Consider the following 56,598-nt stretch of genomic DNA (forward strand, 5'->3'; position numbering starts at 1 on the left):
TCCACCTCCGAGGCTCGATCATGTGGCTGAAACTCCTCACTTCAACCACATGATCCGAACCTCGAACAGCTCCTAGGTCGGCGGGGCGGCCCGGGTACGGCGACTGATGGTCGGTACGGCGGGGCCGGCGGTCGGTGCGCGGCCTGAGTGCGGCCCCGGCCGTGACCGGCCCCCAGGCCGCATGCGCGGCCGGGGTCCGCGACGCTGGGCCGTGCGGCGGCGCGCCGCGCCGCCGCCTTGACCACGCGGGCCGCGCTGATCTATCTGCACACCGAGAACGGGCGGGATCAGATGATCGCCGACGGCATGGGAAAGCTCGCCGAAGCCGCTCTCAAGAAAGAAGATCCACCGGCATCGGGCACGTAACGGGCACGGAAGATCGAAAGCGCTCCGGAAACAACTAAGGCCCCGGTCCGGATTTACGTCCTGACCTGGGCCTTTGTGGGTGGAGCGGGTGACGGGAATCGAACCCGCGCTGTCAGCTTGGGAAGCTGATGTTCTGCCATTGAACTACACCCGCGTGCGGCGTGCCGCGAGTCACCACTCTAGCGGAAAGTTGGGCGACTCTCGTCCCTCCCGGGAGCAAGATTCATGCGTTCCCTCCGGAGGCGGGCCTCACGGCTCCGCCGTTGCCAGGTTCCCCTCCCGGAGGCAAGCTTCACGGCTCCGCCGTTGGTAGGTTCCACACGTGCTGCTTTCCGATCGTGACATCGCCGCTCAGATCGAGGCTGGAAGGGTCAGGATCGATCCCTTCCAGCCGGAGATGATCCAGCCGTCCAGTGTTGACGTACGCCTGGACCGCTACTTCAGAGTTTTCGAGAACCACCGGTACCCCCACATCGATCCGGCGGTCGAGCAGCCCGATCTGACGCGGATGGTCGAACCGGACAAGGACGAGCCGTTCATCCTGCATCCGGGGGAGTTCGTGCTGGCGAGCACGTACGAGGTCGTCACGCTGCCGGACGACATCGCCTCGCGGCTGGAGGGCAAGAGCTCGCTGGGCAGGCTCGGGCTGCTGACGCACTCGACGGCAGGGTTCATCGACCCCGGGTTCAGCGGGCACGTCACGCTGGAGCTCTCCAACGTCGCGACGTTGCCGATCAAGCTCTGGCCCGGTATGAAGATCGGTCAGCTCTGCATGTTCAGGCTCAGCTCCCCGGCGGAGTATCCCTACGGTTCGGAGAAGTACGGATCGCGCTACCAGGGGCAGCGGGGACCGACGCCGAGCCGTTCGTACCTCAACTTCCACCGGACTCCCATCTGATTTCCATGATCGTCGACGGGGGAGGGCGCGGACCCTCGTGAGGGGTCCGAACGCGGTTTAGCGAGGGACCGTGATGGAAATCACCCTGATTGTTCGCGAGGGCCGCCGGTCTGTCCGACCTTGGTGGATCTCGGGGAAACGTCGTGGAAGCAGGAGCTTCGGGGGAGAGCGGGGGCGACGCGCCGGACGGTGATCCGGGGGAGAGAGTCCCATACGTGACCTGCCTTCGGCATAATGTGGCCGAAAACTAGCAAAAACGGTCACCGGAAAGATGCTCGCAAGACTGCCTCAAGCCGTGTGTCGCCGGGTACCCGCCGGGTAACGACATCACGAAGAGTGCGTGTCTGGCAGGTGAAGTTCGCATTTCCGCTGGTAACCCGTACCCTTCTCTGCGGACCATCCCCGCACATCTGGAGAACGACGTGCGCCTGCGTCTCACACCTAGTGAGGACAGCTACTACGACTTGTTCGCCGACTCGGCGAACAACCTCGTCACAGCGTCCCGTCTGCTGGTAGAGATCATCAGTGACGGATCGGACCGGGAAGCCCTGGCCGAGAAGATGCGCGCATGTGAGCACGCCGGCGACGAGCGCACTCACGCGATCATGAATCGGCTCAACGAGAGCTTCATCACCCCCTTCGACCGCGAGGACATCTACCGCCTCGCCTCGAACCTCGACGACGTGATGGACTACATGGAGGCGGCAGCCGACCTGATCGTCCTGTACCAGATCGACCACCTCCCCAAGGAGGTCGTCCGGCAGGTCGAGGTCCTGGAGCGCGCCGCCGAGCTCACCGCCGAGGCCATGCCGCGGCTGCGTTCGATGAAGAACCTCAACGAGTACTGGATCGAGATCAACCGGCTGGAGAACCAGGCCGACCAGGTCTACCGACGCCTTCTCGCCAAGCTCTTCGGCGGGGAGTACGACGCGTTGACCGTCCTCAAGATGAAGGAGGTCATCGATCAGCTCGAGATGGCCGCCGACGCCTTCGAGCACGTGGCCAACACGATCGAGTCGATCGCGGTCAAGGAAAGCTAAGTGGATCTCACGCTCGCACTCGTCATCGGCGTGGTGGTCGTGGCGCTGGTGTTCGACTACACCAACGGCTTCCACGACGCCGCGAACGCGATCGCGACCTCCGTCTCGACGCGCGCGCTGACGCCGAGGGCCGCGCTGTTCATGGCCGCGGCCATGAACTTCCTGGGTGCGCATCTCGGTACGCAGGTGGCGGCGACCGTCGGCAAGGGCATCATCGACGCCCCGCAGGGAAGCCACGGCCTCGTCATCGTCGGCTCGGGTCTGGTCGGCGCGATCACCTGGAACCTCGTCACGTGGTACTTCGGCCTTCCCTCGTCGAGCAGTCACGCGCTGATCGGCGGCCTGGTCGGCTCCGCGCTCGCCTCGGCGAGCACCGTCCACTGGGACGGGGTGATGGAGAAGGTCGTCATCCCGATGATCCTGTCTCCGCTGATCGGTTTCAGCCTCGCCGGGCTCATCATGATCGGAATCCTGTGGGGATTCCGGCGCTCCCAGCCCACGAGGACCAACCGGGGCTTCCGTCTCGCGCAGACCGTGTCCGCGGCGGCGATGGCGCTGGGCCACGGCCTCCAGGACGCGCAGAAGACCATGGGGGTCATCTTCCTCGCCCTCGTGGTCGGCGGCTACCAGAACGACGGTGACCCGATCCCCCAGTGGGTCATCCTCTCCGCCGCCACGGCCATCTCGCTCGGCACGTACGCGGGCGGCTGGCGGATCATGCGGACGCTCGGGCGCCGGATCATCGCGCTCGACCCTCCGCAGGGATTCGCCGCGGAGACGGCCGCGGCGACCGTGCTCTACACCGCGGCCATCGGCTTCGGCGCCCCCATCTCCACCACTCACACGATCACCAGCGCGATCATGGGCGTCGGCGCCACCAAGCGCCTGTCGGCCGTGCGCTGGGGCGTCGCGGGCAACATCGTGACCGCCTGGATCCTCACGATCCCGGCCGCCGCGTTCGTCGCCGCGCTGTCCTACTTCGCGCTCCACTGGATGGTCGAGTAGTCCTCGGGTGACCGCGCCGGACCGGGAGCGAACCCGGTCCGGCGCGCCCTGCTTCCAGGGGCGTCCCCGCTTTTCGGTACGTCAGGCGGAAGACGTCTCTACTTCCGGTACATCACGTCGACGTCCCACCGGGTGAAGCCCAGCCTCTCGTACAGGCGGAGCGCCGCGGGGTTGTCCTCGTCCACGTACAGCATCACCTGGCTCAGGCCCCGCGACCTCAGGTACGTCAGGCCCGCGAGGGTGAGCGACCTGCCCAGACCGCCGCCCTGCTCGGCGGGGTCGACGCCGACGACGTACACCTCGCCGAGGGGTTCGTGCGCGTGGTCGCCGTCACCGTGGACCTTGGTCCAGTGGAAGCCCACCAGCCGGTCGCCGTCCCCGGAGCCGTCCGGTCGTACGGCGAGGAAGAACCCGGCCGGGTCGAACCAGGGCTCCCGCTCGCGCCGCTCCAGGTCCTCGATCGTCCACGTTCCCTGCTCGGGGTGCCGGGCGAAGGCCTTGGCGTTGAGCGCCACCCACGCCTCCCGGTCGGAGGTGCCGGGCTCGAACGTGCGCAGCCGTACCCCCTCGGGAAGCTCGAAGCCGGGGATGTCGGAGGACAGGGAGCGGCGCATCCGCCACAGGGACCTGACCTTGTCGAATCCCGCCGAGCGGGCGAGGGCCTCGGCGGCCGGGTGCCCGCCGTGCGCCCACAGGCGCAGGTGCCCGCCGGTGTGGTCGAGCACCGTCTCCAGCAGCCGCCGCCCGTATCCCCTCCCGCGGAACGCCGGGTGGACGACCAGCTCCCCGCTGGGTCCCTCGACGGGGTCGGTCGGGTCGACGTGGGCGTAGCCCGCGAGGTCGTCCCCGGCGTACAGCAGCACGGCTCCGGCCCGTTCGTCGCCGCCGTAGCGCAGGTGCAGCATCACATGTTCGTTGAGCGGCCTGACCCCGTCGGCCTCCGTGGCCGCCTCCACCACCGCGAGGACGCCGGACACCTCTTGCTCGCCGAGCGACCCTCGGTACTCCACACGCGCGTTCATGGTGTGGACTCTAAGCGGGCACATGTTTCCCGAGCCCACCGGGGACTGGCAAAAGGCGCCATGCACTCGCCAGGTGAATCGTTACCTCTCGGTCATTCCTTGCACAGGTGGTCCCTTTAGTGTCGTGGTTCATGATGTCTCGTTCCTTCCAGCGGCTGGCCATGGCGGGCGTGCTCGCCGGGGCCGGTCTCGTGCTCGCGATGGGACCGGCCCAGGCGGGCAACAAGCCCGCCGGCCCCGCCGTCAAGACCGCCAAGACGGTGCCGGTCCGCCTGCTCTCCCTCAACGACTTCCACGGCCACCTCGAGCCGCCGACCGGTTCGTCCGGCCGCATGGTCGACGAGACCGGCGCCACGGTCGACGCGGGTGGCGCCGCGTTCGCCGCCACCCACCTCAAGCAGCTCTCCGACAAGAACACGCTGAAGGTCGCCCAGGGCGACCTGATCGGTGCCACCCCCCTGATCTCCGCGGCCTACCACGACGAGCCCTCGGTGGAGTTCCTCGGCAAGGTCGGCGTCACCGCCTCCGCCGTGGGCAACCACGAGTTCGACGAGGGGTACGCCGAGCTCAAGCGGATCATGAACGGCGGCTGCCACCCGGTGGACGGCTGCTCGCCCGCCGGTACGTGGAAGGGCGCGAAGTACAGCTATCTCGGCGCGAACGTCATCTTCAAGCGGCCCGAGCGGGGCGCGGAGAAGGAGGCGCTGGAGGCCCTGGGCGGGACGAGCGGCGGCTCGCTGCGCGACCTCCTCAAGGACTACGGCATCCCCGCGCTGCCCCCGGTCGCGATCCGCTGGATGAACGGCGTGCCGATCGGCTTCATCGGCCTGGTCACCCAGACCACCCCGAACATCGTCACCGCCGAGGGCGTCAAGGACCTCGAGTTCGTCGACGAGGTGAAGGCCGCGAACGTCGCGTCCAAGCTCCTCAAGATCGTCGGCGTCAAGGCCCAGGTCGTGCTCGTGCACGAGGGCGACCAGGTCACCGCGGGCCAGTCGCCCGACGCGTGCGCCGCCCAGCCCGGCGCGGGCAACCGGATCGCCACCCAGGTCGACGCCGAGATCGACATGATCCTCAGCGGCCACTCCCACCAGGCGTACCTGTGCCGGGTGACCGACCCCAAGGGCGGCACCCGCCTCTACAGCCAGGGCGGCTCCTTCGGCCGGGTCATCACCAAGGTCGACTTCCAGGTGGACGTCAGGACCCGCGACGTCGTGCGCTCCTCGGTCGTGGCCGACAACCAGGTCGTGACCAGGACCGTCACCCCCGACCCGGAGATCGGCGCGTTCGTCCAGACGTGGAAGGACCGCGTCGCGGCGGTGGCCAACAGGCCGATCGGCCGGATCACCGCGGACATCACCAACACCGCCGTGGCCTCCGGGGAGTCCCCCCTGGGCAACCTCATCGCCGACGGCCAGCTCGCCGCGACCAGGACCGGCGGCAACGCCCAGATCGCCCTGATGAACCCGGGCGGCGTGCGGGCGAGCCTCACCTACGCGGGCTCGCCCGCCGGTGAGGGAGACGGTGTGGTGACGTACGGAGAGGCGTTCACGGTCCAGCCGTTCAACAACCTCATGCAGGTGGTCACGCTCACCGGGGCGCAGCTCAAGACCGTTCTCGAGCAGCAGTTCGTCGGCGGTCCCAACGCCCAGGCGTTCACCAAGATCCTGCAGCCGTCGTCGAACTTCACCTACACCTACAGCGCGAGCGCACCGTGGGGTTCGAAGATCTCCGACATGAAGATCGACGGTGTCGCCGTGACGGACACGCAGACGATCAGGGTCGCGGCCAACAACTTCCTGGTCGGCGGCGGTGACGCGTTCCTCGCCTTCAAGGACGGTGCGGACGTGTGGAGCGGCCCGCTGGACATCGACGCCTTCGCCGCCTACTTCGCGGCGAACCCGTCGATCACGCCCCCGGTGCCCGACCACATCACGGTCGTTCCGTAACGCGGGCGAAAGACGCGCCACGCCGCGAGGATCGCGGTACGTCGTGAGGCATGGCACACCGTGAAGGTGTGACACGCGCGAGAGGCCCATCGGACGCGTCCGGTGGGCCTCTTCGCACGTGGTGCCGGGGGCGTTTCGCCGTACGTCGCGAGGAGCCCGGTGGGGCAGGAGGGCCGTACGCCGTGAGCGGTATCCGCGGCCCGGCCCAGGCCGGCGTACGGCCGGGGATGTACGGGCGACCTCCTCCTTCCGAGGGTCGGCACAGCGGGCACGGTGGCCTACCGTGTCAGGGGTGAGGACCCGGAGAACCGACGCGCTGGTCGCGGCCGGGGTGCTGGCGGGGATCGTCGGGGGCACCTACGGCGGGCTGTCCGGCTCGGGTTTCCCCGAGCGTCCGCTGGACACGCTCGGCCTGGCGCTGATCACGGTGTCGTCGCTGGCGCTGGCATTCCGGCGGAGCGCGCCGCTGCCGGTGGGAACGATCACTGTGGCCTGCGTCGTCGCCTACCACGTCTGGCGGTACCCGGGGATCTTCGCCGCCGCGCCCGCCCTGATGTCGATCTACACGGTGGCGGTCCTCGGACGGCGGAGCCTGGCGGTCCGGCTGGCGGTCGCGATGGCCGTGGGGATCTACGGCCCCATCGCGCTGTCCGACGTCGACCCCGCCCCCGACGGCGGTTTCACCCTGCTCAGCGGCTGGCTGGTGGCGATGGTGGTCCTCGGGGAGATGACCAGGAACCGTCGCGCGTACCTGAACGAGGTCGAGGAACGGGCGATCGAGGCCGAGCGCACCCGCGAGGAGGCGGCGCTGCGCCGGGCCGACGAGGAGCGGCTGTGGATCGCCCAGGAGCTGCACGACACCCTCACCCACAGCATCTCGGTCATCAACGTCCAGACCTCCGTCGCCGTGCACCTGCTCGACCACGACCCCGCGCGGTCCCGCGAGGCACTGGCCGTGATCAAGGAGTCGGGGCGGGAGGCGATGCGCGAGCTCCGCGCCACGCTGGGCGTGCTGAGGCAGGCCGATCCCGACGACCCCGAGGCGGGCCTGGCCAGGCTGCCCCGGCTGGTCGCCAGGGCGGAGGCGGTGGGGCTGCCGGTCAGGGTCCTCGTCGTCGGAGAGCGCCTGGACCTGCCCCCGGACGTCGACCGGGCGGCCTACCGCATCGCGCAGGAGGCGTTCACCAACGTGCTTCGTCATGCCGGGCCCGCGTCGATCACGCTGACGATCGAGTACCGGCCGGGAACGGTCGTGCTGCGCGTCGAGGACGACGGGGAGTCCGCCGCGGAGGTCACGGGATACGGAATGGGGCTGATCGGGATGCGCGAGCGCGCCGTCGCCGCCGGAGGGTCGCTCACCGCGGGCCCGCGTCCGCAGGGCGGGTTCGCCGTCCGTGCCGAGCTGCCCCTGGCGGGGCGGCCGTGATCAGGGTGCTGCTCGCCGACGACCAGGCGCTGATCCGCGCGGGCTTCCGGGCACTGCTCGACATGGCCGGCGACATCACCGTCGTCGGCGAGGCGGGCAACGGCGTCGAGGCCGTCGAGATGTCCCGCGCGCTACGGCCGGACGTGGCGCTGCTGGACGTCAGGATGCCGCTGCTGGACGGCATCCAGGCCACCAGGAGGATCGGCGCCGACCCCGAGCTCGACGCGGTGCGCGTGGTGATCCTGACCAACTACGCCCTCGACGAGTACGTCTTCGCCGCGCTGCGCGCCGGGGCCGGGGGCTTCCTGCTCAAGGACATCGAACCCGCCGAGCTGCTGAGGTCGGTCCGGGTGGCCGCCGCCGGTGACGCGCTGCTCTCGCCCTCCGTGACCCGGCGGCTGATCGAGGAGTACGTGTCCACTCCGCCCAGGCCCGTCGCGGGGCCCGGCCTGGAACGCCTGACCGGCCGCGAGCTGGAGATCCTGGCACTGGTCGCCACGGGCATGTCCAACGCGGAGATGGCGGGGCACCTGGCCATCAGCCACGCCACCGTCAAGACCCACGTCAGCCGGTCGATGACCAAGCTGGGGGCGCGCGACCGGGCACAGCTCGTCGTCTTCGCCTACGAGTCGGGGCTGGTCACGCCCGGAGCGTCGGGAGCGCCCGGAGCGACCGGAGCCCCCAAGGCGTGCGGAGCGTCCGGTACGCCTGGCTCGTCGTCCGGTGGACGCGCCTGAAGGGCACGCACGTCACGCATGGCCGGACACGACCGCGTACCCGTCTGGCGTGCCCGGCGGCACGGGCGTGTCCGGCTCACCGCCCTCGCGAGAACTCCGCGGGGCGGAAGCGGGAACGTGCCACGGCCGTTTCCGGTGACTCCCGGGAGCCCCGGGACACAGGGCCGAGGAGGACAGGGCCTAATGGCGCGCGGGCTCGCGCTCCTCGACGGGCTCGTTGCCGCGCTCGGGGACGAACCGGTAGCCGACGTTGCGGACCGTTCCGATCAGCGCCTCGTACTCGGCGCCGAGCTTGGCGCGGAGCCGCCGGACGTGGACGTCCACGGTGCGGGTACCGCCGAAGTAGTCGTACCCCCAGACCTCCTGGAGGAGCTGGGCGCGGGTGAAGACCCTGCCGGGGTGCTGCGCCAGGTACTTCAGGAGCTCGAACTCCTTGAAGGTCAGATCCAGTGCGCGCCCGCGGAGCCTGGCGGTGTAGGTGGCCTCGTCGATCGACAGGTCGCCGTTGCGGATCTCGTCCGGCACCTCCTCGGCGGCGGACAGGTGGAGCTTGCCCACGGCCATCCTGAGCCGCGCCTCGACCTCGGCGGGTCCGGCGGTGTCGAGGATGACGTCGTCGGTGCCCCACTCCGCGGTCAGCCCGGCGAGTCCGCCCTCTGTGACGATCACCACCAGGGGGCAGGCGACGCCCGTGGTGCGCAGCAGCCGGCACAGGCTCTTGGCCTGGACGAGCTCGCGGCGCGCATCCACCAGAATCGCGTCGGCGGGCGGGGCGTCGAGCAGGGCGGATGCCTCCGCGGGCGCGACCCGTACCGAGTGCAGTAGCAGCCCCAGCGCCGGAAGCACCTCAGTTGAGGGCTCAAGGGCGTTGGTGAGCAGCAGGAGATTGCTCACGATGCCTCCTTCCCGCGTCATGTCGGCGATAGCCGCACAAACACGTAAGGACCCGGGGGCTACATTGCCCAGGTCCCGTAGTAGGTGAGGATAACCCACAAGGGTTCAGCGTCCAGCGAACGTCCACCTGGTGAACACCCGTTCTCCATGTGGATTCACCGTAATGGCACGGTAACCGTACGTGTGCTTGGGGAGTTGATTCACTGATGGCGACGGTCATTGTCAGATATTGGGCCGCGGCGAAGGAAGCGGCGGGGATCGCGGAGGAGCGGTCCGAGGCCGCGACGCTTGCCGAGTTGATGACGAAAATCACATCGAATCGTGAAGGGCTGGCTCGCGTGGTGAGCCGGTCGTCGTTCCTGGTGGACGGGGATCCGGTGGGCCTGCGGGCCCACGAGACGATCATCCTGACGGACGGGGCGACGGTCGAGGTGCTCCCGCCGTTCGCGGGCGGTTGAGCGGGGTGGACGCTACCACCGGCGCGGCGTTTCGGACAGGATTGCGGGGGGAGGTCACGCCAATGGCCCCTCTCGGGCCGGGGAACGAACAGGGAGTCGGATGCGCAAGCTGATCGGTTTTCTCCTCCTGCTTCTCGTTCTCGTGGTGATCCTCGACAGGGTCGCCGTCACGGGAGTCCAGCGCGAGATCGCCACGCAGGCCACGGCCAAGTACGACCTGTCGACCCCGCCGGAGGTCACGATCGAGGGCATCCCCTTCCTGACCCAGGCGATCGCCGGGCGCTACGAGGAGGTCAGGGTCGCCGCGGGCGCGATGACCATCTCGGGCATCCGGCTGTCGAGCGTCGACTTCACCCTGCGCGGCGTCACGGCCCCGCTGGAGGACCTGGTGCTCCGTCCCCAGCAGGTGGACATGCGCGCCGAGCGCGTGGAGGGGGCGGTGGTCGTCCCGGTGGAGACGCTCAACCAGCGGGCACCTCGCGGGATCAAGGTCAGTGTCGTGGGCGACGAGCTCAATGTCAGCGGGGAGATCACCGTGCTGGGACAGAAGGTGCCCGTGAAGGCGGCGCTGAAGGTCGAGATCGTCAAGGGCGGCCTGCAGCTCGTCCCCGGGAAGGTGACCCTGGGCGGAGGCATCCCCGTGCCCGATCCCGAGCGGTTCATCAACTACCGCGTCCCGATCGGCAAGCTGCCGTACAACCTCAAGTTGACCGAGGTCAAGGCCGTTCCCGAGGGGCTGCGCATCTCGGGCGAGGCCTCCGACGTGCCCCTCCGAGGTTGAACGTGCCCCGTGCCTGAACCGGATCGTCCCGCCGTACGTCGTGAGGATGTGAGCCAAGCCGGAACCGCCGACGAGCAACTCGTCAGGGCGCTCTTCGACGAGCACGGCGGGCCACTCTACGGCTACGTGCTGCGGCTGACGGGCGACTCGGGGAGAGCGGAGGATGTCGTGCAGGAAACGCTGCTGCGGGCCTGGCGCCATCCTGACGCGTTCGCCGGCCGTTCCATCCGCGCGTGGCTGTTCACGGTGGCCCGCAACCTCGTCGTCGACCAGCACCGGGCGCGCAAGGCGCGCCCCCCGGAGACGGGTGACGAGGCGCTCGCCGTGGTGCCCGCCGACGACGAGCTGGAGCGGGCCGTCGAGTCGTGGGCGGTCGCCGAGGCGCTGGCCGCGCTGCGGCCCGAGCACCGCGAGGTGCTGGCCGAGGTCTACTACCAGGGGAAATCCGTCAAGGAGGCCGCCGAGTCGCTCGGCATCCCCGCAGGAACGGTTAAATCGCGCACGTATTACGCGCTTCGGGCGCTCAAACTGGCGCTGGAGGAGCGGGGGCTCGCGCCATGATGATGACCTGTGACGAAGTACGGATGTCGCTCGGGGTCTACGCTCTCGGTGCCCTGGAGCCGGACGAGCGTGTGCTCGTCGAGGCCCATCTCGCCGAGTGCGCCGAGTGCCGGGCCGAACTGGAGGAGCTGGCCGGGGTGACGGCGTTCCTCGGCAGGGTGTCCGAGGGCGACGTGGCGCAGGTGGCGAGCCCGCCCACGGCGGTGCTCGACCGGCTGCTCAGCGCCAAGGTCAAGCGGCGCCGTACGAACCGCCTGATGCTCTCGCTGGCCGCCTCGGTCCTGGTGGTCGGGCTCGGCGGCGGCATCCTGTGGACCGTCACCCAGAGCTCCCCGGAGGTCGGCACGGCGTCGGCGCCTATGGCGGACAGGCCGGTGACCTCCGCGGAGGGTGGCCAGGAGAGCGCTCGGTCCTTCGAGGACCCGGCCGCGCCCGACAGCGACGCCAAGGCCAGTGCCCAGGTCAGGTCCTCCACGTCACCGCCCCGGGAGGCCTTCAGATCCCCGGCGGCCAGTTCCGCGCCGGATACCTCCGAATCCTCGACGGCCGGTCCCGCAGCGAAGACCTCCGGGTCTCCGACGGCCGGTCCCGCACCGGAGGTCCTGCTCGCCCCGAGTGAGCTGCGGTTCAAGGGGGCGGACGACACGGGCACGGTCCGCGCGGTGGTGACCGCGTCCGCGGGGGAGGGGGCGACCACGATCAAGGTCACGCTCACCGGGGTGGCCAAGGGCACGCGCTGCCGGCTGGAGGTGGCCGGGGAGGGCGGGCTCAGGGAGACGGCGGGCAACTGGGTCGTCAACCGGGCCGCCTACGACGAGTCGGGTGACTTCGAGGGCACCACGACGATCCCGCCGGAGCGGATCACGTCGTTCGAGATCACCACCGCCGGGGGACGGGTGCTGCTCACGATCCCCACCTCCTGACCCGCCCGGTGCGCCCGTCCCGCCGGGTCGTCCGCCCGGTCCGGGGAAGAGTCGTCCGCCCGGTCCGGGAAAACGGTCCAAGGATGGGGGCCGGCGCGGGAATGGCGCGGGGCGCACGCCTGTTGTCGTGTTCCGTGACCGGTTTGACGGTGGTGGTCGTCACCCTCGCCCTCGCCACGCTCGTGGGCGTGGTGCTGCGGCGACGGAACGGCGTGGCACGGGAGGTGCGGGGCGACGTGGAGCGGCTCACGTCCGGTGACATCCACGCGGAGCTGGGAGAGCGGGCCACGCTCGTGCAGTTCTCCACCTCCTTCTGCCAGCCGTGCCGGGCGACCCGGCGGATCCTCGGCGAGGTGGCCGGGATGGTGCCCGGCGTCGCGCACGTGGAGATCGACGCGGAGTCCCGCCTGGACCTGGTCCGATCGCTGAACATCCTGCGCACCCCCACCGTCCTCGTGCTCGACGCGTCCGGGCGGGTCGTGAGGCGTGCCTCCGGTCAACCCAGGAAAGCCGACGTCATCGGTGCCCTCGGTCTGGCGGTCGGCGAATGAGCGGGGCACCCTATCGCCCATTGAACGATCATGTCTCAGAAATTGGACAGGGATGTGACAGATGGCGGGACGCCGGGGTAATGTCGTGGACATGAACTCCACGACAGAGCTGCTCACGAAGCGGCGCGCGGTTGATTTCTGCCGCGTGACCACCGCTCTCTGTCGCGTTTCCTAAGGGCGATCTCAAGCGGCCGTCGAGCCGCACCGATCTGCACAACCCTTCAGGAGCATCAGGCGATGCAGGTTGATTCCCGAGCTCTCCGCTTCGCAGCGGCCGTCACCACCGTTGTCCTCGCACTCGTCCTCGTGACGGGCAGCGCGTGGCTGCTGGCGGCGCAGGCCGTCGTGTTCGCACTGGGCGTTCTCGGCATCTCGCCGTACGGGATGATTTTCAAAGGGATAGTGAAGAGTCCGCCGAAGGAACTGGAGGACGCCGCCCCGCCGCGTTTCGCGCAGGGGGTCGGACTGGCCTTCGCTCTGGTGGGCTTGGTCGGATACGTCGCACAGATCACGCCGCTGGCCCTCGGTGTCGTCGCAGCGGCCCTTTTCGCCGCATTTCTCAACGTCGCTTTTGGTTTCTGTCTCGGCTGCGAGATGTTTTTGATCATTCGCCGTTTACTACCCGCCGCACGATGATCCTGGAGGATCAAAATGAGCCGCTCCGCCGTCCTGGTCGACGCTGACTGGGTCGAGGCCAACCTCGACACTCCCGGCGTCGTTCTCGTTGAAGTGGACGAGGACGCCAGTGCATACGACAAGGGCCACATCCGTGGCGCCGTGAAGATCGACTGGAAGCAGGACCTTCAGGACCCGGTCCGTCGCGACTTCGTCGACCGTGAGGGCTTCCAGGCGCTGCTGTCGTCCAGGGGCATCGCCAACGACGACACCGTGGTCCTCTACGGCGGCAACAACAACTGGTTCGCCGCCTACGCGTACTGGTACTTCAAGCTCTACGGCCACGAGAACATCAGGCTTCTCGACGGTGGCCGCAAGAAGTGGGAGCTCGACTCCCGCGAGCTGGTCAAGGACGTCTCCGCGCGTCCCGAGACGAACTACCAGGCCAAGGACCAGGACCTGTCCATCCGCGCCTTCCGTGACGACGTCGTCGCCGCGATCGGCAAGCTCAACCTGGTCGACGTGCGCTCGCCCGACGAGTTCACCGGCAAGCTGCTCGCGCCCGCCCACCTCCCGCAGGAGGCTGCGCAACGCGGCGGCCACGTTCCCACCGCCCGCAACATTCCGTGGTCGAAGACCGCCAACGACGACGGCACCTTCAAGACGGACGAGGACCTCAAGGCCCTCTACGAGGGCGAGGGCATCGACTTCGCCAAGGACACCATCGCCTACTGCCGCATCGGGGAGCGCTCGGCGCACTCGTGGTTCGTCCTCCACGAGATCCTCGACCAGGCCAGCGTGAAGAACTACGACGGATCGTGGACCGAGTACGGCTCGCTCGTCGGCGTGCCGATCGAACTGGGAGAGGCCCGATAATGACTCAGGGATGCGCTGCTCCGGAACAGACTGTTGCCCTTCCGGCCGGGATCGACCTTTCGAGCCAGGCCGTCATCCAGGGCGTGGTCTCGGGCGCGGGCACGGCATACGCCCGCCTGCTCGACCACGCGGGAGAGTTCACCGGTGAGGTCGTGGTGTCCGACGAGGGCATCTTCCGTTTCTTCGCCGCCCCCGGTGACTGGACCGTCCGCATCATCGCGGGCGGCGGGGTCACCAAGGACATCCCGGCCCAGGCCCGCCTGGGTGAGGTCACCCAGCTCGCCGTGGCCGTCTGACCTCTCGGGGCCGGACTCGCCACAGCGAACCAGCACGTTGACCGCACAGCACGAACAGCACGAACCAGCAGGTGACAGGACCGGCTCTTCTTCGGGAGGCCGGTCCTTTCCGTTGTGCCGGACGTGCCGACCGCGCCGGAAGTCCGCCGACCCTGAAGGTCCGCCGGTCCTGAAGGTTCGTTCCGCGGTTCGCCGTTTCGGAGCTCGCCGTTCCCGAGAGGGCGGAGCGGTGTCTCCGCCCTCTCACGTCAGACCGTGAGACGGTCCGCCAGCCGGTTCTCGACACGATCGAGGGCATCGACGTAGTCGGGCTCCGGGGACATGGCCGCCGCCAGGCGCAGGTGGGGCAGGGCCTCGGGGAGACGGTTGGCGCGTTCGAGGGTCCGGCCGAGCAGGAACCGGGCGTAGTGGTCACCGGGGGTGCGCTCCAGAAGCGCCTCCAGCGTCTCCCCCGCCCGGCCGAGCTGGGCCGAGCCGAAGTAGGCGCGGGCCGCCAGCAGCCGGACGGCGGGGTCGTCGCCGTGATCGGCCAGCAGCGGACGCAGCGTCCACAACGCGCCGAGGGGATCCCGGGCGTCCATCAGCGCCTCGGCCTGGCGCAGCCACCTGACCTCGTCGGGGAGTGCCCGCCGGGGAGCGGCGTCCCGTACCAGGTCGGCGAGGACCTCGGCCGGCTGCGCGCCGGAGACCACCGTGTCGCCGACCGCGAAGGTCGGCGAGGTGGCGATGCCCTCGGCCTTGCCGCGCAGCAGCTCGGAGCGGACCTCGTCCGCGCCGTCACCGCGGTCGAGCGCCTCGGCCATGCCGTCCAGACCGGCCTCGGCGGCGAGCGCCACCAGGGTGGCGCGGTCCCCGATGTCGGAGCCCTCGACGAAGTGGGCGCGCAGGATCCGCTCCACGACCGCGCCCTGGAGCGCGGCACCGCCCCGCCGGTGGGCGAGGGCGATCACCCGGTGGGCGTCGAACGTGTTCGCCCGCCACACGGCGCCCCGCGGCCGCCCGCCGTCACCGGCCCGCTCCCCGGCCGAGAGCGGGGCCGGGTGGAGGGCTCGCAGGGCGCCCTCGGCGACCGGGTCGCGCAGCTCCTCCTCCAGCGGCTCCGACGGCACCGGAGCCATCGGGTCGATGACGTACGGGCGCCAGACGATCTCCACGTCCTCGCCGAGTTCCGCCTGCTCCAGACGTCGCCTGCCGATGTAGGCCCACGCGCAGGCCATGTCGGCCCAGACTTCCATGCGCTTCATTGCCGCTGCAACAAACGGGGCCGGTCGTTTATTCGGTGGGCCCACCGGCCTCGCCGGTCGGGCTGCGCTCTGTCAGGGGAGTCGTTAGCATGCGTCGGGTGCCTGAAACGCCTGTTATGCCCGCACAGTCGCCGGCAGTCGGCCGGAGGTCCGCATCCCTTTCCGCGGCCTCGCTGCCCATGCACACGCTCAGGATCTTCGGCGCCTGCGCCCTGTCGCTGATCCTCTGGTTCTCGGCCGGCAGGGTGGTCCGAGGGCTGCTGATGGTGGCCGCCAGCGAGGTCTCCCACGGCGACTACCTGCAGGTACGGCTCGTCATCACGATGTTCGTCTTCACGTTGATCGTGTTGAACGAGCTCGTGATCATGGTCGGCATGCTGCACTCGGTGCGCGGGGCGCTTCGGGAGATCCGGGCGCGGCGGGAGGGCGGCGAGGCGGACGAAAGCATGTTCGGCGCGCTGAACCGTGCCACGCTGGCCTTCGCCACCATCTATCTCGCCTGGAGCTTCCAGAACGCGGACGCCAGGGAGTTCATCGCCGTCGACACCGCCAGGCGGGTCGACCAGGACTTCGCGGCGAGTCTCGCGGGGCAGGAGGTGGAGGGCGGCACCGGGCTCTCCACTCTGGACGTGCGGGTCTCCCTGGGGGTCGCCGTGGTCGCGTACCTGCTCAAGACACTGTTCAGCTGGTGGCACGTCAACGGCAAGGTCAGGGGCAGCGGCGTGTTCGCGACCTTCTTCGAGCTGGCCTTCGCCTTCTACAGCATCAACGCCCTGTTCGCCTTCGCCGACGCGCGGGCGGAATGGCTGGACGACCGGGTCGTCGTGGCGGCGGCCAAGGACTGGGCCGAGGAGGCGGGTGAGGCCATGCCGTGGTGGAAGGCCTTCTGGGACGCGGTCGGGGACGTCTGGCCCCACATGATCGACGGTCTGGTCGTGCCGCTCACCTGGCTGACGGTCGCCTCGCTCGTCTACGGGGCCTTCGCCGAGGACACCCGGGCCGTCGTACGGGGAACCAGGCTCGACAACGTGGCCACCCGGATGGAGCGGACGCACACCCTCACCCAGACCACGATGACCCGTGCCACGGCCGGGTTCCAGGAGCGCTGGGTTCCCCCGGTGAACGCCTTCCGGCTCGCCGTCCGGGGCGGTCCCGCGCTGTTCGGTCTCTTCTGCCTCGGTTATGTCGGGATCAGGGTGGTCACCGACTACGCGGACCGGGGCGTGCGGATGCTGATCGGAAACGAGGATCCGTTCGTCTGGATGGCGCTGGCCGGGCCGGTGTCCTTCGTCAGGGAGATGGTGGTGCTGACGCTGACCGTCTGCCTGCTGGCGGCCACGTTCGACATCGCGGCCACCCGCAGTCGTGAGGCGGGGGAGACGCTCACCGCCGGAAGCGCAGCACCTGATCCTGAACAGGGTCCTTCTGCTCCGCGGCCTTCTTGAAGATGTCCTTCACGGACTCGTCCTCCACGACGTCGTACGTGGCGGGGCGGACGTGGACCTCGACCTGCCCGGCCAGTTTCCTGGGCACCACGGCGACCATGTTGTAGGAGTAGGCGGTACCGATCTTGTGGTCCTTGGCCTCGTCCGGGACGTCGTCGCTCTCGGGGAGGACCTTCCACACGCGGCCGTCGGAGTGCCTGACCTCGACCTGGGGTTCACCGCGCAGGCTGATGCCCTCGGCGTCCAGCGCGGTTCTCGTCACCTTGATCTTCAGCCACTGGCGGTCGGCGGGGAGGGGCTTCTGGCCGGGCAGGCTGTCCACCTGCTCGACCGAGGACTTCCACGACACGTGCATCAGCGTCATGGCACCCCCCGCCGCGACGGTGTAGATCCTGTCGGCGGGGTTGCCGGTCCTGTAGACGGTGTAACCGTTCCACGTGGAGACCGCGATGCCGAGGCCCACGAGCACGATCGCCGCGCCGGCCCGCAGCACCGTACGGCGCCTCCTCGTCGGCGGGGTCTCCTCCGTGGCCGCCGCGGTCTCCTGCGGCGGGCGTTCCCCGGGCGGCGCGTCGGTGGGTGCGGCGGGGGCGGCCGCGGGCATCGCCGCCGCCGTCCCGGTTCCGGTGGTGGAGGGCCTGGGCAGCGGGGACCCGGTGACGGAGGGGAACGGCTGGGTCGAGGCTCCCTCCGGTTCTTCCGCCGGCTCTTCCACGGGCGGCCTCGGGGGCCAGACCTGCTCGTCCGGGAACGTCCGCGGAGGGCCGGGCGTCCACTGGCCCCCGCCCGGAGGTTGCCGGCGCTGAGGCGGGGTGGGGCGGCTCCTGGCCGGGGTGGGAGGTACGGCGGGGAGACCCGGGGCCGGGGTGGGAGGCGCCGGTGACGCGGCGGGCCGAGACCGGGGTGCGGGGGCCGGCTGTGCCGGATCGGGGAACCCCTGCCCGGCATGGCGGTTCCCGGGCTCGGGCGGGTTCAGCCGCCGGGCCCGGGGAAGCGCGGGCCGTTCCGGATTCTGTCCGGTACGCGGCCGGTGGGCCGCGGGAGGTTCCGCGTGACGTCCGCGAGGTCGCGTGGGCGCGTCGTCGTCGAGACCGGGCGGTGCCGGGTGCCTGAGGGGAGCACCGGGGACGCCGGGAGCACCCGGAACGCCGGGAGACATCGGTCCTGGCGGCGTCGGGCGCTCGCCGGCAGCGCCGGGAGGCATCTGGCCGGGGGGCATCTGGCCGGGTGGTGTCGGACGCTCACCGGGGGTGCCGGGGGGTGCCGGCCAGGTGCCGAGGGTGGCGGGCCAGGGGCTGCCTCGGTAGGGATCGTGAGACGGCGTCGAGGGATGCCCCTCCGAGGCGGGCCCGTTCTCCCCCGCCGGCCCGTTCTCCCCCGCGGTCCGGGGCCCGCCCGCGGACCGTTCCTCCCGCGCGAGCCGTTCCTCCCGCGAGGCGAACCAGTCGCGGCCCTGCTCGTCCTCGGGACCTCCCCGGTGCGGCGTCCCCATCAGTTCCTGCTCGCCAACTCGTAGACGTCCTTCGCGGTGGAGGTCAGCCGTCGCGCGGCCGCCTCGTCCAGACCCAGGTCTATCTCGATCTCGGGTCCGTTCGGCTCGACGATGAAACCGGATGAGGGGGCGAGCAGGATCCGCGAGTCCGGGAGCTCCCCGGGCGGGATCTCGAAGACCGTCACGCCCTCGGTCCACCAGCCCGGCTGGATGTAGGGATGGGTGATGGTCGACATCTGGTCCACCCTGTCGGAGGCCACGTAACGGTGCCCGCCGCCCGTCAACAGCCGGGGAGGCCCCAGCTGCTGCGGCTCCCAGGTCGCCGTGGCGCCCACCTCGACGATGATGAAGACCCCCTTGGCGGTCACCCGTTTCTGCTCGCCGCCGGCGTTCTTGGCCGCGATGGCCTTGGCCGCGTGCACCGCCTTGACCCGCGCGGAGATCCGGGAGCCGGTGACCTCCTCGTTGATGTCGCCGGTCGAGGTGAGGGGCGCGTCATGGTCGGCGATCCCCGAGCCGAAGGCCTGCAGTCCCACGGCCGATGCCGCCAGCGCGATCCCGGCCAGCACGGCGCCGGCGGCGCGCCATCGGCTCGGCGGCGCGGTGGTTCTGCGGCGGGCGGGCGCCCCGGAGCGGGAGCGGGAACCGGGCCGGGGGCGGTTCTCGGGCCGAGGACGAGTCTCGGGCAGCGGAGGAGTCTCGGGCTGGGAACGGGTCTCGGGCCGGGAACGGGAAGAGGCGTTCACGAGCGTGTCCCCTTCTGCGCGACGGGAAGCGTGACCTGGGCCGTCACCACGGGTTTCTCCTTGCCCGCGTCGTTCTCCGTCACCAGGAACCAGCCCGGCGACAAGGTGATCCCCTCACGCCACTCGTACTTGCCGACGTCGATCGTCAGCTGCTTGGGAGCCCGCTGCCTGTCCTCCAGCTCGTACCTGACCACCACGCTGGTCGGCAGGGCCGGGTGGAGTTGTGTGCTCTCGCCTCCTCCGGTGGGAGAGAACACCGACGCGCCGTACTTGCCCTTTATCGCCGGGGTTATCTTGAGCAGGGACGTACCGAAGGACCCGCCGGCCAGGCCGCCCTCGTAGAGCAGTCCCGTGATCGCGGTCTCGTCGCCCTTGTTGGTGACCCGGAACTCGATCTCCAGGAAACGCTTGGCCGGGCTGCCGAACAGGCCGGGCTCGCTCAGGGTGCGGGACCCGACGAACGTGGTCGTGAACTGCTCCTGGTCCACGGTCGAGCCCTGGCCGAGCCGCTTGGGAGGCTTGTCGGGGGCCGTGGCGAAGCCGCCGAGAGCGGCGGTGACTCCCAGACCGGCGACCGTCACCAGGGCGACGAGCGGGACCGCGATGGGGCGCCGTCTGGTGGGACCCTCGGGAGGCGGAGTCATGAGAAATGATGTTAATCGCTGACGTCCGTCTCATCCGACTCATCTGTCTCTTAAGTCCTGGCGAACCTGGGGAAAATACAGCGGATTGACGGGAACGCTGCCCGAATACGATGTCGAACTCTTACGCTGTCTCCGAGGCTTCCGATGAGCCCGATGGCGGAGGTTCCGTGGCGGACGTGCATCCAGAGCATGCGCAGCTCCAGGCGGACCGGATCTACCTGGGCTGGCAGTACGCCTTGTTGCACCCTGATCCGGGTCCGGCTCCCAAGCGACCCTCGCCCGTCGAGAATCCTCCCGAGCCGCTCGACCCCGAGTGGGTGCGCAGGGAACGCCTCAACGAGGACCTCCTGAACCGGCCGGTCAAGATCGTCCGAGGGTTCATGGCCGCGCTCGCCACGCTGATCCTCGTCCTCGGCCTCACCGAGATGCTCAGCTGGTCGTTCGCCGCCGTCGGGGTCATCGCCGCCGGTGGCATCGCGGCGTTCTGCAGCTACGCCGTCCACCAGGGCGACCGGGCGGTGCGCCACCGCATCAGGGAGCGCGAGGTGGCCGGTGACCGGCTGCGGGAGGAACGTGACAGGGAGCTCTTCCTCGCCCAGGAGGAGCACGCCGCCCGTTACCGGGAGTGGGCGGAGAAGAAGGAGCGCCACGACCGCCAGCTGACCTGGTACGCGGTGGCGGTGCCCGACGAGATCGACCGGATCGACGTGGCCGGAGGCACGCTGCCCGGCTGGTCGGCGCTGATCACCCTGCTCGGCGCGACCCGCCTCTACAGCGGCGGCCACCTGACCGTGCTGGACCTGTCCGAGGGCGCGATCGCCAAGGACCTGATCGAGCTCGCGCGCAGGGGTGGCGACGACCCGCTGGTCTGGGTGCTGCCGGTCGACCTGCCCCGGCTCGACCTGGGCGCGACGCTCGCCCCGGAGGCCTTCGCCGACGTCCTCGCCCACGTCGTGAGCGTCAGCGAGGAGCACCGTTCGACCAGGGACCTGTCGTTCGACAACGCCATCCTGGAGCGGGTCCTGGAGGTCCTCGGCGAGAGCGCCACGATCAACCAGGTCACCGCCGCCCTGCGCGCCCTGGCCCAGGTCGGCGACCCCCGCGAGGACCTGCGGTTCGGCCTGATCACCGCCACCCAGCTGGAGCGGATCGGCACGCTGTTCGGCCGGGGCGTCAGCGACCGGGTGGTGATCGAGCGGGCGTGGGCGCTGGAGTCGCAGCTGCGCAAGCTGGAGACCCTCGGCTCGGAGGCGGTGCGCCTGCCGCCCGCGCGCCTGCGGGTCGTGTCGATGGACCGCCAGGCGGGCGTGTTCGGCAACCGCGTCCTGGGCACGTACGTGGCGACCGCGCTCACCCACATCCTGCGCCAGTCGCCCGCCTCCGAGCGGCCGTGGTACCACACGATCATCGTCGCGGGCGCGGACAAGCTCCGCGGCGACGTGCTCGACCGGCTGATGGACGCCTGCGAGACCTCCAGGACCGGCCTCGTGCTCACCTACCGGTCGCTGACCCCGACCGTGCGGGAGCGGCTCGGGCGCGGGCACGCGGCGGTGACGTTCATGCGGCTCGGCAACGCCGAGGACGCCCGGGTGGCCAGCGAGCACGTCGGCACCGAGCACCGGCTGGAGCTCGCCCAGCTCACCGAGACGATCAGCGCCGCCGGAGCCGGGATGGACGGCGGCTACGTCTCCACGGTCGGCCAGGCCGAGGAGGGCGACGAGGAACGCGACGTGAGCCACACGGACCTCAAGGAGGACATCACCGAGTCCACCGAGTGGGGCCGTCGCGCGACCAAGGCGATGGGGGAGACCGAGCGGGTGCTGCACCGCTCCAGGGAGTTCCTCGTCGAGCCCCACCAGCTCCAGCAGCTTCCCACCACCTCGGTGATCGTCACCGACGCCACCGCCGAGGGCCGCAGGGTCCGTCTCGCCGATGCCAACCCGGCCATACTGACCTTCCCCAAGACGACGCTGGGCGAGTTCGACGAGATCAAGGAAGCCGCGCTGGACCACGTGCACCAGGAGAGGAAGGCGGAGCCGCGCCCGTCGAGCGCGTTCGAGGACGCGCCGCCCAACCTCGGCCCGCCCCCGGCCAGGCTCGACTGGCGTCGCCGCCAATGAGAACCCGGCCCACGCCGACGAGAGCCCGGGTGATGCGGGCCCGGGGGGCGGAGGTCCGGGCGGTACGGGTCCGGGCGGCGCCGATCCGGAGGGGGGAGGCTCGGGCGAGGACCGTTCGAGCGGCGGCGTTTTCACCGGGTGCGTCAACGAGCCGTCCGTATCTCGTAATGGGATGGTCAATGCCGGGGTGCGAGCCCCGAGTCAGGTTCGACCGTGGTCGCGGGGGTGACCTACCCTCGATCTCGATCTCGATCATGCGTCGGCCGGTACGACGGAGCGATCCGTGAAGCGTCAACCCTCCGGCCTGGAGCCGGGTCCCCCGGGTGGAGACCAAATGCAGCCAAGTGTGTCCCGTCCGCCCACTGCCCTGACCGGTCCCTGGTACAGAATCCAGGCGATCACGGCACCCTCGCGCAGCTCCTCCGCCGAGTGGGACTTCGTCACCGTCCTGCCCGCCGTGCTCTCCACGGCCCAGCGCAACCGGCCCTTCGTGGTCGGCTGGCTCTCGCGCGGGTCCGGGGCCCCGCTGGAGCTGATCACCAACGCGGGGCCGCTCACCCCGCCGCGCCCGCCCCGCAGGGCCGCCACCGAGGCCGAGCACGCCCCCGGCGGTCCCGAGCCGCTGCTGTTCCCCAGTGGCGCCCGTGGTGTCCGGATCGGCGACGAGTGGCTTCGCGACCTGTCCGACCTCGCCTGGACCGTATGCCCGGGACGGCAGGCCCCGCCGCTGGGCGGGCGCCGCGAGCCGGACGCCGACGAGATCAGGCGGCCCACGCTCTTCGAGTCCACGCTGGTCACGCTCATGTCCCGGCCGTTCGCCTGGCTGGTGGTGGCCGAGCAGACCGACCTGCTCGACGCCGAGGTCGCGCACCTGCGCACCCAGCTCAACGTGCTGCGGCAGTACGGTGACGCCTCCGAGCGCTCCCGCTACGACGCCGAGCGGGCCGAGCGGCGCATGCAGGAGCTGGACGCCTTCCGCGAGGCCGGGCTGTGGAACGTCCGGGTGCTCGCCGGGGCCGCCGGACCCGAGGAACTGCGCCAGATCGCCCCGGTGCTCGTCGGCTCCGCCGAGATGAGCCACCACCCCTACCGCCTGCGCAGCGCGCTGTCCGGCCCCGTGTACGGCTTCGCCGAGGCGCTGGCCACGACCCTGCAGGATCCGGCGGACGGCGCGGCCTCCCCGTTCGCGGCCACCGCGGGGGCGCTCGCCGCGCTCGCCGGGCTGCCGCACCGGGAGGTGCCGGGGGTACGGGTCCTCGACGCGGGCTTCTTCGACGTGACCAGCGAGGCGGACAACGTGCCCGGCGCGCTCACCGTCGAGCTCGGGTCCATCCTCGACGGCCAGGACAGGCCGGTCGGCTCGTTCAAGGTTCCGCTGGCCACCCTCAACCGGCACGCGTTCATCACCGGCGCCACCGGCTCCGGCAAGTCCCAGACCGTCAGGCACCTGCTGGAACAGCTCACCGGCGCGGGCATCCCGTGGCTCGCCATCGAACCGGCCAAGTCCGAGTACGCCTCGATGGGCGGCCGGATCGAGCATCTCGCCCCGGTGACCGTGATCAACCCGTCGGCCCCGGAGAGCGTGCCGTTCAGCGTCAACCCGCTCGCCCCCGAGCCCGGCTATCCGGTGCAGGCCCACATCGACATGGTCCGTGCGCTGTTCATGGCGGCCTTCGACGCCGAGGAGCCGTTCCCGCAGATCATGTCGCTCGCCCTGCAGCGGGTGTACGAGGCCAACGGCTGGGACGTGGTCACCGGCTGGGCCGCCCCGGGCGCCGCGGTCAGGCCCGCCGTACCGACCCTCGAACAGCTCCAGCAGCACGCGATGGACGTGATCAAGGAGATCGGCTACGGCCGGGAGGTCCAGGCCGACGTGGAGGGCTTCATCTCGCTGCGGCTGCGGTCGCTGCGGGTCGGCTCCGCGGGCCGGTTCTTCGAGGGCGGGCACCCCGCCGACATCGGCGACCTGCTCCAGCGCAACGTGGTGCTCGCGATCGAGGACGTCGCCAACGACGAGGACAAGGCGTTCCTGATGGGCACCTTGATCATCCGGATCGTGGAGCACCTGCGGATGCGGGCCAGGAAGGAACGCAGCAGCGGGCTCAAGCACGTCATCGTGATCGAGGAGGCGCACCGGCTGCTGCGCGACCGGGGCGCGGGGCGGGCCAGCACGCACGCCGTCGAGCTCCTGGCGGGCATGCTCGCCGAGATCCGCGCGTACGGTGAGGGCATCGTGGTCGCCGAGCAGATCCCCACGAAGCTGGTCTCCGACGTGGTGAAGAACACCGCGCTGAAGGTCATCCACCGGCTCCCCGCCGAGGACGACCGCCAGCTGGTCGGCGCGGCGACGAACCTGAGCGAGGAGCAGTCCCGGCAGGTCGTCTCGCTCCCGCCCGGCGTCGCCGCGGTCTTCGCCGACGGCATGGACCGGCCGCTGCGCATCCAGGTGCCGCTGGGCGAGGACCGCGAGCGCCCGGTCCCCGGCCACATGCCGCCCATCTGCGGCCGACGGTCGGCGGCCTGCGGGCAGGAGTGCCGCACCGGCCGGGCGTGCACGCTGGTCGAGCTGCGCGAGGCGGACCTGCTCGCCGGGGCGTCCGAATGGGCCTGGCTGCGGATCTGGACCGACACGCTGGTGCTGGCGTTCTGCACCAACCGGCCGGTGCCCGGGGTGCCCAGGGCGCTGGCCGACCTCTGGGCGGAGCTCCCGCCGCGGCGGCGCGAGTGCCTGCTGGCCACGGCGGTGGAACGCTGCGTGGGCCGCCGCGCCTGGTCGCTGCGTACCGTCAGCGACCCGGTCAAGCTGACCGAGCAGGTCGCCACGATCGCGACCAGGCTGCTCGGTCCCGACCGTGACCCCGGCGAGCGGCCGGGGCCCGCCTGGGTCATCCCGCAGGTGCGGTGGCTGCACGAGGTGGACAGGCTCTTCCCGCACGGCCAGCCCGCGCCCAACCCGCGCGGCTCCGCACCGGTCATGGAGTACGCCCTGTTCAACCGTCCCGCGGGCGGCACCGAGCTGCTCGGCCACCGGGCCAAGGCACTCCGCCACCACCCGCTGTCCATGGAGGTGGACAGGAACAGGGAGCTGGCCTGGCGGGTGATCCTCGGTGACGACGAGCGCGAGAGCGTGGAGCGCGACATCCTCACGGTCACCATCGGCGTCGACCCGGCCGACCGGCTCCGGCACGTGTCCCAGACCATGGGGGCGGGCTGGCTGGAGAGCGTGCTGTCGTGGCCGCGCCGGTTCGTGCTGCCCTTCGACGCCGACTCGCCGGAGCCCGCGGAGCTCGCCTTCGCCGAGCAGTGAGGGCGGTTCGGCCGGGGTGTCCCCGGTGTGCGGAAGGTTCGCTCCACGAGCTTTGCCAGAGCATCGCCGTGAGCCTTCCCCCGAACTCCGCCATGAGCTTTTCCGGTGTTCTCCGACCGGATCCGAGGGCTCGCGTACCTCACCGTCACCGGGCGGCGCGTGTGACGTGCCGCCGGGGGGTGACGGTGCCGAAGCAGGGCTAAGATCTGCGGCATGAACGATTCGGTGATTCCGGTCCCGCGGCCGGGCCGGTCGGCCGCCGGGTCGTCCCGCGACGGGTCGCCAAGCGAGGAGACGGCATGACTCAGCTTCCGCTGCGGGCGCAGCTCGCCACCGCTCTCGGCCGGACGGCCGCGACCCTGTCCCGGGTCACCGGGCGCGGAGACGGATCGGTGATCGGGGGCCGGGTGAGCCTGGTCCTGGAGCCCGACCTGCTGCGCAAGCTCGCGCACGACCGCAAGCTCGTGCTGGTGAGCGCGACCAACGGCAAGACCACGACGACCCGCCTGATCACCTCCGCGCTGTCGGAGCTCGGCGACGTCGCCACCAACGCCTTCGGCGCCAACATGCCCGCCGGGCACGTCTCGGCGCTGTCGTCGGCCAAGCACGCCCCGTACGGCGTGCTGGAGGTCGACGAGAAGTACCTGCCCGAGGTGATCGACACCACCGGTGCCGGGGTCATCTGCCTGATGAATCTCAGCCGCGACCAGATGGACCGGGCGGGCGAGATCTGGCTGCTCGCCCAGAAGTGGCGGCGGGCGCTGGCCGGCAGGAACACCCACGTGATCGCCAACGCCGACGACCCGCTGGTCGCCTGGGGCGCCTCCACGGCCGCCTCGGTCACCTGGGTGTCGGCGGGCCAGCCGTGGAAGGAGGACTCCTGGTGCTGCCCCGAGTGCGGCGGCCCCCTCGACCGCAAGGGCATGGAGTACGTCCCGCCCGGCAGCATCGGCGCCGGTGCCCCCTCGAAGTCGGGGGAGAACGACTGGGCCTGCCGCGAGTGCACCTTCCGGCGGCCCGAGCCGTCCTGGATCCTCGACGACGACGCGGTGATCGACCCGCGCGGGCAGCGCTGGGTGCTCGACATCCAGCTTCCCGGGCGCGCCAACCGGGCCAATGCGGCGATCGCGCTGGCCACCGCCGAGGTGTTCGGCCTGCCCGTCGAGCGGGCGCTTCCCCGGCTGCGCGAGGTCAGGTCGGTCGCCGGCCGGTACACCACGGTGGAACGCGACGGCCGGCACGCCCGGCTACTGCTCGCCAAGAACCCGGCCGGCTGGCTGGAGGCGTTCGACGTGCTCGACTCCTCGCTTCCGGTGATCCTCTCCGTCAACGCCCAGGGGCCCGACGGCCGCGACACCTCGTGGCTGTGGGACGTCGACTACCGCGTGCTGCGCGGCAGGCCGGTCTTCGTGGCCGGTGAACGGCGGCTCGACCTCGCGCTCCGGCTGGACGTGGCTGACGTGCCGTTCCAGCTGGCGGGCTCGTTCGAGCAGGCGCTCGCCGCGCAACCACCGGGCAAGGTCGACGTGATCGCCAACTACACCGCCTTCCAGCAGATCCGATCGGAGTTCGGTCGTGCAGTCTGACAGCGCCCTGCGCCTTGTCTGGATCTATCCGGACCTACTGAGCACGTACGGCGACCAGGGCAATGTCCTGGTCCTGGAGCAGCGCGCCAAGCGCCGGGGCATCCCGGTCGAGACCGTGCACGTGCGCTCGGCCGATCCGGTCCCGGAGGGCGGCGACATCTACCTGATCGGCGGCGGTGAGGACCGGCCGCAGATCCTGGCCTCGGAAAGGCTCCGGCGCGACGGCGGCCTGCACCGGGCCATCCAGCGGGGCGCGGCCCTGCTGGCCGTGTGCGCGGGCTACCAGATCATCGGCACCACGTTCGGCGGCGAGGAGGGCCAGCCAGTCGACGGCATCGGCCTGATCGACATCTCCAGCGGGCGTGGCCAGGGCCGGGCCGTCGGCGAGCTGGCGGGGGAGGCGGACCCGGCGCTCGGCATCCCGACGCTGACCGGCTTCGAGAACCACATGGGCGTCACCCGGCTCGGGGCCGGGATCCGGCCGCTGGCGCGTACGGCGGTCGGTACGGGCAACGGCGACGGCACCGAGGGCTGCCACACCGGCAAGATCGTCGGTACCTACCTGCACGGTCCCGCGCTCGCCCGCAACCACGGCCTCGCCGACCTGCTGCTCACCTGGGCGGTGGGTGCCCAGCTGCCGCCGATCGACGACGCCTGGTTCGACCGGCTCCGCGAGGAGCGTCTGGCCGCGGTGCTGCCCCGCTGATCGGGTGCCGCCTCGCCGACGGGGCGTCTCGCTGATGGAGGCGCCCTGCTGACAGTGGCGCCCCACCGGCGTGGGAGACCGGCTGCCCGGCCTCGCCAGGCGGCCGGTGGCCCGACGGCCGCGGGCTCGGGGCGGGCGGTGTTCCGGCGGTCTCAGTAGACGAGGGCCTGGACGCCCTCGCCCAGCACCTCTTCCACGAAGGTGGGGGCGCCCGCGATGCGGATGCCCTCGATCACGTCGTCGACCGTGATGTCCCGACGGGCCGCGCACTGCGTGCACAGGGTCACCCTGCCCCCCGCGAGCACCGCGTCGAGCAGGTCCCCGAGCTGGGCCGCGTGCGGGAGGGTGAACTCCTTCGCCCGGCCGGGAAGGGCGAACCAGGCGGATTCGCCCGTCAGCCAGAGCGAGACGGGAACCCCGCTCGCCAACGCCGCCGCGGCCACCGTGAACGCCTGATTGCAGCGCTCAGGTGAGTCTTCGCCTGCGGTAACCTTGATCACCAGTGATCGTGCCATGCTCGAAGCCTATGCGGCCCGGTGTCACCGGCGCGAACCATACCTGAGCGGCTCTAGGCTCGTTTTCATGGACGTTCCCGAACTGCATCCCGATCTTGAGCCGATCGCCTTCCTCGTGGGCCGATGGGAAGGCGCCGGGGTCGGGGGGTATCCGACGATCGAGAGTTTCAACTTCGGCCAGGAGATCGTCTTCGGCCACAACGGCAAGCCGTTCCTGACCTACAGCAGCCGCACCTGGCTGCTCGACGAGGCGGGTGCCAAGGTCCGGCCGCTGGGCACCGAGACCGGTTTCTGGCGCCAGCTCCCGGGCCGCCAGCTTGAGGTGTGCCTGTCCCACCCCACGGGCATCGTGGAGATCTACGTCGGTGAGGTGGTCTTCAACAAGATCGAGCTCCAGACCGACGTGGTGGCCCGAACCGCGACCGCCAAGGAGTACACGGCGGGCCACCGCCTCTACGGGCTGGTCAACGGCAACCTGATGTGGGCGTACGACATGGCCGCCATGGGGCAGCCGCTCCAGTCCCACATCTCCGCCGAGCTCAAGCGGGTCGGTGACTTCGTACCCGACGAGGTGTGAGGTCCGCGCCCGCGCCCAGGGCCGGGTGACGTTCGTCCCCGGCCGAGGTCCGTCACCGCCCGGGCTCCGTTCCTGACCGGGATCCGTTCCCGCCCGGGGGGGTCGTCCCCGGCTGGGATTCGTCTCCTACACCGGGTGAGGCGTGGTCTTCGCCCGGTGCCCGCGGCGGGGTGGGGCGGGACGCTGGTTACCCTCTGAGCATGAGCACCCCCTTCACCCCCGACGTGGTCGAGGCGATCAAGCGCCACATGAACGACGACCACGCCGATGACGCGCTGCTGATCTGCAAGGGCCTCGGCGGGCACCCCGAGGCCACCGGCGCGACGACGACCGGCGTCGACGCCGAGGCGATCGAGTTCGCCGCCGTGGTCGGCGGGCGGGACGTCATGGTCCGGGTCCCCTGGAGTACCACGCTGACCGAGCGCGCCCAGGTCCGCACGGAGGTCGTCCGCCTCTACCGTGACGCCTGCGCCGCCCTCGGTGTCCCCGCCCGCGGCGAGCACTGACCGGCGGATCCGCGTTCTCTCCCTTCGTTCTTCACGCCGCCCGCGCCGGGCCGGATTCGGGTGGAGGCGGTGATCCGGAACGGCCGTGCCGTCCGGCCGGCGTTCGCCAGGGATCCCCTTCCCGAACGGGAAACGGGAAACGGGAGGAGCCGGTGGGCCGGTTGATGACGGTCCGGTCACTGTCGAGACCGATCGTGACGTTCGTGGAAAGCTCCCAAATACCAAAATTTCCTGAAAAGGGGGCGCGGTGAAACCACGAGCACTCGTACTGGCGCCGATGCGAGGCCAGGAGTGGAACCGCCTGAGAGAGCTGATCGACGTCCACTACGACCCGGCCGACCACCGTCCCCACCCGGCGGCCGAGCTCGCCCGGCAGCTCGTGGACACCGGCGCGCGCATCCTCATCACCGAGTCCGACGAGGTCGCCGGTCCGGTCCTGGACCTTCCCCTGCTGGTGGTGGGCTGCGCCCGTGGCGAGGCGGGGAACGTGGACCTCCCGGTCGCCACGGCGAAGGGCATCCCCGTCGTCTGCGCCCCGGGACGCGACGCCGACGCGATCGCCGAGCTCACCCTCGCCCTGATCCTCGCGGTGACCCGCCGGGTGGCGGTCGGCGACAGGGAGATCCGGCGGGGCATGGCCTCCTACCGACGGTACCGAGCGTGGGAGCTCGCGGGCCGGACCATCGGCCTGGTCGGCTACGGGGTGGTCGGCCGCGCGCTGGCCTGGCGGATGAAGGGGCTGGGCATGCGCGTCATGGTCCACGACCCCGACGCGGCGGAGAACCGGTACGGGCTCGACGTCCTGCTGGCCCAGGCCGACGTCGTCTCCGTGCACGCCTCCGCGTCCGCGGGCCTGTCGGTCGGGGCGGCGGAGTTCGCCGCGATGAAGCCCGGATCGATCTTCGTCAACACCGCGGACGCGGCCCTGCACGACATGGACGCGCTCGTGGGAACCCTGAAGGCGGGCCATCTCGGCGGAGCGGCCCTCGACCGGTTCACCGGGGAGTGGCTCGACCCGTCCCACCCGCTCGCCGACATGGACAACGTGGTGCTGACCCCGCATCTGGGCTCCGGAACCTACGACACCGAGATCAACCACACCCGGATGATCTGTGAGGACATCGTCAGGGTCCTCGGCGGCGAGCGCCCGCTGCACTGCGCCAACCCCGGCTTCCAGGAGTGACGGCCGGCGCGACCTCGCGACGAGGGGGCGGTCGCGCGAAGGTGAGCGGTCCCGCGAGGGGGAGACCGGTCTCGCGGCGGGGAGGTGGTGCCTTGTGAAACCCGTGAGGCGACGCGGTCCCGTGAGGGAGAGGCGGTCGCGCGGCGGGGCGGCTTCCGGAAGGGGCTTCGCGGAAGCGGGGTGATCGAGAGGGAAGGCGCGGGAAAGGGAAGAACCCCGGGCCACTTCCCCCTGCTCGGCAGGAGGGCCGGTGGACTACAGGCGGGATCGCCCGCCTCCGGCGGCCCGGGGTTCCGGTGATTGTCGTGGATTCGCCGAACGTCGCCAGACGCCCGGACAGAGTCCGGTCGCGGCGTCCTAGCGGACAGCCACCTCGCTAGCCCAACTATGATCAACCATCGTTCGGACCACCTCCTTTCGGCGTGCCTGTACGTTATGAAACTCCACGCCCCCGGGGCAAATGAATTTTCCCGGCCTCCCGCCGTCGCCCGAAGTCGGCCGTCTGACCAGCCATGAGGGCTGACGGGAACAAAAGGGGACCGGTGCGCAGACGCTTGCACCCGCTCCGTCTCCGTCGGGGCTTCCCGAACGAGGGCCGATGACGTCGGTTGCGTTCAGGGCGCCGGGTGCGACCGGCTCATGGGCCGGTGCCCTTCGTCATGCCAAGAGATGATCTTCAGGCGGCGCGCAAGGCGTCGGGGTGTGCGGCGAAGTAGTCGGCGATCGTCGCGGGCCTGCGACCGGCCAGGCGTTCGACGGCGTGCGTGGTGACGTCGAACCAGCCTTCGCGCTTGTACACGCCCAGCCCCGTCCACCCCTGGACGTATTGCTCGGGCAGCCCGCGTCCGGACAGCGTCGAGGCCAGTTCGGCGTCGGTGACCTGTTCGCAGCGCACCGGGCGGCCCGTGACCTGGGAAAGCGCTTCGGCGACGTCCGCGTCCGTCACCGCCGCGGGGCCCGTGACCTCGACGAACTGCCCCTCGCACCCGCCGTTGGCAAGCAGGGCCGCGGCGACGGCGGCGCTGTCGTCGCGGGTGATGTGCCCCACGCGGCCGTCACCCGAGTTGCTGGGCAGCACCCCTGTGGCGACGGCGCCGGCGGGTATGCCGACAAGGTTCCACATCTCCGGCCACTGGTTGAAGCGCAGCGCCGTGAACGTCAGCCTCGACTCCGCCAGCAACCGCTCGGTCTCCCGGTGGTTCTGGATGAGCGCCTGGGGCTGGCCCGGCTCGCCCGCCCTGGCGAACAACGTGTAGATCACATGGCCCACGCCCGCCTTGGCCGCCGCGTCGATGGCGTTCACATGCCCCTGGGCCGGTCCGGTGAACGAGCCGAGGCTGATGATCAGCAGCCGTTCCGCGCCCTCGAACGCGCCGGGCAGGCCGGAGGGGTCGTCGAAGTCGGCGTACCGGGTGGCCACTCCGAGATCGGCGACGTCGTCCGGGGTACGGGACAGGGCCACGACGCGTGCGGCGTCCACCCGCTGGAGCAGGTGCCCGACGGTGAGGCGTCCGAGCTGCCCGGACGCTCCGCTGACAACGATCACGGTGAATCCTCCTTGGAGGTCGATGTGCGTACCCTGATCCTTGGCCGGCAGGCGAACAGTCCGAAAGAAGGCACATTCATGTCCACTGTCCCCGTCCCCGTCCCCGTCACGATGGACGATCACCGGAACTGCCCCGCGACGAGTGTGCTGCGCAGGGTTGGCGACAAGTGGAGCGTCGTGATCCTGTCGATCCTGACGCGTGGCGCCCGCGGCTTCAACGAGCTGGACAGATCGGTGGAGGGCCTCAGCCGTCGCATGCTGACGCGAACGCTGCGCGGGCTCGAAGAGGACGGGCTGATCAGCCGCACCGTGCACCCGAGCGCGCCACCGCGCGTCGACTACGCGCTCACCGATCTCGGATCCTCCTTCCTGGAGCCTGTGCTCGCCCTGGGCCTCTGGGCCGTCGACCACCAGCCCAACCTCGAAGCCGCCCGCACCCGTGCCCGCCGTGATCGCGCCACGCGGGTCACGGCCCGCTGAGGGCGTGTTCCCTGGACTCATCGAAGCGGGTCGCGCGGCCGGTCGCCGCCTCCGGTCTCTCGGACCGTAGGACGACGAGGAGAGCCCCGATGCTCATAGACTCTGGATATGACCGAGACGTCGTGGCATGAGGAACTGCGGGCGCGCGGTTACCGGGTCACTCCGCAACGCCAGCTGGTGCTTGAGGCGGTCAAGGCCTGCGAGCACGCCACTCCAGAGGAGATCTGCACCCGGGTGCGGGAGACCGCGCGCGGGGTGAACATATCAACCGTCTACCGGACCCTTGAGCTCCTCGAGGAGCTCGGCATGGTCACCCACTCCCATCTGGGGCACGGCGCCCCCACCTACCACCTGACGGCCGAGGCCGATCATGTGCACCTGGTCTGCCGTGGCTGCGGGGAGATCAGCGAGGTCAGCCCCGACCTGGTGGAGAACTTCGTCGCCAACCTCGACCAGAAGCTCGGGTTCCTCACCGACGTGCACCACCTGACGGTCTTCGGCCGCTGCCGCAAATGCCGCTGAGCCGCCGGGGAGGCCGTCGCCGCAGTACGTTCGCCGGGCCGCCGGGGGGCCGGGGGGCCGGTGCCGGGGTACGTCGCCGGGTCGCCGGGAGACACGCTTCGGCTTCTGTCCCGCCGAGCCGCCGAGGTGCGTCGTACGGCCCGGGACCCGCCGGGGGAAGAGTCGCCGCAGCCCTCGTCGGCGGGGCCTCGTAGGCTGTGTGCATGCGAAGCCCTCTGCTGGACACTCCCGGCGCGGTCGCGGCTGAGACCCCCGACGCCGACGTCGCCGGACACTACGGCGACCCGTTCGCCGAGCAGCGCGCGCTGCTCGCCGGGGAGGCGATGGTCGACCGGAGCAACCGCGAGGTCGTCCGGATCTCCGGTCCCGACCGTCTGAGCTGGCTCAACAGCCTCAGCTCGCAGAAACTCGACGACCTGCAACCCGGCCGGCCCACCGAGACGCTGCTGCTGGACGCCCAGGGCAGGGTGGAGCACCACCTCGTCCTCGTCGACGACGGCGAGGCGGTGTGGGCCCACGTCGAGCCGGGCACCGGCGCGGAGGTGGCCGCGTTCCTCGACAAGATGCGGTTCATGCTGAGGGTCGAGGTCGCCGACGTGACGGATCGCTACGCCGTGGTCTCCGTGGCGGGGGAGGCGCACCCCGACCTGCCCGAGGGCGCCATCGCCGTCGGGCGGGACATCCTGCTCCCGCGTGACCTGCTGGCCGGGCATCTCGGGCTGAGGCTCGCCGGGCTCTGGGCGTACGAGGCGCTGCGGATCGAGGAGCACCGCCCCCGCCTGGGCTTCGAGACCGACCACAAGACGATTCCGCACGAGGTGGGCTGGATCGGCACGGCCCTCCACCTCAACAAGGGCTGCTACAAGGGCCAGGAGACCGTGGCCCGCGTGCACAACCTGGGCCACCCGCCGCGCCGGCTGGTCTTCCTGCACCTGGACGGCAGCGTCGACACCCTGCCCAAGCACGGCGCCCCGGTGACCCTCGACGGCGCGGAGATCGGTTTCGTGGGAAGCTCGGCGCGCCATCACGAGCTGGGTCCGGTCGCGCTGGCCGTGGTCAAGCGGACCGTGCCGGTGGACACCACGCTGGAGGCCGCGGGAGTGGCCGCGTCCCAGGAGGTCATCGTGCCGCCGGACGCCGGGCGCAACGTCCAGATCGACCCGAGCCTGCGCCGCCGCATCCGCTGACACCTGACGCTCGACACCTGACGCTCGGCGCCTGACGGCTCACACCTGACGGCGTCGCGTCCCGGGCGGGCCGCTTCCGGCCCGCCCGGATGCCGCCGTCATCGTTCCCGGCTGTCCGGCCTGCCCGGATGGCCGCTGTCACGGTCCCGGGCCGCTCAGCCTTCCCAGGGCGTGGTACGGTCCCGGGCGGTCAGATGTCCAGAACCAGGGTGATCGGGCCGTCGTTGGTCAGCCCGACCTTCATGTCGGCACCGAACACCCCTGTCTCCACGCGGGCGCCCAGCCCGCGCAGCTCGGCGCAGACCGCCTCCACCAGAGGTTCGGCGACCGGACCCGGGGCGGCGGCCTGCCAGGTGGGACGGCGCCCCTTGCGGGTGTCGCCGTACAGGGTGAACTGGCTGACCACCAGCAGGGGCGCGCCGATGTCGGAGCAGGACTTCTCGCCGGAGAGGATCCGCAGGCCCCAGAGCTTGGCGGCGAGCCTGGCCGCCTCGGCGCGCGTGTCGGTGTGGGTCACGCCGACCAGGACCAGCAGCCCCGGCTCGTCGATCGCCCCGACCGTCACGCCGTCCACCACCACCGACGCGGAACTCACCCGCTGTACGACCGCACGCATGCCCCCATCATCCCGTGCTCCCGGGCATCTCTAGACTTCGGGCGAAAGGAGACAAAGGTGTCTGCTGAGTCATTGTTGGTCGAGGTCGTCCGCTCGGGTTTCGTGGAGTCCACCCATCGGGCGCGGATGCTCGCGGTGGCCGCCGACGGGTCGCTGGTGCGAGTCCACGGGGAGGTGGACGCGCTGGTCTCGCCGCGCTCGTCCATGAAGCCCCTGCAGGCGCTCGCCATGGTCCGCGCCGGCCTCCCCCTGGAGGGGGAGCTGCTCGCGCTGGCGTGCGCGAGTCACGCGGGGGAGCCGTTCCACGTGGACGGGGTACGGAGGATCCTGGCCGGGGCCGGGCTGGACGAGAGCGCGCTCGGCTGCCCGGAGGACCTGCCGGAGGACGTCGCCTCCCGCGACGAGGTGCTGCGCTCCGGAGGGAGGCGGGCCAGGGTCTACATGAACTGCTCGGGCAAGCACGCGGCGATGCTCGCCACCTGCGCGGTCAACGACTGGCCGCTGGAGACCTACCTCGATCCGGCGCATCCGCTGCAGCGGGCCGTGCGCGCCACGGTCGAGGAGCTGACCGGCGAGCGCGTCGCCGCCAGCGGGGTGGACGGTTGCGGCGCCCCGCTGTTCTTCGTCTCGATGCTGGGCGTGACGCGGGCGTTCCGCGCCCTCGTCCGGGCCGACCCGGACACCCCGGAGCGCCGCGTCGCCGACGCCTTCCGCGCCCACCCCGAGTGGACGTCGGGGACCGCCCGCCCCGAGGCCCGGCTGATGCGGGCGGTTCCCGGGCTGCTGGTCAAGGCCGGAGCCGAGGCGTTCGACGCCTTCGTCTTCACCGACGGCCGCTCGGGAACCGTCAAGATCGAGGACGGCGGCCAGCGTGCCCGGGTCCCGGTCACCGTCGCGGCCCTGACCGCTCTCGGCTTCGAGGCCCCCGGGCTCGACGAGTTCGCCGCCGGGGTCCTGCTCGGCGGGGGGCGTCCGGTGGGCGAGATCCGCGTTCGGTAGCCGCCGCGGATTCGCGTACGGCGGTCCTCACAGGGAGCGGAACTGGCGGGTGGTGGAGATCGCCCCGGAGGTGGTCATGGTGAAGGTCCGCATCGAGTCGGCGAACCTGGACAGGTCCCACTCGGCCGGGCCGTGATACCAGTACAGGTGGTCGGCCTGCTGGCCGTTGCCGGTGACCGAGGAGACCACGCGGGCCCAGCGGTCGACGCTGTCGAAGATCACGGCGTAGGGCAGGTAGCGGGAGAACAGCTCCACCCGCTGGGCCACCGGGACGTCCCCACCGATGTCGGCGCCGGCCAGATACTCCCTGAAGCCAAGGGTGTGGGCGAGGGCACCCGCGCCCTTCGCGGTCTTGGCGGGCATGTACTGGCCGCCCACGGCCAGGGCCGCACCGGCGATGATCAGAGCCAGGCCGAGCACCCCGTACGTGGTGAACCAGGCCAGCGCGACGGTGGCGAGGACGCCGAGCCCGGTGAGGACCACGCCGATGGTCGTCCAGCGGGTGCGGACGGTGTCGGGGCGGCGGGCGAACCAGCCCTGCGTGACCACGTCGCGGTAGAGCGCCTCGCGGACCTTGCCCAGCTTGGTCCCGAACGATCCCTTGAGCTCTGACAGCAGCACCGCGTCGTGGCCGTCGAAGATGGCGTCGTAGAGCTCCCGCTCGTAGGGCATCAGCGAGGCGACCTGGGCGGCGGGCATCCGTACCAGCCTCCAGTCGGGGGTCTCGTACGTCTGCCGGGGCTGCTCGTCGATCCTGAGGTAGCCCCGGACGGCCAGGTCGACGATCGTGGCGGTCACGTCGATCACGTCGGCCTGCTCGTCCATGAGGGTGCCGATCTGGCCGGGGCGGACGCCGTCCGGCGGGGCGAAGTGACCGTTCTCGACACCGCTGAGCGAGCCCGACTCGTGGCCGACCACGCGGGCGTCGCGGCCCCGGGTCCAGTAGAGGAGGCCGAGGCCGCCGAGCAGCAGGAGCAGCAGGCCGGCCAGCGCGCCGCCGGTGACGGCGTTCAGGGTGAAGGCGTTGGACAGCTCGAAGCGGCGCTCCAGGATCGGCGCGCCCTTGGTCGCACCGGTGGGGTAGCCGACGACCACGGTGAGCACCTCGCCGGCGCCGAGGTCCTGCTGCCCGAACTCGGCGGTGACGCCCGTGTGGTCCATGGAGGCCTCGGTGCAGGCGATCGCCGAGCTCAGGGGGCCGGCGAAGCACGACAGGTTCTGCATCGTGGCCGGCCCGCTCACGCTGACCTTGGCCTGCTCGACGGGGACGGACCAGGCGCCCACCGCGTACCACCGCAGCTCCTGGGCGTCGGCCAGCGGCGTGACGGCGCCCTGGACGTCGTACTCCAGGGTGGCGTTCCCGGTGCCCTTCAGGGTGATGGTCTCGCCGGTCAGCGTGGCGTCGCCCTTGAGACCGGTGACCCGGTAGAGCCGGTCGCTGCCGTCGTCGTAGCGGGTCCGGTCGACGAGGTCGCGCGACGGCGCGTCACCCTCGAAGACGACCTCCTCCTTGACGTGGAGCACGCCGTCCTGCCGGAGCTCCAGCTGGACCGTCGTGCTCGTCACCTTGCCGGCCCGCGTGACCTGCCCGGCCTGCCCGGCCTGTGCTACCTGCCCGGTCTGTGCGACCTGCGCGAGCCGGGTGCTCTGCCCGGCCGGTGCCGAGGACGCGAGGGCAGGGGGCGCGCCGAGGGCCAGCGCGAGGACGGCCGTCGCGGCCAGGCTCCCGGCTGCTCGGCGGGAGAGAACCGTCCTGCGTGGGAAGACCGTCCTGCGCGAGGAAGCCGTCCTGCGCAGCGCAGTCGCTCGGCGCGAGGAAGCCGCTCGGTACGAGAAAGATGCCGCCATGTGTCGGGAGCTTAGCGAGATCCACCGGCCTGTGATGGCCCACCGCGTATCCATTTTTTCCCGCTCATAAACCCGTATGTGTATATATCCGCTAGATTGCCGCCCGGAGATCCACTCTTTGGAGAGGCGGTCGCATGCGCCCACGGGGGTCGAACCCGCTGGCCTTCGGCGTACTCGGTGTTCTCGCCCTGGCGTTCGCCACGGTCGTGGTGATCGCCGGTCTGGCCGGTGAGGAGAAGTCCGAGGTCCCCGCCGGCCCCGGGACCGCACCGGTGGCGACGGGAGGCGCACCCCCTCGGCAGACGGGGGACACCGAGATCACCACGCCGGACTTCACCCCGCCGGAGAAGCTGGACCTCGGCTCGCTGGGCGGCGTCGAGATCGCGCCGGTCGCCGCGGCGCGGAACATGGCCGTCGACCTCCGCTACATGCGGCGCTCGGACACCACGGCCCGGCTCAAGCGCAACCCGCTGTACGGCACGGGCCTGATGCGCCGGACCACCTGCCGCGCCCCGCGGCCCTCGACCCAGCCCCGCGACATGCTGGCCTATCTCAACGCCGTCACCGGCTGCCTGGAGCGGGCGTGGTCGGCGAAGTTCTCCCAGGCCGGCGCGGTCTTCCTCCCGGCGCGCAAGGTCTACTGGTCCCGTCCCGGACGAGGCCCCTGCGGGACCTATCCCGACAACTCCGCCTCCGCCTACTACTGCCCGTCCAACCGGGGCATGTACATCGGCCTGAGCCATGTGATCGAGCAGAGCGGCGACGTCGACCCCGCCAGGAACCACGTGCCCTACCTGACCGTGCTCGCCCACGAGTACGCGCACCACGTGCAGAGCATGGCCGGTATCGGCGGAGCCTGGTGGTGGGAGGTCTCCAGCAAGTCCCGGGCCGCCCAGGACTCCCACTCCCGCCGTCACGAGCTCCAGGCGCAGTGCTTCGCCGGGGCCTTCGTCCGCACCGTACGGGAGCCGCTGGGCGTCACCGCCGCCCGCTGGCAGGAGGTGCTGCGGACGGAGTTCGGGCGCGGTGACGACCAGAACGGCAACCCCCGGCGCGACCACGGCAGCGGTGAGCACTACGCCGCCTGGCTCCACCAGGGATGGAAGTACGCCAGGATCGCCTACTGCAACACCTGGTCCGTCGGCCCCTCCGATGTGAGCTGACCCACCCTCGCCCCGTTCCCCCGCCTGGCCCCGGTGGGACGGGGCCCGGACCGTCACGGGCCGGCGGTGCCGCTCCGAGCCGGTGGAGCGGCCGCAGACGAGCGATGCCGTCGTGGTCGATGAGCCGCCCTGATCCGGGAGGGCCGGGCCGGAATCGCGGGTCCGATCGTGTTCGTGAGGCGGAGTCGCCACGGTCGGCGGCGGACATCTGCAATCATGTCGGGAGTCCGACGTTTCCCGAGGTGGCATGCGCGCGCCCGTACGTAGACGACCGTGGACGCTGGCGGTCGCGTTTCTTGTGGCGATTTCCTGCCTTATATCGGGATGCAGCCTTGGCGGTGGCGCGACCACGCCGCTGGCCGCCGGCACGGACCTCCCGGCCGCCTCACCGCGCCCGGCCCCGCTCGTCATGATCGTCGGCGACAGCTTCACGGTCGGATCGGGTCCCGTACGGGCATGGGACGGCTACGCGGCCAGGGTCGCGCGGGAGCTGGGCTGGCAGCTGATCACCGCGGGCGCCGCGGGAACGGGCTTCGTCAATCCCGGCCGGGTGGGCCGGACCTTCGAGGACTCCTTCGTCAAGGAGCTCTCCTGGCGCCCCGAGCCCAACATGTTGATCATCTCCGGCGGGCGCAACGACCGCCGGATCGGAGCCGCGAGGGTCGAGAACGCGGCCGTCCACCTGCTGGAGCTGGTCAGGCGGCGATGGCCGCACACCAGGATCGTGCTGGTCGGCCCGATCTGGATGACCAAGGCTCCCCGGTGGGCCTACGACGTGCGGGAGGCCGTCCTGCTCGCCGCCGACCGGCAGGAGGTGCCCTTCCTCGACCCGTTCGAACCCCTCGGCCCGCACGGCCGGGGCTGGGGTCGCGGAGCGGTCCTGCCCGACGGCGTCCACCCGACCCTCGCCGGCCACGTACGCCTCTCGCGCTGGATGGTCTCCGCGCTGCAGAAGTACGGCATCGAGGCGCGTCCTTCCTGAGGACACGGGACCGGTCGGCGGAAACGGCGCGCCGGGGGAAGGCCCGGGAAGCCCATGAGAGCTCGGGAAGCCCGGGAAGCCCGGGAACGGGTAGGCGTCGCGCTCGCCCGGCACCGTCTTCCGCCACCGGAGCCGAGCGGGGAAGCCCGTCCCCGGCCCGGTTCTCCCGGCCCTGTTCGCCGGCGCGGTCTTCATGGACCACATCCCTCGATAGCACATAAGGGACATTTCGCCATAAAGCTACCCTTAAGTGTTCGACGATCCCCATAAGCCGACAATCGTAGTGTAAAAGGACTGAATTATCGTTTATGGGAACAGAAGGCAGGAAAGTATGACAAGCGGGGATGGGTCATATCTATCCATCGCTAATGATTTCCGACTGATCCAGAAATATCGGAAATCGGGGTAATTGAACCTTTCGAGGGGAAAAGCAATGCCCAAGTTCAAGAGTGTTATCGCAGGGCTCGCGTTCAGTGTGGCGCTGACCGGCGGGGTCGTCGGAGTGGGTGCGGCGACCACCGTCGCGAGCGCCGCCACGACGACCACCGCCGTCACCGCCGCGGCCTTCCCGACCTGGGGCGGGGGTGGCTGCCGCCGCGGCTGTGGCGGCGGCTGGGGCGGCTGGGGACGGCACGGCGGAGGCGGCCGCCACCGCGTCAAGGTACGGATCAACAACCACAACAACAACAACAACTACCTGTCGAACAGGAACAGCAGCGGCGGCTTCGGGTTCGACGACTGACCGGATCTCCCGATCGCCGGAGCACGCTCGCGACCTGATCCGGGCGCGGCGCGGGGGAGTCCCGTGGCCGGTGTGAACCGGCCACGGGGCCGCGGCGAGACCGCCGGTGACGGCGGCCTCGCCGTCGGCGTACGGCCGCAGGGACGGCTCAGCCGAGCGTCTTGGCCACGTCCTGCCGCCGGTCGGCCGGCGCGGCGTCGATCGCGTGGGCGCGACCCCGCTCCTGCCCGGTGCCGGACCCCGAGGTTCCGAGGTCCGAACGTCGAGCGGGCCCCGGGAACCGCCGGGGTACGTCTAGGAGACGGTGGGGGTGGGCGGGGCGCCGGTGCCCGACCAGGTGCCGATGAAGCCGAAGACGACGGAGCCCCCGGCGGGGACGGATCCGTTCCAGGCGGCGTTGGTGAAGGTGAAGACCGGGGGAACAGCGGAGAGGGTGGAGCTCCACGCCTGGCCGATGTTCACGCCGGAGGGGTAGGTGAGGACGGTTCGCCAGTTGGTGACGGCCGAGGCACAGCGGACGGTGACCTCACCCTGGAAGCCGCCCTGCCAGAAGTTGCCCGTACGGTATGTCGAGGTGCAACCGCCCGGCGAGGTCGGGGTGGTCGTGAAGGTCGCCGCCGCCGAGGCGGCGGAGGTGTTCCCCGCCGCGTCGCGGGCGACGACGGTGACGCTGTACGCGGTCTGCGGGGTGAGCCCGGTCAGGGTGATCGAGTTGATCGCGGACGAACCGAGCTTGGTGGTCCCCCGGAAGACGTCGTAGCCCGTGACCGCGCGGTCGTCGGTGGAGACGGCCCAGGACAGCCGGGCGCCGGTCGAGGTGATGTCCGAGGCGACGGGGGTGCCGGGGCGGGTCGGCGCCTGGGTGTCGGGGGTGCCGGTGCCACCGTAGATCGTGGCCTCGACGGAGGTCTGCGCGATGCCGTTCGCCCCGTTGAACAGGCGCTGTCCCCAGGTGGTGAGCCTGGTGACGTCGAAGCTGGTCACCTGGTCGAGATACTCGACGCCGCCGCCGTTGCCGCTCCACGACCAGCCGAGGTAGCCGACCCCCCTGGCCTGCGCCTGGGCCATGATCGTGTCCTCGTCGGGGTTGCCGTCGGAGTGGTCGAAACCGAACTCGCCGATCACCAGCGGCAGTCCCGCCGTCTGGAACGCCTGCAGGTAGGAGGTGACCTCGGCGGCCGTGTCGAACACCCCGTACATGTGGACGGAGAAGACCGTGTTGCGCTGCGGGTCGGCGGCGGCGACCGTGGCCGCGTTGTCGCGCATGGTGAAGTTCCAGTCCTGGCCCCAGTTGGGCGCGTCCACCATGATCAGGTGCTGGAACCCGTTGCTCCGCAGCCGGGTGATCGCGGCCGAGGTGGCCTGGGTCCAGCCGGGGGTGGTCGCGTTGTTGCCGAAGGGCTCGTTGCCGATGTTGAGGACGACGTAGTCCTCCTGGCCGACGATCGCGTTCTTGACGCTGATCCAGTAGTCCACGGCCTGGTCGAGGGTGTACGCGCCGCTCTGCTCGCCGTACCCGGTGGTGTCATGGTTTTCCAGGACACAGATGAGCTTGTTCTGCTTGCAGAGCGAGACGACGTTCGCCACGTCGGCCGCGCCGTTGGCGGTCCACCGGCCGCCGCTGAGCACCACCCTGACGGTGTTCGCGCCCAGCGACTTGATGTCCGCGAACGAGCCGGTCTGGGTCGCGTACCAGGTGTGCGCGTGGCTGGTGCCCCGCATGACGAACGCGTTGCCGTTCGCCTCGAGGATCCGCGTGCCGCTCACGTGGAGACCCGTGGCGGCGTGGGCGGGCGGTACGGAGAGGAGGAACGGGAACAGGAGCGCCGCGAGCAGCGCCAGTCTGGTGCGCATGACCTACCTCGGTTGGGGGGGTGCCCGGCCGGGCGGAGGGGTCGTCGCGCCCGGCCGGGGCGATGAGGCGTCCGGGGAAGGAACGGACGCCTGGACGGCGGGGAGCGGGATGCCGGTTCGCTCCGCGGGCCAGTAGGGCGAGGGGGCCGGGGCGCTCCGCCGGCCCGTGGTGCGGGCCGGCGGAACGGGGGTCAGCCGGTGGTGCAGGTCACCGGGACGGGGACGCCGTTGGTGCCGTTCTGGGTCCCGGTGAAGCCGAAGGACGTCGAGGCGTTCGGGGCGAGCGTGCCGTTCCAGTTCAGGTTCCTGACCGACACGTCCGCTCCCGTCTGGGTGTGCGTGCCGCTCCAGAGCTGGCTGATCGTCTGGCCGTTGGGGAACCTCCAGGTCACCGTCCAGCCGTTGATCGCCGAGGTGCCCTCGTTCTTGACGGTGACCTCGCCCTGGAAGGCGCCCTGCCAGTCCCTGATGACCGTGTACGTGGCCGTGCAGCCGCCCGCCGGGGCGGTCGTCGTGGTGAACGCGGTGCTCTCGGAGGCGGTGGAGGAGTTGCCGGCCGCGTCCTTGGCCACCACGGACACGGTGTACGCCGTCGCCGGGGTGAGCCCGGTGAGGGTGTGGGAGGTGCCGGTGGCGGTGGCGACCTTGGTCGTTCCCCGGTAGACGTCGTAGCCGCTGACGCCCACGTTGTCGGTCGAGGCCGTCCAGGTCAGGGTGGCGCCGGTGGCGGTGATCGCCGAGACGGCGGGCTTGCCCGGCCGCGACGGCGCCTCGGTGTCGTCCTCCGGGGCGGTCGTCGTGGTGAACGCGGTGCTCTCGGAGGCGGTGGAGGAGTTGCCGGCCGCGTCCTTGGCCACCACGGACACGGTGTACGCCGTCGCCGGGGTGAGCCCGGTGAGGGTGTGGGAGGTGCCGGTGGCGGTGGCGACCTTGGTCGTTCCCCGGTAGACGTCGTAGCCGCTGACGCCCACGTTGTCGGTCGAGGCCGTCCAGGTCAGGGTGGCGCCGGTGGCGGTGATCGCCGAGACGGCGGGCTTGCCCGGCCGCGACGGCGCCACGGTGTCCACCGGCTCGTCGCCGGGCGGGTTGCCCCACACCTTCGTGGTGCCCGCGTAGACCGTCATGTTCTGCGCCCGCACCGGGGTCGCGCCCGGCGTGGTGGCGATGCCGGTGTACGACCAGTCGTTGGACGGGTCCCACGTCCCGGTGCTGGCGATGCGGAACTGCACCTCGCGCCGGTGCTGCGACTGCCCCGCCGGGGCGATCGAGGTGTTCGAGCAGTCGATGGTGACGTAGTAGGTCTTCCCGGACAGCAGGGTCGGCCCGGTCGGAGCCTTGCACTGGTTGTAGGCGGACGTCACGGAGACCTGGCTCGCGGTCGTGGTGCCGTCGAGGGTGAAGTAGTAGCGGAACGAGCCGTTGTCCAGCGGGCGGGCCGGCCAGGCCGACTGGTTCCGCACGATGGCCTTGATCTCGGTGAACGCCGAGCCGGAGGCGTTCACCCCGGCCTCCACGAAGATCTCGGGGCCGTCGGGGGTCTCCGCCACGGGGAAGTTCGCGGCGGGGGCTCCGCCGTACTCGCGGTAGAGGCGGGCGAGGGCGCTGGTGAAGCCCGCGTTGTAGTCGGTGGCGACCTCGTTCATCACGTAGTCGTCGCGCTTGTCGGTGTACTTGTCGTCGGGGTCGGGCGGGCCGCCGACGAGGGCGCCGTACAGGGTGTGGCGGGTCTCGACCGGGTTGGTCATCTGGTCGGTCCACGAGCCGTGCGCGGTGCGGTGGTGCGGGTTCTTCGGCGGGTTCGCGCCGAACCCGATCATGTACGAGGAGCTGCGCGGGTTGTCGCCGAGCGCGTAGTTGATCTGCCTGACCGCGAAGTCGTGATATCTCGCCTTACGGGTCGCGTCGGTGATCGAGTCCGAGTGGACCAGCGCCGCGAACGAGGTGTTGGCCGCGTAGCGCAGCGACCCCCACCGGTCGAGCACGGCCTGCCCGCCGGGCGAGTACCTCACCCGCTGCCCGTTGACCCCGACCGTCCAGAAGTCGAGCCAGCGGTTGGCGTCGTCGAGATACTTCTGCTTGCCGGTCAGCTTGTTCAGCAGCACGTAGGCGCCGTAGGACTTGTCGTCCCAGGCGATCGTCCACTTGTAGGACTTCGTGGTGGACTGCGGCTCGGTGCCGAGGTTGTCGTAGTACGACTCCGCCTTAGCCAGGTAGGAGGCGTCCTGGGTGGCCCGGTGCAGCCAGATCGCGCCCCAGACGAGCTCGTCGTTGTAGCCGCTCCACGACTGGTAGTACCCGGACGCGTCGGTGATGCAGTCGCTGTACTTCTTCCGCACGGTGTCGGCGAAGGTGTAGAGCTGCTTGGCGTGCGTCACCAGCGTGTCGGCGTAAGTCGGATTTGTCGGGCGGAAGACGATCGACGAGGCCGCCATCGCCGCCGCCGTCTCCCCGGCCAGGTCCGACCCCCCGCACGAGGCGTCGATCTTGTACGCGGGCCGCTCCATCTGCATCGCCTCGGCCGGGCCCCACCAGGCGTGGTCCTTGCCGCCGTTGCCGACCTGCCCGTACAGCACGTTCGCCGACGGGTGGGCCTTGATGAAGTAGTCGTTGACGAACTTGAGGTTGTTCAGCAGGTGGGTGAGCTGCCCGGAGGAGGCGTACGCGTCGCGGTACTCCACCGCGCCCCAGGCCAGCATCGTCGCGCTCGCCGCCATCGGCAGGCCGAACTTGACGTGGTCGCCCGCGTCGTACCAGCCGCCGGTCAGGTCGAGCCCGGCGTCCTGGCCGTCGCCGAGCCCGGACGGACCGCGCCAGCTGACGCGGTTCCAGCTCGGCAACGCCCCCGACTGCTGGGCCTCGTAGAACCAGATGGACTTCTGCAGCGCCTCGCCGTACGCGAAGGCGGGCGCCGCGGCCTGGGCGCCGGTGGCGGGCACCGTCACCGGCACGGCCGCCAGCGCCAGCAGCGCGAGCGCCGCCAAACTTCTCTTCATGGGGGGTGTGCCTCTCGGAGGTGGTGCTCGGGGCGTGGCAGCAGGTCAGGGGTGCCACCACGCCCCGAGGTCTCAGGGGGGTCGGGCCCGGGTCAGGTTCGGCCCGGGCTCGGGTCGGGCCCGGGTCCGGCCTGGGGGAGGGCCGGACCCGGGGGCGGGGGGTCAGGGGAAGAGGCGTCCGTACTCGGCGAGGGCGACGGCGACGTCCACCTGCGCCCAGAACCGGTGGTAGTTGAAGGACGGCGCGGGGCCGGTGCCCTTCAGGTAGGCGTCCACCTTCGGCCAGTCCGGGTCGTTCTTGTAGAAGGACCGGATGGACATGAAGGTCGAGCTGGAGTTGATCGTGTCGCCGTTGGGCATCTTGCCGGTCCAGCCCGGGGGCACGTAGACCGGGTCGTTGAGGCGGCTGTAGTCGGCCTTGGTCTCGGTGACCGACACGCCCTTGGCGTCCTGGTTGTTCCTCCACAGGCCGTCGAGCAGGCCCTTGGCGACCGTCTTGGCCGTGGCGTTGCCGGACTTGGCCGCGTAGTACATCAGCACCTTGGCGTACGAGCCCGCCACGCCCACGTCGGTCGTGTAGTCCCTGATGCTCACGTGCAGCCCGGAGTTGGTGCCGGGGTTGCTCGGGTTCCAGGTGTCGGGCTGGCCGGTCCACACCAGCGTCGAGGGGATCTGGTAGGTCCCGTCGGCGTTGATCGTGGTGTTGTCGGTGGCCCACTTGACCCACTTGTCCAGCACGATCTTGGCGTCGGCGTTGCCGGTCGCGTAGTACAGCTCCGCGACCCGCTCCATCGACCACGCCTGGAAGCCGAACCACTGGTTGGACGGCGGGTCGTGGTAGACCGGCTGCCAGTCGTAGGCCATCCCGTAGAAGGTGGGCAGCGTCGACGGCGGGGCCGCGTAGTGGCCCTGCCAGCTGTTGGTGGCGCCACCGGCGATCGCGCCCTCGGACGACTGCAGCCAGCGGTAGAACTCCATCTGCCGCTTGGTGCTGGTGGTCCAGTCCTGCACGGCGGTCGCGCCCTTGGGCTTGAGCGCGTCCACGCTGGACAGCACCCACGCGGCCATCGGGTTCTGGTAGCCGGAGTGGTTGTGGCTGGAGCCGATCCGCCAGGCCCAGCCGGCGGAGGTGTCGTAGGCGCCGCCCCAGGCGTAGTACCAGCTCAGCAGGTAGGCCGAGCTGTCCTTGCCGGTTCCGGCCGGGCACGAGGTGCTGGTGCAGCCCTGCTTCTTGAAGTACTTGTCGTACATCGCGTAGCGCAGGTAGTCGCCCATCTTCGCGGCCTTGGAGATCGTGGACGAGACCTGGGCCTCCTTGCCCTGCTCCTTGGCCCAGGTGTGCGCCCAGTAGGCGACCTGGACGGCGCGGGCGTCGGCGTCGGGGGCGTTGGTGTACTTCCACTGCTTGGCGTAGGAGCTGTCACCGGTGAACAGGTCCAGGAACCCGTTCGGGCCGCCGTGCTTGAAGGTGTCGCAGGAAGGCTGCGGGATGGTCTCGAAGACCGACTCCTCCGGGCCGCGCTGGTAGGTGTTGATGTAGGCGGGCTTGGTGGTGCCGTCGCCGCAGCGGCCGAAGCCGTAGGTGTTGTCCACGTCCAGCAGCCAGTGCATGCCGTAGACGTCGCTGGTGCCGTACGCCGTCTTGAGCTCGTTGGCGATCGGGTCGACGCCGACGCTCACGCCGCCGTCCAGCTTGGACGGGTACTGCTTGATGTCGTCCCACTCACCGGCGTACGTGGCGGGCTTGGACGGGTTGTAGTTGGCGTTGGTCGGCTGGTCGGCGGTGGCCGGGATGATGTACTTCTCCATCGAGGCCCAGGCCTCGTTGAACTTGGTCCAGTCGCCGGTCACCTTGCCGTAGGCCGCCTCCAGCCACAGGTAGTAGCTGTAGGCCTCGGAGGTGGTCTCGTGCCCGTGGTCCGGAGCCTCGACGAGGAAGGTCTCGACGGAGTGGTAGGGCACGCCCTGCGGCGAGAAGTAGCCGTTCGCCGGATCCTTGATCTTGTTGTACATCTCGGTGAAGCGCTGGATGTACTCGTTGTCGCCGCCGGTGGAGTCGTTGTCGACCTCGGTGGCGGTCGCCTTGGCCGCGGTGTGGCCGGTGGCGGTCGAGGTGAACTCGGCGCTGCCGGAGGCCTCGTCGGCGTCCTCCGCCGCCTCGACCCGTACCGTCTGGGCCGTGTTCCAGTTGGCGGTGGTGAAGGTGAGCGACGCGCCGGAGGAGACGGTCAGGTCGGTGTCGCCGCTCGTCCTCGCGGTCGCCACGGTGACGCTCGCGGACGGGGCCTTGGAGAGCTTGACCGAGAGGTTGGCCGAACCGCCCTCGGGGACGGCGATCGTAGCCGGGGTGACGACCACGGCGGGGGGCAGGTCGGCGGTGGAGGTGATCCCCACGGGGGCGGAGGTGGTGACCTCGCCCTTGTCGTCGGTGGCCTTCGCCGTGATGGAGTAGCTCCCGGCGGCGACGCCCGTCCAGTTGTAGGTGTACGGCGCGGTGGTGTCGGTACCCAGCAGCGTGGTGCCGTTGAAGAATTCGACCTTGGCGATGGTGCCGTCGCTGTCGGCCGCGTTGGCGGCGATCGGCACCGTCGCGGGCGCGGCGAAGGTGGCCCCGGCCGCCGGACTGGTGATGCTCACCGTGGGCGGCAGGTTGATGGGGGCGCCGCCGCAGGTGGTGCCGTTGACCGTGAAGGCGGTCGGCTTGGGGTTGGAGCCGGACCAGCTGCCGTTGAAACCGATGCTGGTCGAGGCGCCGGTGGCCAGGTTGCCGTTCCAGGCGAGGTTCCGGGCGGTGACGGCCTGGCCGCTCTGCGCCCAGGTGGCGCTCCAGCCCTGGGAGACCCGCTGGGTGGTCGTCGGGAAGTTGAACCCGAGGGTCCAGCCGGTCAGCGGGTCGCCCAGGTTCTTGATGGACACGTTGGCGGTGAAGCCGCCCTGCCAGTCGGTGGTGTTGTACGTCACGTCGCAGGAGACGGCGGCGAGGGCCGGGGAGGCTGCCAGGGCGGTGGTCGTCCCGGCCGCCAGGCTGAGCAGCGCCAGCGCGGCGATCCGCCTCCGGAAGCGTGGGAGCGCTCCCGCTTTACTGGGGAACAGATGCATGAAATGGGCCTCCGTGGGTGGGGATCGATGCGAAGTCGCTGGTGGTGGCACCGCATCGGATCAAGCAAGGGAGAGAGGGGGTGGGAGCGCTCCCATAAGGGATTCTGGAGACGGTGAACGGGATGTCAATGGCATGCGCCCCCGGTTACACCGATGTTTCGCGGCCCATGCCGCCAGGCTGCTGCGATCCGGAAGGCCTTTTTCGCGGGTCATGAAAGTTTCATGACTTTCGATCTTGCCAGCCGAGTGCTTGCTTGTGGATATGCGTTCTGGCCTTCACGGTCGCCGCGTTCCGTGCCCGCCGCGAGCGACGACGATCTGACCGAAATTTTGGATCGCGACTGATCTGCACGAGTGTGTCGCTCCTGCCGGTCCACCGGTGAGTCTGGTGGGATTCGTAAGTGACCCCCGCCATGTTCACCAGCGGGGTCGCGCCCTTCCGTCGGCAGGCGGCGTGCGGTCCCGGACGGCTCCACCCGGGGCCCGAGCCGAGGAGCGGTTGATGTTCCTGCACACCAAGCATTTGCAGTTCGAGGCCAAGCCGGAGAAGCCCGACCCGGTCTACGCCCACAAGCTCCAGGAACTGCTCGGCGGCGCCTACGGCGAGATGACCGTCACCATGCAGTACCTGATGCAGGGCTGGAACTGCCGGATGTCCGGCAAGTACAAGGATCTGATCATGGACATCGCGACCGAGGAGATCGGTCATGTCGAGATGATCGCCACCATGATCGCCCGCCTCCTGGAGGGGGCGCCCGCCACCGCGACCACGAAGATGGCCGCCGCCGACCCCGTTGTCGGTGCCGTGCTGGGCGGCATGGACCTCCAGCAGGCCATCGTCTCCGGAGGCGGTCCCCTGCTGGCCGACAGCAACGGCTACCCCTGGAACGGCCGCTACATCGTGGCCAGCGGCAACCTGCTGGCCGACTTCCGCGCCAACGTCGCCGCCGAGGCCCAGGGCCGCCTGCAGACCGCGCGGCTCTACCACATGACCGACGACCCGGGCGTGCGCGACATGCTCAAGTTCAACCTGGCCCGCGACACCCTGCACCAGAACATGTGGCTGAAGGCCATCGAGGAACTCCAGGCCGACGGCCTGGAGGACGTCGTCGTCCCGGACGACCTGTTCGACGAGGAGTACGCCGAGCACGCCTCGGCGATCTGGGACCTGTCGGAGGGAACCGAGGGGACGCTGGGGGGCTGGGCGTCCGGCCCGCAGCCGGACGGTCGTCACGAGTTCTCCTACCTCCTCGATCCCCGGCCGCTCGGCGGTCCCGCCACCGCGCCGCCGCCCGACCCCAAGCTGTACGCCACCTACGACGGCAGCATGGGCGAGCCGGCCGGTCCGGCCCTCGGCACCGAGGTCGGCCCCCTGGGCAAGCTCAAGGACAAGCTCACCTGACCCGCACGCGGCGCCCGCCGGCGGCTCGCCCCACCGGCCGCCGGCCGGTGGGGCGGATTCACAGTTCTCCGGCCCGTCCTGTCAGCGCGCGTGGCGATGCTGCCGGAATCGTGGGTGGTGACGCTTGCGTTCGCGGTGCTTCGGCCCGAACAGGGTGTAGCTGCGCGGACGCTTCACGGCGTCCCGGCCCTTTCCGCCGTCGCCGGCGGTGGCGGCGGGAGCGGCCGGACTCGCCGGCGGCGCCGGGCAGACGCCCTTGGGGCCGACGGGCACGGTCAGCACCGATGAGGCGCTGGGCTCCAGCCGGTTCGTGCCCGCGAAGGCCGCCACGAACTCATGGGTGCGCAACGGGATCTTGTTCACGATCAGTTTCGCGTGGCCGGTGGCGTCCGATGGGATCTGTTCCTGGCGTACCCCGTTGGCGAAGAAATCGACCGGCCCGGCAGGGGGGACCGCCCCCGAGGCCGTGACGGTCGCGACAAGGGTGAGGTGACCCGGCGCTCCCGGATCGCAGAACGCGGCCAGCTTGGTGGCGGTCTTCCGCTGCGGCACGACCGCGCAGGCGGATCGTGTGACGGTGGTGGTGTCCAGATTGACGGTGCCCATGTGGGCCAGGAGACGGCCGTTCACGGTCGTGCCACTGGCCGCGGTGATCGAGGTCAGCGCGAGGACGGTCCCGGCGAAGCGGGAGCCGGCCCCCAGCGAGGCCGAACCGCCGACCTGCCAGATGACGTTGCACGCCTGGGCGCCGTTGACGAGCCGCACCGTGCTGGCGGGCGCGGTGGTCAGAGCGGGAGCCCTGAGGACGAAGAGGGCGTTCGGATCCCCCCGCCCGTCGAGGGTCAGCTCCCCGCCGATCTGGAAGGCGCCCGAGATGGAGTTGTAGACGCCCGGCGCCACCGTGGTCCCGCCGAGCTGCGCGGGGAGGGAGGCGGTGCCGGGCCGCCTCGCCGCGTTGGCGTAGGCGGCGGCCAGGTCGTCCTGGGCCTGTTCGGCGACGGAGTCGTCCAGGTAGACGGCGCCGACCACGACGCCCGGCGGGAATCCGGCGGTCGCCGAGCCCGGGCTCACCCCGACCTCGCCGGTGACGACGGTGGCCCCGGTGCCGGAGACGGTCGTCCCCGCCAGGACCGCGAAGTCCGCGGCCGCGCCGAGCGTCACCGGTACCGGTACCGGCGCGCCCGCCGTGCCCGCGGTACCCGCCGTGCCTGTCGTGTGCGCCGCGCTCGCCACGCGCGGTGTCGTGGCGACGCAGCCCAGCGCGACCGCGACCGTCACTGCTCCTGCCAGCCAGGAACGGACGGTATTTCGCGAAACGATATGGGAGTGACCAATGACTGTCACGGTTCCATCCTTTTCTTTTGGTATTTCTCCGTCCAGGCGCATTGCCGATGATGCGCCGTTTTTCCGAGACTACTGATCGGCGGTGTCGTGGTTGCCGTACGACATGCGGCTTGCTTTGTCGCGTTACTTATTCGTGGACAAATGAAAATGCGGGCATGTTGTTGTTTTTGGCGATATTCGGTGGGATGTCGTTCCGCCGGCCGCGGCTCGGTGGCGTTCGCGGGTCCGTTTCCACGACGAGAGGGCGTGCCGCCTGGCGGCACGCCCTCGATGGTCTCGAACGCGGGAAGGCCGGACATGGACGGTCCCGGGGGTGACGCGCGGACCGGCGATGAGCCTGCCCGCCACCCTCGACGTGCACACCGCGCTCAGCGTGGCGCCGGTGTCGGTGACCGTCGTTCCCGCCAGGACCGCGTGGTCCACGGTCGTGTCGAGCGGGGGCGCCGTCGCCGGGCTCGCCGGGCTCGCCGTACGCGGTGTCGCGGTGTCGCGGCGACACGGCGACACGGCGACACGGCCCGGCGCGACCGCGACGGTCAGGACCCCGGCCGGGAACGGACGGTATTTCGCGGAACGATATGGGGGTGACCAATGACTGTCACGGTTCCATCCTTTTCTTTTGGTATTTCTCCGTCCAGGCGTATTGCCGATGATATGCCGTTTTTCTGGCCCCGCTGGTCGGCGGTGTCGTATCTGTTATGCGACATGCGGGATGTTTTGTTGCGTAGTTATCAAGGCATATAAGAGAGATATGGCTATGTTGCTGTTTGTGGGGGTACCCGGGATATTCCGGCGGGGACGGATCCGGCGGCGAGGGCGGCGTCCGCACGACGAAGGGCCGCGTCCTTGTTTCGGCCGCGGTTCACACCACGAGAGGGCGTGCCGCTCGGCGGCACGCCCTCGACGGTTCCGTGGAACGGGGAGTCGGGGATCAGGTGCAGGTGATCCCGGACGCGCCGGGGGTGGAGGGCCCGTTGGCGGTGAATCCGACGACGACGGACTGACCCGCCGCGAGGTTGGCCGCGTGGCTCGGGGCCTTCGCGGTGAAGGTGGTCCCGCTCTGCGTGACGGTGGCGTTCCAGCCGCTGCCGAGCGTCACCCCCGACGGCAGGGTCCAGCTCACCGACCAGTTGTTCCAGGCCGAGGTCCCGGTGTTCTTCACGGTCAGCGCGGCCTGGAAGCCTCCCTGCCAGGAGTTCGTGAGCGCGTACGACGTCTCGCAGGCCGTGGTCCCCGGGGTCGGCGTGGGGGTCGGGGTGGGGGTCGGGGTGGACGTGCCGCCGCCGACCGGCGGGATCAGGTACGGCTGGAGGATGTCCTGCTTGTCCTGGTTGATGGAGGTCCAGTCATCCTTGGCGATGCCCCCGGTGTCACCCGAGTTGGGATTCCACGACCAGTAGGTGAACGACATCCCGTTCACCCCGGTGCCCAGATACTTCATCAGCTCCTGGAGCCAGACCTTGTCCACCGCGGCCTGCATGGTGGTCCCGAACTCGCCGAGCATGATGGGGGCGATGTTCTGCTTGTAGAGGTAGCCCCAGTACTTGTCCCAGATCGCGGGCATGTTCGCCGGATAGTTCGGCGCGTCGAACCACGTCTGGCGGTAGACCGAGGTGGCGTAGTCGTGCGGCGAGTAGACGAGCCGGTTGGCCACGTTCAGCCGCACCGGGAACTCCCCGGCCTTCGACAGGTTGCCGCCCCACCAGCCGCAGTCCTCGTCGTTGCTCGGGTCGTTGTCCCAGACGTTCGACAGGCCACCGCTCGGGCAGCTCACGCCCTCGACGAAGATCAGCCAGTTGGGGTTGACCGACAGCACCGCGTTGCCCGCCCGCTCGGCGGCCAGCCGCCAGTCGCGAGCGGTGTCCCCGCAGCCCCAGCACGCCCCGGTGGCGGCCGGATTGGTGCCCTCGGCGTGCGGCTCGTTGTGCAGGTCGGCGCCGATGACGGTGGTGTTGCCCGCGTACCGCTGGGCGAGCGCCTTCCAGTCGTTGATCCAGGTGCTCTCCGGTGTCGCGGCGACGTACCACAGCGGCGACTGCCCGGCCGCGGTCGGCCGGTGCCGGTCCAGGATGATCCGCATGCCCTTGCTTCCGGCGTACGCGATGACCTTGTCGAGGATCTGCAGCGGGCTGTCGCCGACCAGGTCCGGGTTGACGAAGTCGTTCACGCCGCTGGCCACCGCGCCGGGCTTGAGGGCGTCGTTGGAGAACGGCACGCGAAGGGTGTTGTAACCGAGCGAGGCCATCTTGTCGATCTGGCCTCTCCACGGGTTGCTCGACCACAACCCGTGGAAGGTCTTGTTGTCGGTCTCCATGCCGAACCAGTTGATGCCGGTCAACCGGACGGTCGCGCCCGTGCTGTCAACGATCTTGTTACCGGAGGTGCGCAGGTAGCCGGTGCCGGTTCCGCCCGCGGCACCGGCCGGGGAGGAGCCGAGCGCGACCGCCAGCGCCGAGGTGACCACGAGCGCCGCGAGCGCCGCCGGCCACCTGCGAACACGCAGGACTTTCATCAAGGGCCCTTCGAGGACGGGATCTGTACGCGAGGGGAGGGCCCCCGCGATCGAGAGGTGCGGCCGGTCGCGCTCGCCATGGTTCGGCGCCCACCCCGGTCCCGTCAACCGCCGCCGGGATCGCCGGCGCCTTTCCACGGCGGCCGCGACCCCTCCCATCTCGCCCTGTGCGGCGATCGCCCCGCCGGGCACGAGGTGAAAGTTTCACCGGCCGGTGTGGCGGGTGGCGGGAGGGACGGGCATGCCCGCGGGAGGCTCGGCGTTCGACGGGCCGGCGGGAATCGCGCACCGCACGGCCCGGCCGCCGGCTTCGAGACCGCGAACCCCGGCGGCCGGAACCCGGGCCCCCTCCACCCGAGGATTCGAGGGGGCCCGGTCGTGTGTTTCGTCCTTCCAGCCGGTCGGCTCCCTAGCCGGTCAACGCGACCGACACGAGCAGGAGCTGAGCCTCCAGAGCGTGGCGGAAGTCGTCGGGCAGCGAGCCCTCCCGGTGGCGGTCAGCGATCTTTCCCCGGATCGGGGCGAGGTCGCGGGAGCCCCAGACGCTGTTGGCCAGCACCTGCCGCAGGTCCAGGGCCACGTCCGGGCGGATCCTGCCCTCGTCCTCCCCCCTGGCCAGCACCGCGTTGAAGCGCCGCACGCTCTGGTTGAGATTGGGGGTGGAGAAGGGGATCGTCTCCACCCCCGGTGCGGATTCCGCCGCGTACCCGCCCCGCTTGGGGGCGGGGCCGGACGGAGAGGGACTGGGGCGTGGCGTCGTGCCCGGTTCGGGATAGGCGGTGGTGGGGTCGAGGACCGTGGGCGGTGCCGTCCCCCGACCCGGTGGAGCTGCCACCTGTTCCTCGTAGGAGCCGGAGATCCGGCTCCACACCAGGAGACCCGCGAGCAGCGCCGCCACCGTCGCGACCACCGTCCAGCCCACCAGCCCGTGCGCGCGCGTCCAGTGGACCGGGGACGTGGCCGGGGGCCTGAGGGCCGCGGCCAGGTCGTCGGCCACCTCCTGCGCCTTCGGCCTGGCCTCGGGCCGGTGCGACAGGCAGACCTGGCAGAGCGCGCTGATCCGCGCGGGCATGCCCGGCACCTCCGCCACCGGCGGCGGTCCCTCCCGGCGGACGTTCTCGATCTCCTCCCAGGTCCGTTCCGGGTACGGGGGATCGCCGGTGAGCATCTCGAACAGCAGCACGCCCAGCGCGTAGACGTCACTCGCCGGGTCCGCGACCGTGCCGGTGAGCCGCTCGGGCGCCACGTAGGGAGGGGTCCCGTAGTCGGAGGCCCGGTCGTCGGCGTCCTCCCCGATGAACGCCGCGATGCCGAAGTCGAGCAGCTTGGCGCCCGCCGAGGTCAGCAGCACGTTCTCGGCGGTGACGTCCCGGTGCACGATGCCCCGCTCGTGGGCGGCGGCCAGCACGGTGGCCAGCCTGGCGGCGATCGTCGCAGCCTCCGCCCACGGCAGCGGGCCCTCGTTGATCCGGTCCGACAGCGGGCGCCCCTCCAGCAGACGCATGACGACGTACGCGGCCAGGCGACCGTGCGAGGTCACGGTCTCCCCGTAGTCGTAGACCTCGATCGCGTCGGGGTGGATGAGGCGCGCGGTGGCACGCGCCTCCCTGCGGATCAGCTCGCGCTCCCCCAGGTCGACGCCCAGCTCGCCGTCGAGCAGCTTGACGGCGACCATCCGCTGGAGCGACTGGTCGAAGGCGCGCCAGATGACGCTCATGCCACCCCACGCGATCCGCTCCAGCAACAGGTACCTGCGGGTGAGCACGTCCCCCGCGCGAAGCCCGACCTGGTCAGGCGGACTCACGGACCACCAGCTCAGTGGGGAGGACGGGATTGTCACGGGGAGCACCGGCCGAGCTCATCGAGAGCAGCAGCAGCCGGGTGGCGAGCGCGGCGAACTCCTCCACCGGCTGGCGGACGGTGGTGAGCGTGGGGGAGGTCCGCCGGGCGGCGGGGGCGTCGTCGAACCCGATGACGGCCACGTCCTCCGGCACCCGGCGGCCGGCCCGGCGCAGGGTCTGCAGCGCGGCGGCCGCCATCACGTCGGAGGCGGCGAAGACCGCGTCGACGTGCGGCATCCTGCGCAGCAGCCACTGCATGCCGTGCACTCCCGACGTGTGGCTGAAGTCGCCGTACGCGACCGGCACGCCGGTCATCCCGGCCAGGGAGAGGGTCTGCATGAACCCTTCGAGCCGGTCGCGGGCGGCCGGAAGGGCCGGTGGACCCGCGATGACGCCGATGGACCTCCGGCCGCCGAGCAGCAGGTGTTCCGCCGCCTGCCGGCCTCCGTCGCGGTTGTCCATGTCGACGTGGGGGAGGTCGATGCCGTCCGGGGGACGGCCCGCACTCCGTACCGGAATGCCCGAGGCGGCCAGGGTCACCACGAGCGGATGCCTGTCACGTGCGCCGATCAGCAGGACGCCGTCGATGCCTCCGGCGACGAGCGGCGGTGTGGCGATGGTGGAGGTGGCCGCCGTGGCGGTCATCACGGCGAGTGGCACGCCGTGCCCGGTGAGGACCTCCTCCGCAGCCGTGATCATCCGCGCGTAGAACGGCTCGGTGAAGAGCCGGTGCGCGGGTTCGCAGACCACGATGGCCACGACCTGGTCGGATCGGCGACCGGAGCCGCCCCGGGGAGCGCGATGTCTTACGTAACCGAGACGCGATATTGCGTCATGCACCTGCCTACGAGTCGACGTGCTGACTCTGACTGAACCGGTGAGTACCCGGGACGCTGTGGCGGGGGAGACCCCTGCCTCTGCGGCGACCTGGGCAAGTGTGGGTAGATCGGTCATAACTTCCTCCACACCAAGATCCTGCACAGGTGGGAGCGCTCCCAG

Annotated in this window: 50 protein-coding genes and 1 tRNA gene (1 of these 51 only partly in view); 33 read left to right on the top strand and 18 right to left on the bottom strand. The window is 70.6% G+C overall.

Going from position 1 to position 56,598, the window contains the following annotated elements; genetic code table 11:
• The first annotated feature begins 237 nt into the window (after positions 1 to 237).
• Positions 238 to 366: a hypothetical protein gene (locus ACVCAG_RS16475; RefSeq protein ID WP_447189988.1), complete on the top strand. Its 129-nt coding sequence runs from the start codon at positions 238 to 240 to the stop codon at positions 364 to 366.
• A gap of 80 nt (positions 367 to 446) precedes the next feature.
• On the opposite strand, the gene ACVCAG_RS16480 is transcribed toward ACVCAG_RS16475, so the two are convergent.
• Positions 447 to 520 (bottom strand) — tRNA-Gly (locus ACVCAG_RS16480).
• 168 nt (positions 521 to 688) lie between these two features.
• Here ACVCAG_RS16480 and dcd point away from each other — a divergent pair.
• The 3 genes from dcd (at position 689) to ACVCAG_RS16495 (ending at position 3,309) form a co-directional block, all read left to right on the top strand.
• Positions 689 to 1,264, top strand: a complete 576-nt coding sequence (dcd, locus tag ACVCAG_RS16485; protein ID WP_440070455.1) for a dCTP deaminase — start codon at positions 689 to 691, stop codon at positions 1,262 to 1,264.
• A gap of 422 nt (positions 1,265 to 1,686) precedes the next feature.
• Positions 1,687 to 2,304, top strand: a complete 618-nt coding sequence (locus ACVCAG_RS16490) for a DUF47 domain-containing protein (protein ID WP_030924556.1) — start codon at positions 1,687 to 1,689, stop codon at positions 2,302 to 2,304.
• Positions 2,305 to 3,309 (top strand): inorganic phosphate transporter, encoded by a 1,005-nt coding sequence (locus ACVCAG_RS16495; RefSeq protein WP_440082712.1) that lies wholly within the window; start codon positions 2,305 to 2,307, stop codon positions 3,307 to 3,309. It begins immediately after the preceding gene.
• Between the two features lie 98 nt (positions 3,310 to 3,407).
• Here ACVCAG_RS16495 and mshD read toward each other — a convergent pair whose 3' ends face one another.
• Positions 3,408 to 4,331, bottom strand: coding sequence for a mycothiol synthase (mshD, locus tag ACVCAG_RS16500; protein WP_447189989.1), 924 nt, complete (start codon positions 4,329 to 4,331; stop codon positions 3,408 to 3,410).
• Between the two features lie 131 nt (positions 4,332 to 4,462).
• Between mshD and ACVCAG_RS16505 the strand changes: the two genes are divergently transcribed.
• The 3 genes from ACVCAG_RS16505 to ACVCAG_RS16515 all read left to right on the top strand — a co-directional run bounded on the left by ACVCAG_RS16505 (position 4,463) and on the right by ACVCAG_RS16515 (position 8,443).
• Positions 4,463 to 6,280: a 5'-nucleotidase C-terminal domain-containing protein gene (locus tag ACVCAG_RS16505; protein WP_440082714.1), complete on the top strand. Its 1,818-nt coding sequence runs from the start codon at positions 4,463 to 4,465 to the stop codon at positions 6,278 to 6,280.
• Positions 6,281 to 6,572: 292 nt separating this feature from the next.
• A complete protein-coding gene (locus tag ACVCAG_RS16510; protein ID WP_447189990.1) occupies positions 6,573 to 7,706 on the top strand; it encodes a sensor histidine kinase in 1,134 nt (377 codons plus the stop codon).
• A complete protein-coding gene (locus tag ACVCAG_RS16515) occupies positions 7,703 to 8,443 on the top strand; it encodes a response regulator (RefSeq protein WP_447189991.1) in 741 nt (246 codons plus the stop codon). The genes ACVCAG_RS16510 and ACVCAG_RS16515 overlap by 4 nt, the downstream gene beginning before the upstream one ends.
• 180 nt (positions 8,444 to 8,623) lie before the next feature.
• On the opposite strand, the gene ACVCAG_RS16520 is transcribed toward ACVCAG_RS16515, so the two are convergent.
• Positions 8,624 to 9,337, bottom strand: a complete 714-nt coding sequence (locus ACVCAG_RS16520; protein ID WP_436761326.1) for a winged helix-turn-helix domain-containing protein — start codon at positions 9,335 to 9,337, stop codon at positions 8,624 to 8,626.
• Positions 9,338 to 9,543: 206 nt separating this feature from the next.
• On the opposite strand from ACVCAG_RS16520, the gene ACVCAG_RS16525 reads away from it, so the two are divergent.
• From ACVCAG_RS16525 to ACVCAG_RS16565, 9 genes are all read left to right on the top strand, one after another.
• Positions 9,544 to 9,795: a MoaD/ThiS family protein gene (locus tag ACVCAG_RS16525; protein ID WP_440082717.1), complete on the top strand. Its 252-nt coding sequence runs from the start codon at positions 9,544 to 9,546 to the stop codon at positions 9,793 to 9,795.
• Between the two features lie 100 nt (positions 9,796 to 9,895).
• Positions 9,896 to 10,576 carry an LmeA family phospholipid-binding protein gene (locus tag ACVCAG_RS16530; protein WP_440082718.1) on the top strand — a complete coding sequence of 227 codons (681 nt, stop codon included), beginning with the start codon at positions 9,896 to 9,898 and terminating at the stop codon, positions 10,574 to 10,576.
• 48 nt (positions 10,577 to 10,624) lie between these two features.
• Positions 10,625 to 11,137, top strand: a complete 513-nt coding sequence (locus ACVCAG_RS16535; protein ID WP_350969222.1) for a sigma-70 family RNA polymerase sigma factor — start codon at positions 10,625 to 10,627, stop codon at positions 11,135 to 11,137.
• Between the two features lie 2 nt (positions 11,138 to 11,139).
• Entirely contained in the window at positions 11,140 to 12,060 is a 921-nt protein-coding gene (locus ACVCAG_RS16540; RefSeq protein WP_447190047.1) for a zf-HC2 domain-containing protein, read from the top strand.
• 212 nt (positions 12,061 to 12,272) lie between these two features.
• Complete coding sequence (locus tag ACVCAG_RS16545) at positions 12,273 to 12,611, top strand: TlpA family protein disulfide reductase (RefSeq protein WP_362680553.1); 339 nt, start codon at positions 12,273 to 12,275, stop codon at positions 12,609 to 12,611.
• 91 nt (positions 12,612 to 12,702) lie between these two features.
• A complete protein-coding gene (locus ACVCAG_RS16550) occupies positions 12,703 to 12,786 on the top strand; it encodes a putative leader peptide (protein ID WP_350969279.1) in 84 nt (27 codons plus the stop codon).
• A gap of 62 nt (positions 12,787 to 12,848) precedes the next feature.
• Positions 12,849 to 13,247, top strand: coding sequence for a DUF4395 domain-containing protein (locus ACVCAG_RS16555; RefSeq protein WP_440082720.1), 399 nt, complete (start codon positions 12,849 to 12,851; stop codon positions 13,245 to 13,247).
• A gap of 15 nt (positions 13,248 to 13,262) precedes the next feature.
• Entirely contained in the window at positions 13,263 to 14,102 is an 840-nt protein-coding gene (locus ACVCAG_RS16560; protein ID WP_440082721.1) for a rhodanese-like domain-containing protein, read from the top strand.
• On the top strand, positions 14,102 to 14,398 hold the full coding sequence (locus tag ACVCAG_RS16565) for a DUF1416 domain-containing protein (protein ID WP_329089613.1): 297 nt from the start codon (positions 14,102 to 14,104) through the stop codon (positions 14,396 to 14,398). The genes ACVCAG_RS16560 and ACVCAG_RS16565 overlap by 1 nt, the downstream gene beginning before the upstream one ends.
• A gap of 248 nt (positions 14,399 to 14,646) precedes the next feature.
• On the opposite strand, the gene ACVCAG_RS16570 is transcribed toward ACVCAG_RS16565, so the two are convergent.
• A complete protein-coding gene (locus ACVCAG_RS16570; RefSeq protein WP_447189992.1) occupies positions 14,647 to 15,633 on the bottom strand; it encodes a DsbA family protein in 987 nt (328 codons plus the stop codon).
• A 188-nt stretch (positions 15,634 to 15,821) separates the two neighbouring features.
• On the opposite strand from ACVCAG_RS16570, the gene ACVCAG_RS16575 reads away from it, so the two are divergent.
• The gene (locus ACVCAG_RS16575; RefSeq protein WP_440082723.1) at positions 15,822 to 17,087 is read left to right on the top strand and encodes a hypothetical protein; all 1,266 of its coding nucleotides are present in this window, start codon (positions 15,822 to 15,824) and stop codon (positions 17,085 to 17,087) included.
• Here ACVCAG_RS16575 and ACVCAG_RS16580 read toward each other — a convergent pair.
• The 3 genes from ACVCAG_RS16580 to ACVCAG_RS16590 all read right to left on the bottom strand — a co-directional run bounded on the left by ACVCAG_RS16580 (position 17,026) and on the right by ACVCAG_RS16590 (position 19,969).
• Positions 17,026 to 17,802, bottom strand: coding sequence for a hypothetical protein (locus ACVCAG_RS16580; RefSeq protein ID WP_447189993.1), 777 nt, complete (start codon positions 17,800 to 17,802; stop codon positions 17,026 to 17,028). The two genes, ACVCAG_RS16575 and ACVCAG_RS16580, sit on opposite strands and share 62 nt — an antisense overlap.
• Before the next feature lie 776 nt (positions 17,803 to 18,578).
• On the bottom strand, positions 18,579 to 19,325 hold the full coding sequence (locus ACVCAG_RS16585) for a hypothetical protein (RefSeq protein ID WP_440082725.1): 747 nt from the start codon (positions 19,323 to 19,325) through the stop codon (positions 18,579 to 18,581).
• On the bottom strand, positions 19,322 to 19,969 hold the full coding sequence (locus ACVCAG_RS16590; RefSeq protein ID WP_440082726.1) for a hypothetical protein: 648 nt from the start codon (positions 19,967 to 19,969) through the stop codon (positions 19,322 to 19,324). Before ACVCAG_RS16590 ends, ACVCAG_RS16585 begins: the two co-directional genes overlap by 4 nt.
• A 176-nt stretch (positions 19,970 to 20,145) precedes the next feature.
• Here ACVCAG_RS16590 and ACVCAG_RS16595 point away from each other — a divergent pair, with 176 nt between their 5' ends.
• The 4 genes from ACVCAG_RS16595 (at position 20,146) to ACVCAG_RS16610 (ending at position 27,688) form a co-directional block, all read left to right on the top strand.
• Positions 20,146 to 22,089, top strand: a complete 1,944-nt coding sequence (locus ACVCAG_RS16595) for a hypothetical protein (protein WP_440082727.1) — start codon at positions 20,146 to 20,148, stop codon at positions 22,087 to 22,089.
• Between the two features lie 334 nt (positions 22,090 to 22,423).
• Positions 22,424 to 25,396, top strand: coding sequence for a helicase HerA-like domain-containing protein (locus tag ACVCAG_RS16600; RefSeq protein WP_440082728.1), 2,973 nt, complete (start codon positions 22,424 to 22,426; stop codon positions 25,394 to 25,396).
• Positions 25,397 to 25,695: 299 nt separating this feature from the next.
• Positions 25,696 to 26,982 carry a MurT ligase domain-containing protein gene (locus tag ACVCAG_RS16605; RefSeq protein ID WP_440070440.1) on the top strand — a complete coding sequence of 429 codons (1,287 nt, stop codon included), beginning with the start codon at positions 25,696 to 25,698 and terminating at the stop codon, positions 26,980 to 26,982.
• Positions 26,972 to 27,688, top strand: coding sequence for a type 1 glutamine amidotransferase (locus tag ACVCAG_RS16610; protein ID WP_440082729.1), 717 nt, complete (start codon positions 26,972 to 26,974; stop codon positions 27,686 to 27,688). Before ACVCAG_RS16605 ends, ACVCAG_RS16610 begins: the two co-directional genes overlap by 11 nt.
• Before the next feature lie 152 nt (positions 27,689 to 27,840).
• Here the strand turns inward: ACVCAG_RS16610 and ACVCAG_RS16615 are convergent, their stop codons facing one another.
• A complete protein-coding gene (locus ACVCAG_RS16615) occupies positions 27,841 to 28,203 on the bottom strand; it encodes a DsrE family protein (RefSeq protein ID WP_355622372.1) in 363 nt (120 codons plus the stop codon).
• Between the two features lie 67 nt (positions 28,204 to 28,270).
• On the opposite strand from ACVCAG_RS16615, the gene ACVCAG_RS16620 reads away from it, so the two are divergent.
• The 3 genes from ACVCAG_RS16620 to ACVCAG_RS16630 all read left to right on the top strand — a co-directional run bounded on the left by ACVCAG_RS16620 (position 28,271) and on the right by ACVCAG_RS16630 (position 30,469).
• Entirely contained in the window at positions 28,271 to 28,780 is a 510-nt protein-coding gene (locus ACVCAG_RS16620; RefSeq protein WP_440082730.1) for an FABP family protein, read from the top strand.
• Between the two features lie 200 nt (positions 28,781 to 28,980).
• Entirely contained in the window at positions 28,981 to 29,286 is a 306-nt protein-coding gene (locus ACVCAG_RS16625) for a DUF2470 domain-containing protein (RefSeq protein ID WP_440082731.1), read from the top strand.
• Between the two features lie 247 nt (positions 29,287 to 29,533).
• Positions 29,534 to 30,469 carry an NAD(P)-dependent oxidoreductase gene (locus ACVCAG_RS16630; RefSeq protein ID WP_440082732.1) on the top strand — a complete coding sequence of 312 codons (936 nt, stop codon included), beginning with the start codon at positions 29,534 to 29,536 and terminating at the stop codon, positions 30,467 to 30,469.
• A 676-nt stretch (positions 30,470 to 31,145) separates the two neighbouring features.
• On the opposite strand, the gene ACVCAG_RS16635 is transcribed toward ACVCAG_RS16630, so the two are convergent.
• Positions 31,146 to 32,015: an NAD(P)H-binding protein gene (locus ACVCAG_RS16635; RefSeq protein ID WP_447189994.1), complete on the bottom strand. Its 870-nt coding sequence runs from the start codon at positions 32,013 to 32,015 to the stop codon at positions 31,146 to 31,148.
• A gap of 78 nt (positions 32,016 to 32,093) precedes the next feature.
• On the opposite strand from ACVCAG_RS16635, the gene ACVCAG_RS16640 reads away from it, so the two are divergent.
• The 3 genes from ACVCAG_RS16640 (at position 32,094) to ygfZ (ending at position 34,204) form a co-directional block, all read left to right on the top strand.
• Complete coding sequence (locus ACVCAG_RS16640) at positions 32,094 to 32,495, top strand: winged helix-turn-helix transcriptional regulator (RefSeq protein WP_440082734.1); 402 nt, start codon at positions 32,094 to 32,096, stop codon at positions 32,493 to 32,495.
• Between the two features lie 108 nt (positions 32,496 to 32,603).
• Complete coding sequence (locus tag ACVCAG_RS16645) at positions 32,604 to 33,017, top strand: transcriptional repressor (RefSeq protein WP_440070433.1); 414 nt, start codon at positions 32,604 to 32,606, stop codon at positions 33,015 to 33,017.
• Between the two features lie 203 nt (positions 33,018 to 33,220).
• Positions 33,221 to 34,204: a CAF17-like 4Fe-4S cluster assembly/insertion protein YgfZ gene (ygfZ, locus tag ACVCAG_RS16650; protein ID WP_440082735.1), complete on the top strand. Its 984-nt coding sequence runs from the start codon at positions 33,221 to 33,223 to the stop codon at positions 34,202 to 34,204.
• A gap of 190 nt (positions 34,205 to 34,394) precedes the next feature.
• On the opposite strand, the gene dtd is transcribed toward ygfZ, so the two are convergent.
• Positions 34,395 to 34,820 (bottom strand): D-aminoacyl-tRNA deacylase, encoded by a 426-nt coding sequence (gene dtd, locus ACVCAG_RS16655; protein WP_344746920.1) that lies wholly within the window; start codon positions 34,818 to 34,820, stop codon positions 34,395 to 34,397.
• Positions 34,821 to 34,877: 57 nt separating this feature from the next.
• Between dtd and ACVCAG_RS16660 the strand changes: the two genes are divergently transcribed.
• Positions 34,878 to 35,819, top strand: a complete 942-nt coding sequence (locus ACVCAG_RS16660; protein ID WP_447189995.1) for an asparaginase — start codon at positions 34,878 to 34,880, stop codon at positions 35,817 to 35,819.
• Positions 35,820 to 35,846: 27 nt separating this feature from the next.
• Here the strand turns inward: ACVCAG_RS16660 and ACVCAG_RS16665 are convergent, their stop codons facing one another.
• Positions 35,847 to 37,667: a DUF2207 domain-containing protein gene (locus ACVCAG_RS16665; RefSeq protein ID WP_447189996.1), complete on the bottom strand. Its 1,821-nt coding sequence runs from the start codon at positions 37,665 to 37,667 to the stop codon at positions 35,847 to 35,849.
• A gap of 134 nt (positions 37,668 to 37,801) precedes the next feature.
• On the opposite strand from ACVCAG_RS16665, the gene ACVCAG_RS16670 reads away from it, so the two are divergent.
• From ACVCAG_RS16670 to ACVCAG_RS16680, 3 genes are all read left to right on the top strand, one after another.
• Positions 37,802 to 38,830: a neutral zinc metallopeptidase gene (locus tag ACVCAG_RS16670; protein WP_440082738.1), complete on the top strand. Its 1,029-nt coding sequence runs from the start codon at positions 37,802 to 37,804 to the stop codon at positions 38,828 to 38,830.
• A gap of 409 nt (positions 38,831 to 39,239) precedes the next feature.
• Positions 39,240 to 39,812 (top strand): SGNH/GDSL hydrolase family protein, encoded by a 573-nt coding sequence (locus tag ACVCAG_RS16675; protein WP_447189997.1) that lies wholly within the window; start codon positions 39,240 to 39,242, stop codon positions 39,810 to 39,812.
• Positions 39,813 to 40,245: 433 nt separating this feature from the next.
• The gene (locus ACVCAG_RS16680) at positions 40,246 to 40,554 is read left to right on the top strand and encodes a hypothetical protein (protein ID WP_440082740.1); all 309 of its coding nucleotides are present in this window, start codon (positions 40,246 to 40,248) and stop codon (positions 40,552 to 40,554) included.
• Between the two features lie 294 nt (positions 40,555 to 40,848).
• Here ACVCAG_RS16680 and ACVCAG_RS16685 read toward each other — a convergent pair whose 3' ends face one another.
• From ACVCAG_RS16685 to ACVCAG_RS16695, 3 genes are all read right to left on the bottom strand, one after another.
• Positions 40,849 to 42,408 (bottom strand): cellulase family glycosylhydrolase, encoded by a 1,560-nt coding sequence (locus ACVCAG_RS16685; protein WP_447189998.1) that lies wholly within the window; start codon positions 42,406 to 42,408, stop codon positions 40,849 to 40,851.
• 191 nt (positions 42,409 to 42,599) lie between these two features.
• Positions 42,600 to 45,401: a glycoside hydrolase family 9 protein gene (locus ACVCAG_RS16690; protein ID WP_440082742.1), complete on the bottom strand. Its 2,802-nt coding sequence runs from the start codon at positions 45,399 to 45,401 to the stop codon at positions 42,600 to 42,602.
• A gap of 162 nt (positions 45,402 to 45,563) precedes the next feature.
• Positions 45,564 to 48,500, bottom strand: a complete 2,937-nt coding sequence (locus tag ACVCAG_RS16695) for a glycoside hydrolase family 48 protein (RefSeq protein WP_440082743.1) — start codon at positions 48,498 to 48,500, stop codon at positions 45,564 to 45,566.
• A gap of 502 nt (positions 48,501 to 49,002) precedes the next feature.
• On the opposite strand from ACVCAG_RS16695, the gene ACVCAG_RS16700 reads away from it, so the two are divergent.
• On the top strand, positions 49,003 to 49,902 hold the full coding sequence (locus tag ACVCAG_RS16700; protein WP_447189999.1) for a manganese catalase family protein: 900 nt from the start codon (positions 49,003 to 49,005) through the stop codon (positions 49,900 to 49,902).
• Positions 49,903 to 49,983: 81 nt separating this feature from the next.
• On the opposite strand, the gene ACVCAG_RS16705 is transcribed toward ACVCAG_RS16700, so the two are convergent.
• Positions 49,984 to 51,180, bottom strand: coding sequence for an ice-binding family protein (locus ACVCAG_RS16705; RefSeq protein WP_440082745.1), 1,197 nt, complete (start codon positions 51,178 to 51,180; stop codon positions 49,984 to 49,986).
• A 379-nt stretch (positions 51,181 to 51,559) separates the two neighbouring features.
• On the opposite strand from ACVCAG_RS16705, the gene ACVCAG_RS16710 reads away from it, so the two are divergent.
• Positions 51,560 to 51,841, top strand: a complete 282-nt coding sequence (locus ACVCAG_RS16710; protein ID WP_447190000.1) for a hypothetical protein — start codon at positions 51,560 to 51,562, stop codon at positions 51,839 to 51,841.
• 336 nt (positions 51,842 to 52,177) lie between these two features.
• Here ACVCAG_RS16710 and ACVCAG_RS16715 read toward each other — a convergent pair whose 3' ends face one another.
• The 3 genes from ACVCAG_RS16715 to ACVCAG_RS16725 form a co-directional block, all read right to left on the bottom strand.
• On the bottom strand, positions 52,178 to 53,758 hold the full coding sequence (locus ACVCAG_RS16715) for a cellulase family glycosylhydrolase (protein ID WP_440082747.1): 1,581 nt from the start codon (positions 53,756 to 53,758) through the stop codon (positions 52,178 to 52,180).
• 409 nt (positions 53,759 to 54,167) lie between these two features.
• The gene (locus tag ACVCAG_RS16720; RefSeq protein ID WP_440082748.1) at positions 54,168 to 55,562 is read right to left on the bottom strand and encodes a protein kinase domain-containing protein; all 1,395 of its coding nucleotides are present in this window, start codon (positions 55,560 to 55,562) and stop codon (positions 54,168 to 54,170) included.
• Positions 55,549 to 56,598 carry the 3' portion of a substrate-binding domain-containing protein gene (locus tag ACVCAG_RS16725; RefSeq protein ID WP_440082749.1) on the bottom strand. It continues 12 nt past the right edge of the window, so only the last 1,050 of its 1,062 coding nucleotides appear in the window; its start codon lies off the right edge, out of view; it ends in the stop codon at positions 55,549 to 55,551. Before ACVCAG_RS16725 ends, ACVCAG_RS16720 begins: the two co-directional genes overlap by 14 nt.

It is taken from the genome of Streptosporangium sp. G12 (genome assembly GCF_052983175.1).

Coding starts and splice junctions, on each gene's coding strand:
- ACVCAG_RS16625 (WP_440082731.1), top strand. CDS start 28,981: ATGAGCACCCCCTTCACCCCCGACGTGGTCGAGGCGATCAAGCGCCAC.
- ACVCAG_RS16505 (WP_440082714.1), top strand. CDS start 4,463: ATGATGTCTCGTTCCTTCCAGCGGCTGGCCATGGCGGGCGTGCTCGCC.
- ACVCAG_RS16680 (WP_440082740.1), top strand. CDS start 40,246: ATGCCCAAGTTCAAGAGTGTTATCGCAGGGCTCGCGTTCAGTGTGGCG.
- ACVCAG_RS16620 (WP_440082730.1), top strand. CDS start 28,271: ATGGACGTTCCCGAACTGCATCCCGATCTTGAGCCGATCGCCTTCCTC.
- ACVCAG_RS16605 (WP_440070440.1), top strand. CDS start 25,696: ATGACTCAGCTTCCGCTGCGGGCGCAGCTCGCCACCGCTCTCGGCCGG.
- ACVCAG_RS16675 (WP_447189997.1), top strand. CDS start 39,240: ATGATCGTCGGCGACAGCTTCACGGTCGGATCGGGTCCCGTACGGGCA.
- ACVCAG_RS16715 (WP_440082747.1), bottom strand. CDS start 53,758: ATGAAAGTCCTGCGTGTTCGCAGGTGGCCGGCGGCGCTCGCGGCGCTC.
- ACVCAG_RS16555 (WP_440082720.1), top strand. CDS start 12,849: ATGCAGGTTGATTCCCGAGCTCTCCGCTTCGCAGCGGCCGTCACCACC.
- ACVCAG_RS16570 (WP_447189992.1), bottom strand. CDS start 15,633: ATGGAAGTCTGGGCCGACATGGCCTGCGCGTGGGCCTACATCGGCAGG.
- ACVCAG_RS16645 (WP_440070433.1), top strand. CDS start 32,604: ATGACCGAGACGTCGTGGCATGAGGAACTGCGGGCGCGCGGTTACCGG.
- ACVCAG_RS16600 (WP_440082728.1), top strand. CDS start 22,424: ATGCAGCCAAGTGTGTCCCGTCCGCCCACTGCCCTGACCGGTCCCTGG.
- ACVCAG_RS16540 (WP_447190047.1), top strand. CDS start 11,140: ATGACCTGTGACGAAGTACGGATGTCGCTCGGGGTCTACGCTCTCGGT.
- ACVCAG_RS16665 (WP_447189996.1), bottom strand. CDS start 37,667: ATGGCGGCATCTTTCTCGTACCGAGCGGCTTCCTCGCGCCGAGCGACT.
- ygfZ (WP_440082735.1), top strand. CDS start 33,221: ATGCGAAGCCCTCTGCTGGACACTCCCGGCGCGGTCGCGGCTGAGACC.
- ACVCAG_RS16695 (WP_440082743.1), bottom strand. CDS start 48,500: ATGCATCTGTTCCCCAGTAAAGCGGGAGCGCTCCCACGCTTCCGGAGG.
- ACVCAG_RS16550 (WP_350969279.1), top strand. CDS start 12,703: ATGAACTCCACGACAGAGCTGCTCACGAAGCGGCGCGCGGTTGATTTC.
- dtd (WP_344746920.1), bottom strand. CDS start 34,820: ATGCGTGCGGTCGTACAGCGGGTGAGTTCCGCGTCGGTGGTGGTGGAC.
- ACVCAG_RS16615 (WP_355622372.1), bottom strand. CDS start 28,203: ATGGCACGATCACTGGTGATCAAGGTTACCGCAGGCGAAGACTCACCT.
- ACVCAG_RS16690 (WP_440082742.1), bottom strand. CDS start 45,401: ATGAAGAGAAGTTTGGCGGCGCTCGCGCTGCTGGCGCTGGCGGCCGTG.
- ACVCAG_RS16525 (WP_440082717.1), top strand. CDS start 9,544: ATGGCGACGGTCATTGTCAGATATTGGGCCGCGGCGAAGGAAGCGGCG.
- ACVCAG_RS16640 (WP_440082734.1), top strand. CDS start 32,094: ATGTCCACTGTCCCCGTCCCCGTCCCCGTCACGATGGACGATCACCGG.
- ACVCAG_RS16560 (WP_440082721.1), top strand. CDS start 13,263: ATGAGCCGCTCCGCCGTCCTGGTCGACGCTGACTGGGTCGAGGCCAAC.
- ACVCAG_RS16685 (WP_447189998.1), bottom strand. CDS start 42,408: ATGCGCACCAGACTGGCGCTGCTCGCGGCGCTCCTGTTCCCGTTCCTC.
- ACVCAG_RS16670 (WP_440082738.1), top strand. CDS start 37,802: ATGCGCCCACGGGGGTCGAACCCGCTGGCCTTCGGCGTACTCGGTGTT.
- ACVCAG_RS16575 (WP_440082723.1), top strand. CDS start 15,822: ATGCACACGCTCAGGATCTTCGGCGCCTGCGCCCTGTCGCTGATCCTC.
- ACVCAG_RS16590 (WP_440082726.1), bottom strand. CDS start 19,969: ATGACTCCGCCTCCCGAGGGTCCCACCAGACGGCGCCCCATCGCGGTC.
- ACVCAG_RS16530 (WP_440082718.1), top strand. CDS start 9,896: ATGCGCAAGCTGATCGGTTTTCTCCTCCTGCTTCTCGTTCTCGTGGTG.
- ACVCAG_RS16700 (WP_447189999.1), top strand. CDS start 49,003: ATGTTCCTGCACACCAAGCATTTGCAGTTCGAGGCCAAGCCGGAGAAG.
- ACVCAG_RS16565 (WP_329089613.1), top strand. CDS start 14,102: ATGACTCAGGGATGCGCTGCTCCGGAACAGACTGTTGCCCTTCCGGCC.
- mshD (WP_447189989.1), bottom strand. CDS start 4,331: ATGAACGCGCGTGTGGAGTACCGAGGGTCGCTCGGCGAGCAAGAGGTG.